This is a genomic window from Stieleria tagensis, assembly GCF_024129865.1.
Classification (GTDB): Bacteria; Planctomycetota; Planctomycetia; order Pirellulales; family Pirellulaceae; genus Stieleria; species Stieleria tagensis.
Map to the genome: position 1 here is coordinate 1 of NZ_JAMYFE010000033.1, position 57,671 is coordinate 57,671.

The following is a 57,671-nucleotide window of genomic DNA, read 5'->3' on the forward strand; positions in this document are numbered from 1 at the left end:
TCTCCCAATGGGTGGCATGCGAAGCTGGACGACCTCCAAGGCGGAGAACCGAACCTAATCACGCGTTCTTAGTTGACCCAATGATTTAGACAAAGATTGACGCTCAACCGCCATTAACGAAAGTTAGGGATCCCTTAAAGACGATCTATGGCATATAATTCGTCAGTGCCAGTCTGGCGAGCATCCGCTGCCAGGTTTGCACGATGTCCTAGCAGATTTGCGACAGTTTGACGTCGGATCGATCGCTCGAGCTGTCGCAGAGCCGACGAAAGAAAAAAAATGGATCTTTTATTTGTCGGAAATAAAGGGTGATTTCCACGAAGTAGCGTGTGTGGCGGGTTTTTCAGACCGCAATTCGGCATGCCGCGTGCTACGTGAGGCAACTGAACAGAAGTGAATTAATAGTCGGTCAAACTGAACCCCGGACGCATCAGGCGCGTCTAACAAGTAGCCAACGGGCTGCGAAACCCTGACTGGGTTTCGCTAGCAGATCACGATCACAACCACCCCCGACCGGAGGGTATCGAGATGTCGACTTCCAGCCAAAACCCGACGCCGAGCAAAAGCGGCGAATCGGTAAAACAGGTGATCACGACCAATTGGAACGAAATGTCCAGCGCGCTCTGCGACGTCAATCGCGCGGAGTTCACTGTCTGGCTGGAACAGGAACTCGATCAGCTAGAAGCCGATCTGGAGCGTTTCGTGACACAAAAATCACGTTACAGCGGCCGCCGCAGCTAACCGTTGTCGCAGCTAACCGTTGTCGCTGTGGGGATCAGTCCCGCGGGACTTCCACATTGCGGATCACGGCCAGTAGTTCCTCATCCACATCGCGGCCTTCGATTTCCGCTTCGGCACTCAGTTGAACTCGGTGCCGAAGCGCCGGTATAGCGACTTCGACCACATCGTCGGGAATCGCATAGTCGCGTCCGCTGAAACCGGCCAGCGTTCGTGCACATTGCATCAATGCCAAACCGGCTCGTGGGGACGCACCGATATGAAACGCCGGCCAGCCTCTTGTGGCACGCACGATTTTGTTGATGTAATCGACCAGTGCATTTTCCACGTTGACCGTGCCGCAGAGTTGAATCATCTGTTTGACGGTCTCGGGATCGGTGATCGTGCGGATCTCGTTCTCCAGCCGTACATTTAAATCAATCTGCTTGCTGTGCAATTTCAAAATATCGGCTTCCTGCGATTCGCTGGGATAGCCGACTTTTAGTTTGAACATGAACCGATCCAATTGGGCTTCGGGCAGGTTGTATGTGCCTTCGCTTTCGAGCGGGTTCTGTGTCGCCATGACCAGAAACGGTTGGGGGACGACGTGACTGGTCCCATCAATGGTGACCCGATACTCCTGCATGATTTCCAGCAGGGCTGCGTGTGTCTTGGCCGGCGAACGGTTGATTTCATCGGCCAACAACAGTTGAGTGAACACCGGGCCGGGACGAAATCGGAATTCGCTTTTTTGCATGTCAAACACCGGCGCGCCGGTGATGTCCGATGGCATCAGGTCGGCGGTGAATTGGATCCGGCCGAATTGGCATCCCAGCGCTCGGCCGAGTGTGCGTACAAAAAGTGTCTTGCCCAATCCGGGAACGGATTCGATCAGCACGTGTCCACCTGAAAACAATGCGGTCAGGGTTCCCAGTACCAGTTCGTCTTGGCCGACGAATAACTTGGCGACTTCGCTGGACAATGCTTGATACAGTTGTTCGACCGGCGCAAAACGTTCACTCTTGCCACGCGGTGCAGGCGATTGGGATGGCGGCCGCAAACCGGGGACATCGGAGTCGATGGTCGGTTGTCCGGTGGATGCGTTGTCGGTTGTCGGATCGGTCAAAACGGTCAGCCTTGATGGGGGGGGGCGGATAGGTCCGGCGTATCGTCAAGCTCTACTTTTTTCACAGTCGGATGGGGTTCGTCGATGACCCAGGGGCCAGCGGTTTCCCCACGCACGCGTTTCATATAGTCGCTGATTCGACGTTTGGCGAATAGCTCTCCGCCGCTTCGCCGCATCAATGTTCCGACAGCATCCAGGTGGTCGCCAAAATGGGTCAATACGCCGCGATCAACGTGGCGGGGCCGACCGAAGATTGGCATCAGCATTAAACAGATCACCAATCCCAGCAGGGCGATGTGAATGGTCACAAAACTGATCGGGAAAACGGTCAAGATTTCGGCGCCAGATGCACGGGGAATTTCTCCGGAAACCTCACTGATCGGTATGGAGACATTCGCTTTACTGAAACCGACGAGTGGCTCACTCTTGTCCGCGCTCAGTCGCAGGTCGCGGTCGATCGTACCGCTGTCGATCAACGTTTGCAGGCTGCGCTGGATTAAATCATCTGCCAGCGTTTGATTGGCCGTTTGGATCAAACCAAAGTTGGTCAGTAGTGATCCACCCGCGACCACCAACACCTGGGAATCATGCCAGTGTGCAGAGCTGATTTTGGCGACCACGGTGTCACCGGAATCCGTCTGCAGAATGGGATTCAATTCAACATCGGTGGGAGACGGTGAATACAGATCGTTGTTGGTCGTCCAGGACGCCGAACCGGGGCCAGCGGGTTTCCAAATGGCCGCACCTTGATGGGCAACGTTATCGGTCGCGAAGGGCTCCAGGATCCATTCGAACCGTCGCTCGCCAGATTGTTGAACTTTGGGAAGTGCCGCGAACCAACCGTTCGATGGTAGGGGGCCGCGCTGCAGTTGCCAGCGATGTTCGGCGATCAAACTCTCGGCATGTTTGCGTCGATACTCGAATCGTTGTTCCGCAGACGCATTGGGTCGTGCAAGTCGATAGTAGGCGGATTCGCTGCCGCTATCGGGAATCACATAGATCAATGTCTTGCTGCCCATTCGCAGCCAGCGGTCAAACCAAGCGGTGGTTTTGGATTCAATCCCCGAGGGATGTTCAGGGGTCCAAACGACAACCGACGTTTGCCGCGCCCGTCGCGTCAAACGATTTAAATCATGGGTTTCGAATCCGGCAGAAACAAAGGATTGTCGTAGCGTCGTGAAACCGTTGACACTGCGCTCTGCCAAAAAGCCTTGGCTGCTACCATAACCGGTGCTCAATCCACTCTCGCAACCGGTCACGATCATCAAGATCATCACGCAGTTCATCACACTGGCGAACCACCGCAGCGACGGTGCACGTGGACGGTCAGTTGCGATCGATTGTGAGCGTTTCATACCGCGGCTCCGCTCATTTGAACCGCTGATTCCAACTGTGCATTTTGTTCCCAGATTTCGGCAAACACATCGGAGGTGATTTCGTGACGCCCAAAGTAGGACTGTTCGAATGCATCAGCGGTTGCGCGCAAGATCGGGGCACAAGACGCCATGTTCGATCGTGTTTCGCGGACATAGCCGCCGTTGGTTTTGCCGCGGGCTAGCCGCAGGATGCCGGCCCGATCCAACAGTAACAACTGGTGCCCCAGCAACAAGATGATCGCTTGGTCAAATCGACCTTGCTGCATCAACCGCTGGCATTCGGATCGCAGATTCACATCGGTACGTCGCAGTTCCGGCGGAAGGTGCTTGATTCGTTCCAGCATTTGTTGATCCGGCAGCCCGGATGTTCTCGAGTTGGCTGATCCGAGCTCATTTGCAGGGCCACCGAGTTCCGCGCGCGAGAGGGCGTACACGATGATGCCAACGATTCCAAAAAGGGTGGCAGCCAACAGCGCCCAGCCGAACAGATTGGTCCAGGTCAACGAGGTTCCCAGTATCCCGCTATTGGTTTGCGGTTTGGTTCCCGTCGGCAAATTCGACGCATTGGGGACATCCGGTGCCGATAGCTTTTTCGGTTTGGGCAGCCAGCGACTATTGCGGTGGATCGAATCGTCAACGCGCGGGCGAATGGGGATTGGCCGAATCTGATTGGAGGAAGCGTCGTACCAGGGCGAACTGGAAAGTGTTTTCGAAACATCCACTGCCGGCGTCGCATCCCCGATCGCCGGCATCTGCATCGTCACCATGACGATCGCCAGTGAACACAGGGGCGTCCAGATCGGTTTTCCCCCGAGCTGTTGATTGATTCGCACGGGCATTATCGCGAACCTCCAATCGGAAGCGAACCACTGTTTGCCGGCATGTCCGGGATTGGTTGTGGTCGCACCAGCGCGGTTTCTTCACCAAATTGACGCATCGCCTCGGCGCGAACCGCCAGTTCGACGTCCCAACCCTCGAGCCGAATGCGAGTGTCCAGGTAGGCAATCATGCGGACGATCACACTCAGTCCACCGATGGTCCATAATGCCAACGGATACAACACCAATAAAGTAAACAGTCCGATGTTCCAGTATCCAGTCATCACGCCGCGCGCCCAAACCAGGGAGTAAAACAGACCGGCAAAGATCACGGCCAGGGTCGCCGCGACGGCAATCCAGCGGCTGCCGACGTCGCTGCCGGCCGGGCGATGCAATGCGCGGGCGCGACGGCCAAGTGTGATTTCGTGATCCAGATTGCTGTGCAAGGGACAGCGTTCCAGCAAAATCATTTCCGGCAGAAAGGGGCGTCCCGCACGGATCACGACGGCAAAGAATAACAACGCCACCGGCACGACCACGTCGAACATCGTTTGGTAGGGTTGGAACAGCCGGATGCCGACCACGATCATCGCTGGTACGGCCAACCGACGAATGCCCAGGCAATAAAACCATCGCCAAAACTGTTTTCTGGCGATCGTCAGAGCACTTTTCCAGCTCGGTTTGTGTTCAAAAACCGCTTGGCCCAAATAGATCGTCGTGACGACACCGGCCGCCGGCGTTTGCAAAAACACCAGCAGCGCCATCCACGATGCATAACGCAGCAGTTCGGTCGATGCCTGGCTGTCGTCTAATCCAAATTGTGCTTCGGTGATCGGGATCCAATACAGCAGCGCGGCGTTGGCGATCATCCACGGCCAAGCTCCCAAACAGAATCCGACCAACAGCAGTGTTGGATAGCGATGCAACAGGACCAGTGCCAAATCGCCGATCTCCGACAAACTCCGCACACGGATCGCAACATGGGTTTGATCAAGTTGCATCGACGCGGCCTCCGGCATGCGGGTCACGCGAGTCGACCAAATCGGCGTAGCGCGCGGTGCGAACCAGCGACGTGTCGGTGCTTTCACGGCGTGGGAAACCCAGAATCACAAAGTACATTGTGATCAGCCCGCTGGACACAATCGACCAAACGACTTTCACCAGATAGGGTGCGCCACTGGGTGACAGAAAGCCTTCGGTTAGCGCGGCCAAAATGAACATCACTGCGCTGGCGGCCATGATCGGTACCGCTTGGCGTCCGGCTTCACGCACCGATTCGACTCGCGACAGCCCGCGGGTGTGAAACAGTCCGACACCGAGTCGCAGCCCAGCGCCGGCCGACAACGCGATCGCGGTCAACTCAAACGGACCGTGTGCGGTGACAAATTCAAAGAAGTGATCGCCGCCTTCGACACCGGATCGCGACATGTAACCGAACGTTGCTCCCAGCACGGTTGCGTTGTATCCCAACGTGAACAGACAGGGAATCAGCAAGATGCCATAAGCAAAACACTGCAGCCCGATGCCGGTGTTGTGACGAATGTAAAACGCTGCGCGTGCCGAGTACTGGTCGGGACTGACCGACAACGGTTTTTCAAACGATGCCGACGTGGCCTCCAGCATTTTGGTTCCACAGATATTCTCGGCGAACGATGGGAAACGTTCCTCGGACGCGCCCAGCACCATCGCTAGCGCGAACAGTCCGAAAAACACCAGTGTTGCCACACGCACACAGCCGTCATTAAAAATACGTTGCGGTGCTTCTTCCAGCAGCAGTCGGACCCAACCGCCCGGTGACGCCGGTTGCGTGCGGTACAGCTGGTTGTGGGCACGGGCTACCAAGCGGTGCAGGTAGGTGACCGTGTTGGGCGGCAATTGATAAGCGTCGGCCAATGCCAGGTCCGCACATGCGGCGCGATACAACGACGAAAACCGGGCGACGCCGGCTGCACCGCGATGTTTGGCGCTGACCGATTCCGTTCGGCCACGCAACTCCATCGCCTCGCATAACTTTTCCAGTTCGGTCCAATCGACACGTCGTTTGTCTAGCAATTTGGCTACGTTCATCCCGGATCACTCGCGGTTGGCAGTGGCAGCGGTGCCGGCGAACTCGGTTGCCCGGGGATCATCGACTGATCGATTCCGGTCGGTTTACCGGCGTCTTTGGCCAACGGGCTGTAACCGGCCAAGGGTCCCAAATCAGCCGGTTCGCGATGCGATTCGGATAGAAACGTCTTGTAATACAGTGCGTAGAGCAGTAAATCGGGATCGATGTCTTTGCGAAAATCAAACCGCTGGATCAGCGGATCGGACAGGTTACGGGCGACCTCGCGTCGACGTTGCGGCGTTAAAAAGTGTCGACGTTCTACATAGGTCGCCAGCGTTCGCGCCATCTTGCGAGTGATCAAATAGTCGCCAGGAATGTAGGACGCCAGCGCCGGCACCCGGGCGTCATCGACTTTGGCGATCGGCAATTGCCATTTGCGCTCATCGACGACCACCATTGTACCGGCTGCCAAGTCACCCAAGCGTTGCATCCGCTGGGTCATCGTCATTGAAACCAGACCGATGATGCCGGTCGGAATGACGTACAGCGGCGGGATGTCTGGATTCCAGGTGTGAATCGCCGCGACCGGTGCCATGTCGGCGACCCGTAACAGGTTTCTTAGTAGGGCGCTACGCGGGGACACCGGGCGCCCATCGACTTCGATCACCCGAATTCCACACAGCCATTTGCCCACCGTCCGACCGTTGAAATAGGCTTCCAGAATCGTGCCATAAAACCAGTTGACCAAAAAGATTGCGATCAGGATGACCGCTTGTGCCAGCGGACCGTAAAAACTGGACAACAGATTCATCAGTCCAAAAAACATCACCGCAACGCCGCCGACCAACAAGATCGCACCCCAACGGACGGCCAAGTCGACGAGATAGGCAGGCAATCGCCGAAACGGTCCCGCCAATTGATATTCAAAAGCGATGTTCTCGGGCGTGACCACACCGATGGTCGTGTCGAGCGGTTGGACGGCAGCCATGCATACATTCAAGAGCGAAAAACGGTCAACTCGGTGGGCGCTTCATTATCGCCTGCAATGACCGGCCCACGCAAGCGCCGGCGGCGCTGGTGGGCTGACGGAAACCAACGTTGTGGGTTTCTCTGCTACACTCTGCCGCATGAACGAAACGATTCAACCCCCTCGGTCTCTAGGCCGAATTCTACTCGCCGTCGGACCCGGACTAATCGTGGCCGGATCGATCGTCGGCAGCGGCGAACTGATCGCGACCACCAAGACCGGTGCCGAAGCCGGTTTCAGTCTGTTGTGGCTGATTTTGATCGGCTGTGTGATCAAAGTTTTTGCCCAGATCGAATTCGGACGCTACGCACTGGTCAGCGGCAAAACGACTCTGACGGCCCTGGATGAAGTGCCTGGGCCGCGCATCAAGGGGCGGGGAAATTGGTTGGTGTGGTATTGGTTGATCATGTGGTTGGCCAGTATTTCGCAGCTCGGGGGGATCGTCGGCGGTGTCGGTCAAGCGTTGTCCATCAGTGCCCCGTTGACTCGCCAGGGCACACTCTACAACCAAGCCGCCGATGCGCAGCAGTTGGCCACGTTCAATGAATATCGCAATTCACATCAACGGATCGGTGACGCCGAAGTCGCTTTGCCGTCCGCCGTGGACATCGATCAAGATTTGCCCAGCGACCATTGGATCGTTTACGATTCCAGTTACCCCACCAGCGGCCAGCAGGAACATGCCACGCCCAACGACACTGCGATTTGGTCAATCATCATTGCCGTTCTGACCAGCGTTCTGCTGGTGATCGGCCGCTACAACTTGATCCAATCGTTTTCGACCGCCCTGGTCGCATCGTTCACGCTGCTGGTGGTCGTGAATGTATTTTGGTTGCAGAATGAGCCGGAGTTTGCGTTTAGCGCCAGTGAGTTTCTGTCTGGATTAACATTCTCGTTGCCTGAAAAAACGGGGGTTTCCAATCCGATCGCGACGGCGCTGGCCACGTTTGGGATCATTGGCGTCGGTGCGGCCGAATTAGTCGCCTATCCCTATTGGTGTTTAGAAAAGGGGTACGGAAAATACACCGGCCGCAATGACGGCAGCGAGCAGTGGAAGCAACGCGCTGCCGGTTGGATGCGAGTGATGCACGTCGATGCTTGGGGATCGATGTTGATTTACACCTTTGCCACCGTCGCATTCTTTTTGCTCGGTGCATCGGTGTTGCACCGCGTCGGATTGAACCCGGAAAAGGGGGACATGGTGCGGACGCTGGCGGTGATGTTCCAGCCGGTTTTTTCCGATTGGGCCGCGACGGTCTTTCTGTTTGGCGCGATCGCGGTGTTGTATTCGACATTCTTTGTTGCCAACGCCGCTCACGCGCGAACCTTCTCGGACGCATTGCGCGTGATCGGCGTGATCGGTGATGACCCGAAAACGTGGGACCGATGGATTCGAATTTTCAGCGGTGTGTTCCCGATCCTGTGCGTGGTGATCTTCATCGCTTTTCCAGCCCCGGCTCAACTGGTGTTAATCAGCGGCATTGCCCAGGGCATCATGTTGCCGATGTTGGCCGGGGCGGCATTGTTCTTTCGTTACCGGCGCCGAGTCGAAGGTTTGGAGCCGGGCAAGTCATGGGACGTTTGCTTGTGGCTGTCGGCCGCGGCAATGCTGGTGACCGGTGGCTGGACGGTGGTCAGCTGTTTGATGTAGGGCACGGCGGAAATCAATTGCGATCGGACGATCCTTCATTCATCACGCTCAGCAGCGATTGCCGAAGTTGTTCGTAGCAAGCTTGACGGGAGAACGAGGCCGTCATTTGTTGTCGGCCGGCGGATGCCAAGCGTTTGCGAAAGACGGAATCGCCGATCAATCGCTGCAGTGAATCGATCCATTCTTGATCGCTGCCCGCCAGTAGACCGGTGACACCGTCATCGATCAAGCTGCAGTTTTCGCCCAGCCGTTGACCGATCACGGCGGCTTCGGCTGACATGTAGACACGTGATTTCAACGTCCCGCGATACAGGGATTCTGCAACATCAAACATCGGAAACACACCGATGTCCATCGCCAACGCTTCTTGAATCATCCGCTGTTGGTCGTACGATGGGACCACGCTGTAACGCACGTTCTCAAACCGCGGAAGACGATCCGGATCCGCCCCCACCAGTCTCAGGTGAATCTGGTCGTGAGATTGGAAAACTGTTTCCAGTGGTTCGAAAATGCGGTACAGCGCATCGGCGGTGTATTTGCCACCAATCCAACCAATGCGGCAAACCGTGGGGTCTCGCTGAATTGAGTGACGGACGCGATCAAAGGCTTCGATTTGGGGCGCGTCTGGCACAACGAAGACCGTGTCGTTGAGGTCGCGGGTGTATCGGGCGGTGAACTCGTTTTCGCAAATCACGGCATCCGACGTCGCCAGCATTTCATGGACATGCTCCCAGCCTTGTTTCTGAAAGCTGGGCAGCCACAGGGCGTCGATCAAATCCGTGACCAATCGCGTGTCGGGTAATTTGGCCAGTCGTTGGTGCAGCGACCAGGAGGGGACGGTCATCATCACGACCAAATCACAGTCACGCGCCAATTGGACAATCTGTGATTCACGTCGCTGGGAAACCGCGGCTTCGGCGGCCAGCGCCGGACGCCGCAGACTCGGTCGCCATGGCCATCGTTGCATGACTTGGTTCATCCGCTCGCTGGTGCGACCGATGAACCTGGCGTCGATGTCAGGATCCTTTTCAACGCACTCACGAAACTGCAACCCCCGCACCATCGTGCTGGGTGTGGCCAGTGATTCGTAAACAAAAAGGACTCGTTTCACGTTCGCAGTGCTACCAACCGGACTGAATCACGTCGCACACGCGGTCGGCGTCGGCAACGGACATCTGAGTATGAAGTGGCAAGACCAAGTAGCGTTCTTCCATGGCGTCCATGTTCGGCAATTTGGCTTCGCGGAAATCGGAGAACACGCTGTAGCGATCATTGCGAAAATGTACCTGACCGGATTCGATCGATTTCGACCGCAGTTTTCGTTCCAGATCCTTGCGACGGTCGACCAGTACGGTGCACAGCCAGGCGGCATGCACACGGTCTTTAAAATGAGCACCGACGACTTCGATTCCATCCATTCCGGCCAGTCGATCGACGTAGCGTGCCAGGATCGATTTTCGCAGCGTCAGTGTTTCGTCAAGTGTCTTGAGTGCGGCCAAACCCATTGCCGCGCCGATGTCGGTCATCTGGTACTTGTATCCGATCTCGCGGATATCATTTTCCCAAGTCCCCCCCTGTTTGGCTTCACGGTCGATCCCGAACCAACGGATGCGTTTCGATTTGGAAACCAGGTCGGGATCGCGAATCATCAACATCCCCCCGTCACCGGTGGTGATGTGTTTGATCGCTTGAAAGGAGAACGCGGTGAAGTCACTGATCGCACCGATCGGACGTCCTTTGTAGCTCGCACCGACGGCTTGGGCCGCGTCCTCGATCAATGGAACACCGATTTCATCGGCGATCGCTTGCAGTGGATCCATGTCGCAGGGCAGTCCGCCGTAATGGACGCAGACAATGGCTTTGGTGCGATCGGTGACCAAGGTTCGGACATGATCGGGGTCGATGTTCAGCGTGCCTGGTTGGGCATCGGCAAAGCGGATTTTGACACCGTGGTACAGCAATGGAATATTTGTCGCCGTGCAGGTGAATACCGGCACGATCACTTCGTCACCGGGTTTCAGATCACACAGCAGGTAGGCCAGGTGCATTGCATCGGTACAGGAACCGACCGCAACAGGATGCTGAGTCGATCCGATTGCGTCGCGAAACGCTGTTTCAAACAATTCGACTTTGGGGCCCTGCCCGATCCACCGTGTTTGTAACGTGTCGGCGATTTCATCGATCGCCGTTGGCGGGATGTGTGGATGGAACAGTACCAGATTCTTGCCGTCGACCGGCAAAATCGAATCGTCTCGCGTATCGACGAATTTGGGCATATTGGGGGCTCTTACTTGATAGCTTCGACGCGAATGTCGCGCCACGATTGGCCGTGATAATGGGGTTCGGTCACGGTCACGTCGCCAAACCTAGCGTCCCGCAATTCGTGCTCCAAGTGCCACGCAGACCAACCAAACGAATACGGCGTGAAGCGGACTTTGTTCGAGATTTCGGAAAGATCGAAAGCATAAATTCCGCGAACGGCTTCCAGGTACCGCGACGGGTCACCCGAGGATTCCAGCAGGTGTTGGGCGCATTTTTCGATCGATGGCAATTCGATCACCAGTCGCCCACCGGGTTGCAGCAAGTGGTGTGCGTCACGAAAGAAATCACGCGCCTGCCACAGATTCAAATAGCTAAGTGAATGGACCATCAGGATTTCGCCGACGCTGTCCTGGGCGAATGCGTCACGCAATTCGTCGAACGTCAGATAGAAATCGGCACAGGCACGCGGGTCGGCATCGATATTGATGTAGTCGTCCAAGTGCATCGGACCGCAGCCCAAATTCAGTTTGACCTCGCGCCGCTGGACCAACGGGCCGGAGAGTCGGGGGACCACCTTGGGCCCTAGTACGGCGGTACTGGGCATGATTCGTTTGGCGATTTCGTAGCGTGTCCGTCGGCTGATTCGGGCGGCCAAGGTTGCCAGTTGCTTGAGAGGTCCAGCGGTCATTCGAGCATCACCTGCAAACCCTTTTTGATCGCCATCACACGCCATTTGAATCCCGTCCACGCACGCGTGCCTAGGCGATCACGGTGCATGGTTCGTTGATAAACCTGTTGATCGGCGACGGTGTAGGGCAGTTCCAGATACTCATGAATCCGACGTCCCGTTTCAACCGGTTCGCAGCAGAGTTCTTCGTAGCCGACTTCATGAAACCATCGATGAGCCTTGCCAAACGTTTCGACCCGCTCAAAATGAGCCAATGTCAATCGTTTCCAGTGGTCTGGATCCTTGTGAACACCGACGCCGGGTTTTTCACGATGCGACAACGATGCTGCGATGTCATCGGGGTCACGGCGGATGAACAAGATTTTGCTGTTGGGGAATACGTCCAAGTACAAGGGCAACAGGACGCATGTCCGTGCATCCTTGATTCCCCACGGTGAGGTGCCGTCATAGCCCCACTGCATCAAATCGATCCGCCATTGGTCCAGCATGAATTGGCCCACCGTGTCACGGTAGCTCATCACCTGTTCGACCGACAGGATGGGGTAGTTCGCCCAGTTGGAACCGCCACCCATCAACAGTTCGTCGTTGACGTAGTTAGAAAAGAAGTGGGACTCACACTGGGTGGCATTGTTGACCATGAACAAACCACAGGCATGCAGACAACGTGACAACGCCGTGCTACCGGAGTTGTGCATGCCCATCACCAGGACCGGATCCGGCGACACACCGTCAAACTGTGTCGGGATCGGTTTGCGAGTTTCAGCCACCGCTACTTGGATGCCTTGATCTCGGCGGCTTCGGTTTCCAGTTTTGTGATCTGGTTCTCCAGTTCTTTTAATTCGTCCAGGTCATCGGCCTGCTCACGTGAACCGGCAAGTTGCTGACGCAAACTGGCTAGTTTTTTGTTGATCACTTCCAGCCGCTTCTTCTGTTTCTTATCCACTCGCAGATCCTTGTCTATTGTCGTTGTCTGTTGTCGTTTCGATCATTTCCAGTCTTTGTCTTTGCCTTCGGCCAAGATCTGATGGATGTCTTCTTCACTGACTTTGTGTAGCAGTGCAAAGTGAGTGATTTCGCGTTCTTCGATTTGCCCCAGCATGCCCCGCAGTTCGATCCCCGCGGTGCCGCTCTTGGGGATTCGTTTCGCCTTGCCAAACGACGACGCCATCATTTGCTGGTAGTCGTGATAGATTTTTTGTCGCGTGGATTCTGGCAAGTCCACCACACGGTACTCGGGGGCCGTCGTTGCAGGCGCGGGGGCTGCGACTGGCGGTTGGGTCGCCGGTGCAGGCATTTTGGTTGCCCTGACGGGCGTCGACGTTTTGACGCTGCCGACCATCAGGAATCCGACCAGACCCAACGCGATCAGCGCCAGTGCGGATGCGCCCGCGGCGATCAGCACCCGTTGGCTGTTCTTGTTGCCGGCGGATTGCGATTCGGATTGGCTGTGGGTGGCGGTGTAGGGATTCGTCGCCGCGGGGGTTGCGGACGATTGGGTTGCCGGGAATACGTTTTGACACGATTGGCATTTGATCGATTGCATCGATGCGGGCACGTTGATCGCGTTTCCGCATTTCGGGCAGGTCACTTTCCGTACGGACATTTGAATCTCTTGGTAACCGGGTCAGTCATCTGATTGTTCCTGATCTTTGGCTTGTTGGTACAGCTTTCGGATCTGATCCAGATCGACGTCGACCGGTGGGAATTGAGGGTCCATGTCTTTCAGTGTTTCGGCGACGATCGAGGATACCGCGGCGTCGCGATACCATTTGTGATCCGCGGGAATGATATACCAGGGCGCGTGTTTGGGACTGCATTTTTGAAACGCATCCTCGTAGGCCTGTTGGTAGGCACCCCATTGCCGGCGGGCTTCATAGTCACCGGCGTTGAGTTTCCAGTGTTTAGCCGGATTATCCAATCGTTTGCGAAACCGTTCCAATTGTTCTTCGGGGCTGATGTGCAAATAGAACTTTAGGATACGGGTGCCGTTGGCGACCAGGCTGTGTTCAAACGCATTGATCATTTCATAACGTTCGCGCCAGACCGATTTTGGCACCAGGTTTTCGACACGGACGACCAGCACGTCTTCGTAATGGCTGCGATTAAAAATCGACACTTTGCCTTGTGGAGGCGTGCATTTGTGAATCCGCCACAAGAAATCATGCGCCCGTTCTTCGCTGCTGGGCACCTTAAATGGATGGGTGCGACAGCCTTGCGGATTCATTCGCCCCAAGACCTTGCGGATCAGACCGTCTTTGCCGGCTGCGTCTGGCGCTTGCAACACGATCAACAGCGACTGCTTCGCTTCGACAAACATCCGATATTGCAGGTCTTGAATCGTGCGGACGTTTTCGGCTGTCGCGGCTTGCGCATCTTCCTTGTCGTCGAAGGGGCCTTTGGTTTTGGTGTCACGCGATTTCAGCGAGATCTTGTCATCTGACCGAACACGATATTCTTTTTCAAAATTCATCTGCAGTCCGTCTCCTTGCCTACGATGTCGCCTGTTGCCAACGATTATAGGGCAATGCCGCAACCATGTCGCTCGGCCGCATCTCGGGAGCCGTTCAATCACTGCCACCGCCGGCCGCGGTCACTCGCTCACCGGCTCGTTTTTCACTGGATTCGCGGAACAGATCGGCGATCACATCTTCCAGCGGTGGGTCTTCCACGGCGACGTCTTCGATCGGGTGTTCGGCCAAAAATCGGGAGAGCGTTTTGGGGACTTCGGCGCGTGGCACCCGCACACGAACTTTTGGCCACGTTTCCGATAACACTTCGCCCAGTGAACGCAGGTCCGGTTGGTGGCCTTCGGCCAGCTGCAGCGTGATGATTTTGTAGCCGGAAAATGTATCGATGATGCCGGACAGGGATCCGTCGTATTCGATCCGGCCGCCGGCGATCACCACGACGCGTTTGCACAGTGCCGCGACGTCTTTCATGTAGTGGCTGGTCAGCAGAATCGTGATCTTGCGTTTCTCTTGATAGAACCGCAGGAATTGTTGGATGTTGTGCTGGGCGATCACATCCAGACCGATCGTCGGTTCGTCCAAGAACAGAACATCGGGGCTGTGCAAAAGAGCCGCAATCAATTCCATCTTCATGCGTTCGCCCAACGACAATTCGCGAACCGGTTGGCGCAGCAATTCGCGGACGTCCAATAGATCGGTCAGTTCGTCCATCGTGGCGCGGAATTGGTCTTCCGGGACCCCGTAGATTTGCTGCTGCAGTCGATACGATTCCTGGGCCGGTAGATCCCACCAAAGCTGGTTCTTTTGCCCCATCACCAGTGCGAACCGTCGCCGGTAGGCATCCTTGCGTTGCCAGGGGACATAGCCCATCACCGTCGCGTCACCACTGGTCGGATCGATGACACCGGATAGCAGTTTCAGCGTGGTGGTTTTTCCCGCACCATTGGGACCTAGAAAGGCGACAAATTCGCCGGCTTCGACCGTCAAATCGATGCCGCGGACTGCGTGCACCTCTTCATATTCGCGATGAAACAGCCCTTTGAAGCTCTCTCGCAACCCCTCGCCCTTGCGGTACACGCGGTAGGACTTGGTCAGGTTTTGGACTTCGATGATCGACATGGCGTAGGGGTGGCGCTAGAGAATGATCCGTTGGGCCGGTATTGTAGTGCTGGTGTGGATTTGTCACGAGCCAACCTAGCACTCAATTTCCGACGACCCCGATTGATGACTTCAGCACCCTTGCCCAACCTGCGAATCGGTCTGGGATACGATTCCCATCGGCTCGGTGAAGGCGGCCCGCTGCGGATCGGCGGCATCGACATCGACGGCGATCTCCACGCGATCGGTCACAGTGACGCCGATGTGCTGTTGCACTCCATCACCGACGCTCTGTTGGGCGCGGTCTGTGCCGCCGACATCGGACGTTTGTTCCCCGATACCGCAGACGAAAATGCCGGGCGTTGCAGCCGCGATTTTGTGCTCGCGGCGCTGGAGAAAATTGGCCAACAGCAAATGCAGATCGTGAACCTGGACTGTGTGATTTTGGCCGAACGACCGAAAATGGCGCCGCACATCGACGCCATGCGAACCTGCATTGCAGAAATGTTGGGGGTCGACGTCGCCCAGGTCAGCGTCAAAGCCAAAACGGGTGAGGGCGTCGGCGAAATTGGGACCGGACAATCCATCGCCACACGCGTCGTGGTGTTGTTGGCCGGGATCAATCCCGTTTGACTTTGCGCCACAGTCGCATTTCATTGGGACCGATGAACATCAACAGCAGCGCGCCGACCGCCGCGTAACGATCAAACACGTCCTCGTGGAATTCGTCTTCGCCCGGCCAGGGGTAGGAATACACGAGCGCAAAATCGTCCAACTCCAATCCCCAAAGATCGTAAGCCGATTGGCCGCTATGGCCCAGCGAAGGCAGCGTCGGATCAAATGCCAATTCCTCCGCACCAGCTGGCAGAAAGTTGCCGGTGCACAAATCGATCTGCGCCGGCCAGGACGCGATGGTCTGAGTCGCCTGTGGAATCAAATCTGGATGGGCTTCGATACCGTGCGCGTTCCAGCCCAGTTGGTCGGCCAGGCAACAGACCGCGGCAAAGCCACATCCCCATTCAACGAACCGTCGACCGATCGTGGGCTGGTGGTCCTGTAGCCAAACCAACGTCTGGTAGACCAGTTCATAGTCAGCGGCGACAAACTGTTCGGCTTGGTGTTGGTCCCAGCGATCATGAAACGCTTCGATCCGGGAACGCATCAACGCGAGTTGGTCGGCGATCGAGGGTGGAATCGGCAGCGTGTTGATGTGTGACGGCAGTTCGATCGGATGTAGCATACGAGTTTCAGTGTTGACCAGCGACCGCTGCCAGTTCATCGAGCACCTCACGACGCAGCCGGGAAATGTCGTTGCAGTCATCGACGTCGTCTGGTTTTAGATAGAGTTTTTCGTCCCCCAGCGACTGCTCCGGCGCGTCGTCAACATAGAACCAGGTGGCTGTGGTCACGGCAGCACGGGCTCTGTCGGATTCCGTTTGAATCATCGGCGCGAACGGTTCATCATTGTGGCACCATTGCTCGGGCGTGACCAAGGGCCGGCGGTCAGCGATACGAGCTAACAATTCGGGCAACTCGTCTGCCGTTTGCAACGTCGGGATTCGTAGCGGCCCGCCGCTGGAAACGATCAGCGGTAGCCGTATGTCTTGGCTGCGCAGCGGGCCTTGGCGGTGGCCGATCCATCCGTTCTGGCCGAGTGAAAAACCGCTGGAACCCGCCACGACGATCGTGGCCTTTCGTTTTTCTAATGCTTGGCACAGTGAATCCAGCATCGTGTCGAGCACGCGGACTTGGGCGGCGTAGCGCTCGGTCCAGGCGAACGGCATGTCGGGGTCGTCTTGGTCCGGGTGTAACCGCAGTGAGGGAACATCGGTCCGACTGGGCAATCGAAACGGTTCAACCGGTTCCGTCTGGGATTCGGATCCGTCGTCTTGGTCGCTGGCGTGTTCAATCGGTTCCAGCGGACCCTCGTCGTCGATTTCCTCCAACGGTGCGTCCCAGATGTCACGCAGGGCAGCGCTGTGCAGCCATAGCAGACTGGTTTGTGAATCGATTTCGTTGATTGCTGCCGTAAAGGACTGTGCCAGCGTCGTCTGCTCGATCGATTCGGCAGGTGTTTCCAGCCGGTTCGGGCGCAGGTGAATCACGGACTGAAAATTTTGGGATTGCTCGGGGACCGTCAGTGTTTGGTCGTCGGTCAGAAAATAACTGCGACCGCGACGGTTGGCTTGGTCGATCACCGCAGCGGACTGACACAACCAAGACGTGATCAATCCCCGCGGGCGATCGATCGGTGACGTCCAGCGATCCCAGACCAGTCCGTCGGCGGCCAAGGCATCGATCGCCGGTGTCTGATTCCAAGAACAGCCGTAACATCCCAGCGGTGACGTCGCCAATCCCTCCAGTGAGACGACAACAGTGATCGGCGGTCGAAGGGGCAGTTTTGGCACGGGCGACAATGCGAAACGAGGAAGCTGGGCAACAGGGTAACGGTAGCGGCTGGCAGCCAGCAAATCCAGGGTCCGATGCAACGGCACCCACACTCCGAATAATCGTTAGACACTTTGCGATTGGTACGGGGCAGGGCGGTGTGCCGATTGATGGGGGGAGGCGTGCCTGAGTGCCTGGGTGGGTGACGTAGCGTTTAGCCAGCGGGGGTGTCTCTCTTTCCACACACAGTCTCTTGCCACCGATGGTTGCCCGATGATCCCGACTACGCCACTGACTGATTCGTTTGGTCCTGTCGATCCGGTCGTTTTAGTGCCGCCACAGAAAGCGGCCGGCGAACAAGCCGCGGCGGCGGTGCTGCCGGCATTGCCGCGGCGTCGGGTCTGGCAGGTGCCGTTTGACTGTGTGACTGCAGCGCAGGCGGTCGACCGGATCGAAGCGTTGGTCCGCCGTGGCACGCCCAGTTATGTGATCACCGCGAATTTGAATTACGTGATGCTGCATCATCAGCAGGACGATTTGCGGGAAATCACCGAATCAGCCGATTTGATTTTGGCTGACGGGCAACCGATCGTCTGGCGCAGCAAATTCGGTCAGCTCAAATTGCCGCAGCGTGTTGCCGGCAGTGAAATGATCTATGACTTGGCCGCTCGGGCCTCACGCAATGGTTGGGGCATCTATTTTTTAGGCGGGCAACCCGGCGTCGCGCAGCGCTGCGCGGTGCAATTGAAAAAGGAATACCCAGGGATGCGGATCGCTGGCATCGAGTCGCCGCCATTTCGCGAGTTAACGCCGCAGGAACAGCTTGACCAAGATCGACGGATACAAAATTCCGGTGCGGCCCTGCTGTTGGTCGCGTTTGGCCAACCCAAGGGCGAACGCTGGATCCATCAACACTACAAGCGTCTGAGAGTCCCGGTCAGTATCCAACTGGGCGCGTCGTTTGATTTTGTGGCCGGCAACGCAACCCGGGCACCCGCGTGGTTGGGGCGACTGGGATGTGAATGGGCCTATCGAATGTGCAGCGATCCCAAGCGACTGGTCCCCCGATATTGGTCCAACGCAAAATTCCTTAGCCGAGCGTTAGTCAACGACTGGATTCAACAGGTCCGCGATCTTAAAGGGTGTCAAACACCTTAGCTCATGACCATTTCCATTGCTTTCTTAATCCCTATGAGGGTATTGCGAGCAGGGGGCACGGCGCGTGGCGAAGGACCTTGTCGGTGGTTGTACCGCGAAGGACATCTAAAAAGCCGTGAACGCCCTCGGTGACCATCACGATCACGTTGCACTTGTTCTCGGCGGCGAACGCCGTGATTTCGGTAGCCGGATCACCTGATGGGATAACGACTTGCTCGACTTGCCAAGGGCCATCGGGAACGGCAACCGATGGCATCGTGCTCGAACCGACATGCAGTAACGTCAGTTTTGCATCTTCCGTTCCGTATGCTTGGAGAGCACGCATTGCGCGATCGATCGCTTCGTCCGGTCGAGGTTGATGATCAACCGGAACCAGGATGCGTCTCATCGTGACTTCACCCGTCTCGAGCGAAACACAACCATGACTGTTCGTGGGAACAAATAGAGTTGGTACATGGGCCTTGTGGGCAATCTTTTCAGCCGTCGAAGGATGGATCCACGCTGAAATGCCGTCGCGTCCATGTGTTGAAAGTACCAGGAAATCGATCGGGCGCTGGTCGAGATAGTCAACGATCGAACTCACCACATCTTTTTGTTCGGCAATCACTTTTTCGACGCCCACCCCGATCTTGTCCTGGATCTCTCGGCGCGCCGTTCCAGGTTCGATCAGTTTCCAACGCTCAAGTGTTTTTCGAACCGCCGGAAAACGGTCCCAATCCTCGTAGCTGTCTTCACCGACGTGAAGCAAAGAGAGGTTGGCTTTGTTTGTCGTGGCCAGACGAAGTGCATGCGCGAAAGCAAGCTGCGAACTGGCTGAAAAATCCGTGGGATGGAGAATGAATCGTGCGGGTGTCGTGGACATCGTTGCAAATAAACTCGTGGGTGTGTTACTCGACGTGTCGAAAGATAAGGCGATGACTCAGGATCCGTGCAAGGCAGCAGTGTTGGCAAGATTCGGTGTCATTGCAACAAAAGATCTGCACAAGTTCTGCAGAAAGTCTGAACGAGAAAACATGTTGCGCACGTTAAAGGGTCTGCCAGAGCAGTTTGGGACGACGTGCACCGACAGAGAGGAAAGAGGCAAACCGCTTTGTTCTCAGGTGAAGCCCAGTGCCCATAGGGCACCGATGAGTATCAAGATCAATCCACTCGCTTGGTAGAAGTGATGCACCGCATGGCCCTCTCCCCACAACAATCTTGAGCGTGCGACCATCAGCCGATAGATGCTGAAGTTGCTTTTCAGTGTTCCGCAAACCAGCATGAATAGGCCCGCCGAAGCCATCAGGAGTCCCCAGAGTACGTGCATTGTGATGGCTCCGCAACGGTGTCCGACACCCTCAATAGAAAAAGGCAAAGCCCGGTTGCCAATCAGATGACTACCGGGCTTTGTGAAAAATCATTGCTCGATTGCCGAGGCGTTTAGATCAGATCGCCGAAGGCGGCATCGAGGGCGTCCAGACGCTCTTCACGATCCGATTCCCCGTCATCGTCACGATTGGCGATCAGGTCGATAAAGTCGCTGCTGGGCTGATCAGTTGGATCGGCGAAGCTGTTGATCGGTTGAGGAGCTTCGCCCAATAGAGCGATGTCCGACACCGACGATTGTTCCGCCTCGGGTTCGATCAACGATACCGTCAGATAGTCCGACGTGATCTGTTCGCCTTGGCCACTGCCGGCTTGCCGGCGTGCCAATTCGTTGATCACTTCCAACGCATCGATCGGCGTGATCGATTGGTCACCGTTGACGTCGTAGTACGGCGGTCCGGCGTCCTGATCGGTCACCGGAATGCTGCCGGTCGTCGACGTTCCGAGTCGGTTGATCACCAGCAGTGCATCGATCGGCGAGACGTTTCCGTCATCGTTGACGTCGGCGTTCAAGTTCGGGTTCTGAAGCCGGCTGCCGGTGACTTGGATTTGTACCGTTCCAGGGCTACTGACTCGGCCTTCGGAATCTGCGATCGTGTACTGGAACGAATCCGTTCCCAGGAATCCGTCGTTGGGAATGTAACGGACGGTGCCATCACCGAGTGGCACGGCAACGCCGCTGGTCGGTGCGGAAACGATTTGGATCGATGACAGATCCAGTCCACCGTCAGGTGCACCGGGCACTGCATCGGGGTCTTCGTCATTCGCCACGACATTGACGTCGATGGATTCGTTGAAGAACGTTCCGGCTTGATCATTGCGAGCAATGGGTGCGGCGTTGGCAGAGATCGTTACCAAGGTTTCGGCACTGTATTCGCCTTGGTCGTCGGCCACTCGATAGCGGAACACGTCTTCCAGAGCAAAGCTTTGGAACGAGGTGAACGTGATCACACCGTTGTTGTCGATCGCCAGTGACCCGAACGCCGGTTGCAAAGTGATTTGAATCGATGTGGGATCAATCGTGCCGTCGACGTCATAGTCATTGGCTAGCACTTCGATGACCGTGGGGCCGTTGGGGTTCAAAGTCGGGTTGTCGACGACGGTGAAGGGGGCATCGTTGATACCGTCCACGGTCACAGCGACCGAAACGATATTGCTTTGCAAGCCTTGCGAGTCAACGACACGGTAGGTGAACGAGTCGATTGCTTGTTCGCCCGGTGCCAGGGATTGCAATGTATTCGAGGTGGATGGGTCGTAGGTGATTTGACCCGTCGTATTGTCGAACTGAACCCGAGCACCGCTGAGCGAGAAGCTGGAACTGGACATCACGATCGTGAGCGTGTCGTCCGGATTGTTGATGTCCGGATCGATGTCATTGGCCAACAATTCTGCACTGGAGATCGACAACAAAGTGTCTTCGTCGGTCGCCACGCTGTCGGCGACGGCTGTCGGCTGATCATTCACGGCGGTGATGGTCAGTCGCAGCGGAATCGCTGTGCTGGAGGCATCGCCCGAATCGATGGCGACGACCGACAGGTCGACGGTGCCGTTGGCATTGCTGGCGGGGACAAACCGCAGGATGCCATCGTCACTGATTTCCGGAAGCGTTTGGAACAGAGCCAACGCATCGGTTGGCGTGGTGACTTCGAAACGGACCGATTGGCTGGCTTCGTCGGCCGGGCCGGGGCTGATCCCGCTGGCCCAAACCTGAGAATACGGGCCACTGTCCTCGTCGATCACGATTGGACCGCCGGGGGTGAAGGTCGGCGGATCGTTGATCGCGTTGACTCGCACCGAGAACGTTCGCAGCGTGCTAGACGCTTGAGGCGTGCCATCGGTGGGCACGTCAAACAGCTGGGCGGTGAAGGTCGCCACGCCATTGGCATTGACGGCGGTTTGGAAATCCAACGAGGCGCTGTCGGTGGTCGTATCGATCACCGCAACCGGATCGGAGGTGAACAGTCCTGTGTCGCCGCCAATTTGAATGATTTCAAAGTACGTGGTCTGGCTGTTGATTTCATCAATGGCCGTTGGCGGTCCGGGCAACACGTTGGTCGCCCAGTTGTCGATCGAGACCACGCCGGCGTCTTCGCTGACCGTCACGTTGGACGGGCCGCTGAACTGTGGCGGGTTGTTGATCGGATCGACGTTGATCGACACCGTGTGCGATGCGATGCGTGGATCCGGTCGTTCGACTCCGCCGGTGCCGACGTCGACACTGATGCCGTCATCGGTGACCGTGTAGATGAACGAATCGGTGCCCACGAAATTGGCTCGCGGTGTGTATTGCAGTCCGACCACCACTCCGTTTTGCACGATTTCTGTGATCGTTCCGCCGAACGCCGATTGAACCGGCGTCGGGGCTTTCAGTGAGACCGACTGGTTGCCACCGGGAGTCAGATCCTGGCTCTCGTTGTCCGGTCCGACGGCGAATACATCCAACAGTCCTGGCGATCCGCTGGTGCCGACCGTCGGGATGTCCAAACTCGTGTCCTCGTCGATCGTGAATTCCAATGGATCCACATCGGTGCGAACGACCGGTGGATCATTCACCGGTAGGACGTCGATGGTGATCGTCACCGGATCCGACGAGATCAAGTCGCCACGGGTTTCGTTGCCTGGGCCATCATCGGTCAACACGACTTCGAAATCAAAGCTGCCGAACACGTCGGGTGCCGGGCGGTATTTGAGTGTCCCGTCGGGTGTGATCGTGGGGAATTCAGTGAAGAAGTCGCTTGCCTGTGATTGCGGGAAACCCAGTGAGGTCACACTGAAGCGAACCGTTTGACCGTTGAGCACATCGACTTCGTCAAACGCCGTGTTGGGCGGAGCCGCTTCGATGCCAAAGGCAAAGTTGTCGATGGTGGTCGTGTTGCTGTCTTCGAGTGTTTCCAACGATTCGAACGGTCCGTTGGGGTCGTTCGGATCGGCCGGTCCCAGATTGACGTTGAACTGCGGTTTGTCGTTGACCGGGTTCAAGACGAATTGGACGACGTTGGTCGAGGTCAATGGATCGGGATCCAGTTGGCCGTTGACATAGGTCGTGCCGTCATCGATCACGGTGTAGGTGAATGAGTCCACGCCACCGATCTGGTTGTTGTAGTTTTCCGGCGGATCGTAATAGACGCCGGGGTTGCCCAAACTATCGGTGCCCAGTGTCAGTGAACCACCCAGGTCGGAACGCGCGGGAATTTGGTCCAGCGAAAGTGTTTGGTTGCCACCTTCGATCTGGATGCTCGCTTCGTTTGACGGACCGACCAGGAAGACGTCCAACAGTCCGACTCGGTTGTAACCGATGATCGAAGGGTCGCGACGCAGCGGGATGAAGTACTGGCGGGCGGGCTGGCCGACGGGCTGCGTGTTGTCTTCACGCAGCGTGTAGGTGATCGTCGCGTCGGTGATCTCGCCGGTGTTTGCATCGACCTCGCGAGCGACTTGATAGGCGTCGTCGGCGGTGTTGATTGCTCCGGTGCCTGCGATGCTGGGGTTGAAACGCGGTGCATCGTTGACCGGGCGGACGTTGACCGTCACCGTGACATCGGTCGACTGAGGGTTCGTCGGGTGATCATCGGTGAACGTGAACACATAGATCACTTCGCCCACGGCGTCGGCCTTGGGAAACACCGTCAATCCGCCGGTGTCAGTGACAACGGGCAATTGTTCCATGATTCCGCGGGTGTCGGTTGCCCGAATGTTGGTGACGGTCGGGCGACCTTGCGTCAGCAATTCATCTTCGGCGGTCACCGGTCCCGGCAACACGGTTGTGAAGACATCGTCGATCGTTGCTTGAGCCGTTGTCGGGTCTTCGGGGACGTCGACTTGGGCCAAGTTTTCGATATAGGGTTTGTCGTTGGCCGGTTTGACGCTGATCGTCACCGTGGCTTCGCGAACGCTTTGTTCTTCACCCAGGATGCGAACCAAGTTGGCGACCGGCAGCGTCGTCCGCCCGTTGTCGGAAATCGTATAGGTGAACAGGTCGACCGGGACAAACGGAGGCAGTTCGTTGTAGTCGATCGGCGGTGCGTAACTACCGCTGGCGAAGACGCCATTGGTGTAGTTGAACGTCAGCAATCCACCGTTGGCAGTGTCGAGCGTTTGTGATCCGGTGAACCCGGCCGCCACACTGACGGTGCCTTCGCTGGTGGAGAACGAAACCACTCGCAACGATTGCTCACTTTCGTTGTACGGTGCCGGTAAGTCTTTGTCGAAATCGCCGGGAACCGCGGGCAGTTCGCGAACCACCGCATCCACACTGTTGGACAGTCGCAGCGAGTCGCCGTCAGCGGTGACCGCATAGCCATCGGTTCGCAGAGTGGTTTCCAGATTCGTGACCAAATCCGCAGCGCTGTCACCGACCGCAAAGGTCACGACGTAGGTCGTGTCGACTGCGGGTGTGCCAGTGGTATTGAATTCGACAATGACCGGTGCACCGTCGATGGTCAATGTGATCGTTTCGCCATCGATCAGTTGGTCGCCCGCGGGCAGGTCGATTTCGGTTGGAGTCGCATTGATCGACGTCATCGGAGCGATCGAGGCGGCCGAGGCAATCGACGTCAGTGACACGGTGCCATCGCCATTGGCGGTCGCACCAAGTTCTTGCAATCGCATTTGCGCTGCCAGTGTGGCAGCGATATCAGCCGCCGCATCACCGGCAGCGTATTGAACCACCACGTCGGTGCCCGCTGCGGCTGTGCCGGTGGTGTTGAATTCGACGGTCAGGACTCCGCCGACGCCATCGGCCAGGGTGATCGTTTCACCATCGATCAATCCGCTGGCATCAGGCAAACTGATGCGGTCAGCCGAAGCCGTGATGTTCGAGTTCGCATCATTGATTCCGGTGACCGAGGTGCTGTTGAACAGCAATCCGGCAAACCCGGCAGCCGCTGCGGGATCATCGTAGACCCCGATCCCGGCGCCAATCAACGCGGCTTTGATCGCCGCACTGATCGTAGCAGCGTCGTCGGCCGGATCAAACGTCACCAACAGGCCAGCGCCGGTCATCGAGACACCGCTGGTGCTCAATTCGAGCGTGGTGGTCTGGCCGCCGGCGTCGATCATTTGGATGGTTTCGCCACCGACGATCAAGGCTCCTTCAGGGATCGAAATTCCAGTTGCGGATGCCGTGGTTGCGGCGGTGTAAGAGGCGGTTGCGACAGCGGTGACAACGGGCATGCTGACCGTTTCGGCCGTCACGATTCCGCCCAGGCCGGCAGCAGTCAATTGCTGTGCCAGGTTGGTTGCGATATCGGCCGCCAAGTCGGTCGTGGCGTATGTCACCAAAACGTCGGTGCCGATCGATGCCGTCGCATCGGTGCTGAATTCGACCACGCTGCGGTTTCCGAGCGAGTCGGTGATGATCACCGTTTCGCCGTTTACCATCGCGGTGCCGTCAACAACGGTGATCGAATTGGCGGTCGTCACGAGTGGTGAATTGCTGACCACACCAGAACCCAGGATCAGATCGCTGGAGGTGAATGACAGCACAGCCGGCGCGCCCGGTTCAGCGGCTTCGTTGACACTCAGTGAACGGTCGTAGGCGACCGGAGCATCGTTGACCGGTTCGACAAAGATCGTGCTGGTGACAGTTGCACGACGGAAGTTGTCGGTGCGTGTGCCATCGATTGCTTCGTCTTGGCCTTGGTCTTCGACTTCGTAGACGAATTCGACTTGCCCATAGATGTCGTCGGCAGGTGTGAACAGCACGTCGCCGGTGGTTGCATCGATTTCGACGGTGCCGAATGCGGGGTCCATCGAAACCGCGGTGATTCGCAGATCGCCGTCGTTGCCATTGATGCCCTGCGTTTCATCCTGTGCGGCCGGTGCTCCTGGCAAGTCGTTGGACAACAGGAAATCGGCGGGCACCACCAACGGTTCGTCTTCGGTTGGCGTCGGGACCGGCAGGTTTTGGTTGATGAAGTAATTGCGGTAGCGATCATCAGTGATCGACAGCAATTCTGGCATCGGTGTCGGTTGGCTGTTCTGCGGTGTGACCCGAATGTTGACGTTGGCTGAAGCCGACTGTGGAGTCCCTTTGACGATGTTGGAATCGCCGTCCAGGCTGCGGCCGTCGTCTTGAACCGTGAACGAGAATCCGTCCAACAACGGCGGATCACTTGGCGCCCGCAGGTTGTCGCTGTTGAAGTAGTCCGCACCGCGATAGAAGATCCGCGTGATGAACGTGCGGTCCATGGTGGTCGGATCGCTGGGGTCAGCCAGTTCGGTGGCGAATTCGGCTGACAGCGTCGCACCGCGCGAGGTGGTGGCGGTCGCCGTTTGGTTGTTGGCGTTGATCGTTACGCCACCCACGGTGATCGAAATCACTCGCAACTCGGCGTCTTGATTGGATTCGTCGAATGGCAATCCAGGGATGGCTGCCGATCCGTCACCGGTGGCACCTACCAACAGGTCTGACGCGAGGAAGATCTGAGGTTGATCCGCAGGCGTTTGTCCGGGTTGGAATTCCAGTGCAAGCAGGTTGGCATCGTTCACACCGGGCACATCGTTGACCGGTGAAACGTCGATCGTCACCGTGGCAAATTGAGCGTTGCCGGCGACCGAACCACTGTTGCGCTGGGTGCTCAAGCGGTAGGTGAACGTGTCTTTGCCGACAAAGTCCGAGTCGGGAACGTACGAGAACGCACCGGTCAATTCATCGCCGGGATTGATCACCAACGTTCCGTGTTGCGGTTGTTGGCCGACAAAGTATCGGACCGGCAACAACTGACCAAGGTTGGTGTCGTTGGAAATCAACGTCGGAGGTGTTGCCGTGGAGGTGTCGACGGTCAGCGTGCCGTCTTCGATGACGGTGTAGGCATCGTCGGTCGGCACCGGAGGATCGAACGGCGCGATCGAAACCATGTAATCTTCGACTTCACCACCGACGGCCACACCAGTTGGTCCCAGGTCGCCGGACTGGCTGAGTCGGACTCGCATCCATTGGTCAGGCAATTTCTGACCCTGAGTGTGGTTCGGTGGAACCGCGTCGGCCGGGAATCGGCTTTGAGGAATGATGATCGGGTTCGGATTCAGGTCTTCACTGACCGCTTCGCTGAACGCGATTTGTTCGTCACTGTCAAAGGTCCCGTTGCCGTCGAAATCGACCCAGATGTCAACCAGACCGCTGCCGGTGACGGTCACCGGGATGGTGCTGCCCGACGGATCGCTGGGGTTCAGGAAACCGACCACATCGTCGGCGTTGACGTTTCCGGTGATCGTTGGATCGTCGGTGAAGACCAGGTAGGGCACGTTGTTACTGACAAAGGTGCCGATCGAAATACCGTCTTCGTCGTCGATCGCTTCCAGCGTGATCGTGTCACCGGCCAGGCTGAGCAGGACGGCGGAATCGATCACGTCGAACTCGGCACGGATTTCTTGGAACACTTTGAGCGCGATGCTGTCGCCCGATTCGCCGTCGACAAACGTGATCGGCAGGTTGTTGCCGGTCGGGTTTTCGGTCGCGCGAATCATTTCGAACCGTCGCGTTTGATTGCCGATCGAAACCGTCAGCGTTTCGCCGCCGACCACGGTGCCGTCGACCACGATTGCCGTCGACGACGTGGTGAACAGGTTACCCGTTTCGGTGTTCGAGATCGGCAACAGCGCGTCGTCCGAAAGTGGCGCGGGCTGGCCGTTGGTTTCCGTGTCCAGGTATTGACCCAGACGTGGCACACGATCACCGGAAACAGTGTGCCGCGCACCATTGTCGATCGCCAACGTCTTGTAGGACGCCGGGGCATCTCCAAAGTCAAACTGGACTTGGGGCATGATGATCGTGAAACGGGTTTCATCGTTGGCACGCGTTTCACGGACGCGGTTGCCGGCCAAGTCGGCAACGGCGGGCAGATTCGATCCGATGCTGACCTGGACATTGTTGACCGTGCCCTCGACCATCAATGCTCCGTCGATCAACAGCGTTCCGCCACCTGGGTTAAAGGTGGTCACGGCTAGACCCGCATCGCGGATTGCGGACTGTAGTTGTGCCGCAGCGCTGGCGGGCGTGAACCCTTCGCTTTGACGGTACGGCATCGGATAGGCACCGGCCGAAACGCCGGGCTCGCCTTCGAGCAGGATCGTCGCACTGTTCAGCACGGCTAGATCACCACTGATTCCGCCGAGTACGACGCGGCCTTGGCCGAGCGCTTGCGAGGTGCCCAAACCGAGCGGTTGCGAGGCAACCGCGGCGGCAACGCTGGCGGCGATTTGGTCCGGGCTGTCGGTGCGAGCGAACTGAATCGGAATGAAAGCGGGATCGCTGACGGTGCCTAGCGTGAATTCAAACGTGGTCGTCATTGGGCCATTGGTGTAGACCAATTGGTCGCCTTCCTGCACGCCTTGGGCGACACCGGTTTGCGTGATCGCAGCGGAGTTGTTGGTGACAACGTGCCCGGCGACGGTTCCCAATTGAACTTTGTCGATACCGATTCCGGACGGTGAAAGTCCGACGGCTTCGGCGACACTGACCGCCGGGTCGGATCCGGGGTCAGTGCTGGCAAGCGCGGCCAAGATCGCATCGCGAACCTGTTGCACCGTTCCGGCGGTCGCCAGGTTGACGGCGATTGCGCCGGCCCCGACGGATCCGTCCAGGTCGAACTCCAAGACACGGACGGTGCCGTTGGCATCGGTCAGACTGATTTGTTCGCCGTCGTTGAACAGGGCATTGGTTCCGGCGACGGTCAACGTCGTCGTTTCTGGCAGCACCAGGCTATAGCCGGCTTCGAATTCGAATGTCGTTGGGGTCCCGTTGGCCTCGGTCACGATGACTTGCGAACCGTCGGTGATCTGATCACCCGATGGCATCGAAACTTCGATTCGTTGCTTGTTGTTGAGTGTGATCTCATAGACCGCATCGGGACGCCAGATGCCCGTCAGTGGAGTCAGCCGGATCGTATTGCTGTTGCTGCTGAATCCGAACACGTAGTCACGACCGGGGATCAATCGTGATCCGTTTTCGGTCAAAATCACGGTGTCGCTGGTGACGGTGGCGGGATCGATTCCGGTTCCCGATGGGTCACGCAGTTGGACTTCGAAGAACGACAGTGTGCCGCCGGTCAAACGCACGAACGAGCTGTCCTGGTCTTGGTCACCGCCAGGGATTTGGAATCCGATCGCGTCTTGTGGTCCGGTCAGTACCGCCGTCGGGCGAACATCATCGGCGCGGTCGATAGCACCGCGGTCAATGAACACGTTGGAACCCACACCACCGGGCGTGGTCACCAATGGATCATCGACGCGGGGTTGTCCATAGGCATCAAAGGCGGGGGCGATGATCGGTGAGGGAGCGATCCCGACCGGTTCTTTGACGGTTTGCAAGAACTCGCTGCGATCGGGTAACGATGCGAACGAACTGTCGATCACGTCACTGCCGGCAGCCGGAATGTAGATGCCGCGGTCGGGGTCTTGGAACAAGGCCACCGTATCGGGGATCACGATCGATGAACTGGCCAGTCCGACCGAAGTGTTGTTGTTGTTTCCTTGGAACGCGTTTCCGCCGACGACAATCTCACCGAACTGGTTTCCGGTCGCGAGGATGCCATTGGTGAAGCCGCTGACGATGTTGTTCAAGACCGTTGGGCTGGAGGCACCGCTGATACGGATACCATCACCGTTGCCAGAGTTGACCACGGTATTGTTGACGATCCGTCCAAAGGCCGCCGGCGAGGGGACTTGGCCGTTGACGTTGACGTCGCCACCGAATTCGATGCCGGCGTCACCGGATCCAGAGATCACGTTGTTGCTGATGACAACACCAGGGATCAACGAATCGGTGTTCTGGTTACGCAACAAGCGTGCGGATCCAGGGTTGGGCAAGGAATCCGGTACGATCGCACCGTTGTCGTTGACCAATCGTTCGCCGCGATCATCGCTGACCGCTCGGACACCGGTTCCCGACGAGTTTGAGATGAAGTTACTGGAGATCACCAATTGACCCTGGTCTTCGACCCGGTTGGTGTCGCTGATGCCAAATTGATAGTCGACCATCAACACATCTCGTGCCGGCACATTGCCGCTAGTGGATGTGGGGCGAATGGCCAATGCGTATTCGCCGTAGTCGGCCGCTCGGAATCCAGGCTGGACGAAGAACGTGCTGGGCGTGATCTGCAGCGTTGTGTTGCGTCGAACCAAGTTGATAAAGCGGCCATCAGCATCGGCTTTGACGATCGCCGACTGATTGGCCGAAATGGCGGCTTGGGTTTTCGACGCGATTTGGGTCGCGTCATCGCCCGTCGCCAACGTGATCGGCACGTTTGACCCACTGACCGCGCCACCCAGGGTGTATTCGTAGATCACCTGAGAACTGCCCGAGGTGATCGCCAGTGTTTCGCCGACCAGGAAGTTCGGGCTGATGAAGTCAAAGAAGGTGATCGTGTCACTGCCAAAAATGTTGGCGGAGCTGACGACGACGTTGTAATAGCCATCGCTAGGCGCGGTGAATCGCAAGAACGCACCGCCATCGGCTTCGCCGTCTGCCATGCTGGTTTCGAACAAGCTGGATTGCCGGCTGCGGTCGATTTCGAATCCGAACAGATCTTCGGTCAGGATTTCCTGGTCATTGAAGACCGTGATCACCGGCAGGTCCAACACTTCACCGGCTCGCGAGAAGCCTTGAGTGTCCACATCAATGTCCACCGTTTCACCAGCCGCCAAGTAGATTTTGACGCTGTCGTAGTCCAATGAGGGATCCGTCGCGAGCACGACGGCACCGTCTTGCAAGTTGACGACGCCTTGGCCGGTCAAGACGGCGTCGCCGATCTTGCCAATTCCGACCACGGTGTCGTGGGCTGCGTCGACAAACCCTGATGGCGTCGAACGATCGAGTTCGTCACCGAAGATCACTGGAGTGATCGTTTCGGAAACCTGGTCGACGATCGGAATGCGTCGCGACGTTTCCCGGCCTTGAGATGTTTCGGCACTGACCAAGTCCATCTTGATGAATCGTCCGCCGGCTGAATTGACGGTGATCGATGACGAACCGAACAATTCAACTCGATTGCCAGTGTTGGCCGCCGATTCGAATCCGTCCGAGGTTGCCGCGGTGATGTTCAGGACGTTCTGAACCTGTGCTGAATTGATGGCGTCGCGGATCGCCCGTGCCGTCGCAGCGGGATTGGGGCTGTCCGGGTTGAATGGCACCGGCACGTTGCCTTGGGCGACACCGAGGGCGCGTGAACTATCGAATTCGAACGTCAGTTGTCGCCATCCGTCGCTGAGTACGAATACGTCTTGATCCAGCAGGTTGGTGCCGGCGATCGCCAGCAAACTGACCGCACCTTCGCGCAAACGATCGTTGGTGTCAAAGGAACGCCCAAGCCCGCTGAACTCATCCAATTCTAGATTGATCGGATCGTAATCTTGAGGAACGCCGTACTCATCGGAAGTCCGAATTTCCAGTGAGTAAGGACCGGTCAACGCTTCGTTTTGACGCTCCGGTTGGATCGCTTGGGGGTGCGAATCTGGCAGCGTTTCTGGGTTCAAGCGGAAGTTGAATTCATCAGCGGTCGATTCGACAACCATTTCACCGCGTTCGGCGAAACCGACCACGATGTCGTCGATGTAGACGCCTTCGATGTTGTTGTTGGCCGCTGGAATCGTGGTCCGCTCACTGGCCGCATAGCCGACGGGGCGACGCACGCCAAATTCATCGCCCGGAAGTGGCGAACCGGATCCGTCACCGAAGTAAGAAGACATGCCATATCCGCCGGCATCGGTAACCGTCAGATTGAACAATCGAATGCGGTCGCCGCCGTAGGCCGAGTAGTAGTCCGACGACGTTTTGTCGGTCGAGGTCTGCACGAACTGGCCGACGCCTTCGTTGACGGCAACCTGCAATCGCGAGGCCACTTCGCGTGTGGTCAGTTGGCTGGTGACGATGATCGGAGCGACTTCGGCGCCCGACGCACGGTAGCTGATGATCGATGATCCCGTGGCGGTTCGCACCGATTGGGCGTTTAACAGCAGCAATTTACGTGGATCGTCTTGGAACCCTTGTGCTTCCAACGGCATTTGCGCGAGCACTTTGCTGGTCACTTCCGCAGCCGTGTCGGTCGCGGAGTAAACGATTTCGCCAGCGGCGCCAGTGCCGGTTGTCACAAAGGACAGCACAACAGGGGCCGCTGCGATGCCGTCGCCATCTTCCTTCAACACGATCGTGACGGTTTCGCCCGGTGTGATGTCACTTCCGCGTGGGAAGGTGATCGGAATCGCAGACTCGTTGACGTCACGCGATTTAATCTTGATTCCGGGTCGGCCGGTGTCAGCCAACGTGCTGCTGGCATTTGCGTCGTTGACAAGGATGCCACGACCGAGCGGATCGCCATAGGTTTCGAAGGAAGCACCGAGCGACTGAATCAGTTGTTCCAGGACCGCGTTGTAGGCCGCATTCAAATCGCCACCAAAACTGCTGCCGTCTGGATCAAAGAAGATCGGGTCGATGCCAAAACCGAGTGTCGAGAAATCAAACGGCTTGCCTTCTTCGATGAACACGACTCGCTCGAAATTGCCGCTGCCAAACACGTTGACTTGCATGCCGTTTCGTAGCTGCGTCAGATCGGTCAGCCCCAGTAGCAACGCGTCGCCACTGTTTTCGGCGTGGGCAAAGGTCAGCACCGGGGTGTGTCCGGAGTAGACCGCCGAGTCAGCGAGTAGCCGAACCGCGGTGCGGTTGCCACCGGCGTTGTCGGCGACAGCGGTGTGGGCTGCCAAGACCGTGGCCACGCGTGCGGCGATCACATCCGAGGTGTCGGTGACCTCGAAATTGATTTCATCGGGGCCGGCAACTGCACCGAGTACAAACGTGTAGACCGTGGTGCCATTGATGTCGGTGATGGACAGTGTTTCACCGTCGGTCAATTCCGTTCCGTTGGGCACGTCGACTTCGATCGCCGCTGCGGTCGCTTCGGTCAAATTCGACGTCGGGTCAGACGCCACGACACTGAGTGCACCAAAGATCGTGACTTCGTCGGCAGCAACCGATGTTTCGGTCAAAGGCGCCAGCGCGACCGCCACGCGAGCCGCAATTGCGTCGGCAGTGTCGGTGGTTTGGAAGTTCACGGTGCCGGCCGGGCCGGCGGTCGGACTTTCCACAAAGGTCAGTTCGGTGACGCCGTTTTCATCGGCGATCGTCAGGATTTCGCCGTCGATCAAATCCACCCCTGCCGGGATCGTGACGACACGAGCGGTGGCCGGTCCGATCGACAAGGCGGTGGTGGAATCAGATGTCGTGACCGACGTGGCGGCCAACGACAGAGCTCCGCCGGCGGTGACCACGCCGCCGGTGGCTTTGGGCAATGCCGCACGAACCGCTTCGGCCACTTGGTCGGCGGTCATCGGAGCGTTCAATTCGACTTCGATGCGGTCAAACGGTGGGAAGAAACTGATTTGGTTGACCAGTTCGACCAGCACTTCGCCGCCGGCATACTTGACGGTGATCAATTCGGCGGGGATGTCCGCCGGTGTCAGGATGTCGGGGAAGGTGATTTCGATGCGGTCTTCATCCACCACGGTGGTGGCCGAGGCGGGCGCGATCGGCGTCATTGTGGTCGGCGTGACCTGGACCTGAGTGCCTGCAGCGACCAGCGAGATGATGCCGTTGCCTTCGTAGACCGCTTGGAAATCGCTGTCCAATACGCTCATCACGTTGCGCGCGATCTGGTCGGCGGTTTCGCTTGGGGCGTACACGATTTCGTTTGCCGCACCGGTTGCGGTTTGCACGAATTCGTAGGTCACCGCGTTGAAGAAGCTGCCGACGGTCAATTCGTCACCGGGCAAAATTTTGGTTCCATCGGGAACCACAAATTGTGCCGCGCGACCGGTTCCGCTGACAAAGATCGTGCCGTCGTAACCGCTGTCGACTCGTTGGACCAACACCGGATTGGACTCGGCGACCACCGATTCACCAAACACTTGGAACTGTTCGATCGATGCAAACCGCACGCGTCCGTCGGTGGCGCCATTGGTTTTCGGGCCGTTGGCTTCGACGTCGGTGCTCAACGCCGCGATCACAGCGCGAGCCACTTGGTTAGCGGTCATGCCGCTGGTGATCTGGACTTGGCCGGGACCCGCGGTACCGTTGACAAACTGAACGGAATAGCTGGTGCCGTCGGCGCGGATCAATTGAATTGCATCGCCGGTTTGGATTTTGTTTCCGGCCGGGAATACGACTTCGGTACCGACCACATTTTGCAGGACGATTTGGTTGCCATTTTCGTCACGGAAGGAAACCAAGCGGTCATCGATGATCTCGTCACCGGGGATCGCGGTCAATTCGACCGAATCGAAGTGAGCTTGGACTGCACCGGCGGTCGAGAAATCGAAGCGGATGCGGACGTTCTCGTTGCCTGCCAAGGGAGACAGGTCGACACGAGCCTGGCGCCATTGTTGTTGGTCTCCGGCATCGCCGTTGACGTCAAACAGTTCCTGGACAGGAATGTTTGTTTCGTTGAAGTAGTCGTATTCGTCGGCGAACACCAAATCACGGAAGGCGTCATTGGTCGCCAACAATTTCCACTCGCCGTCGTCGCCGGCGGCAAACACACGGAAGCTATCTCGTTGGGGTTGTCCCGGTGCGACTGGCGAATAATCGTCGTTGTTTTCAACTTCCAGATAGTAGCTGAAGTACAGCGTCGGTTTATCGGCCGAACTGTAACCTTCCAAATCCAGTGGCTGAGAGATGATCGAACCGTGTGATCCACCCGGCGCCAATTCACCCAAGTTGCTGCCGTCATCGCGAGCGAGTGTGTTGCCGGCGACGTTTTGGTTGGTCGCGCTATTGTTGGTGTTCCCCGGATCGACTTCGAATCCGTAGTACAAGCTGGCCCCACCACGACTGGCAAATTCTTCGCGGCTGCGGTCGGGGGTTTCTTTGATCCCGTGTCCGTCATTCAGGTTTCGGTCGGTGGTGATGTGCCAGGGGCTGGCTTCCAAATTGCTAAATGCCAATCCGGTCGGCTGAGCACCCAGGAACGAGAATCCGAAATCGAGGTTGTACTGCAGCGGCACGGCCGAGCGGCCGTTGTACAGCACGTTGGCCGGTTCCAGATCGCCGGCTTCATCGATGGTGGCTGCGTACAACCAACCGTCGGCCGTGGTCATGAACAGGGTTCTGCGGTAGTTCCCGTCTTCGATGGTTCGCGGGCCGAACGTCAATCCGGTGAAGGTCGGAGCGAACGATCCGGTTTGAGACGCGTGTACTGGATCTTTGGCGATGATTCCATAAAAGGTTGTTGGGATCACACCGTCGTAGTTTTCGAATTCCGATCCAACCGGGCCACTGATGTTGTTGCTCGGGTCGAACGAGTGGATGCCGCCGGCATCGGTGACTGCGTATAGCTCACCGGTCGTGCCGAAATCATCCGGGTCGTAGGCGATCCCTTGGATACTGCCGCCGTCACCACCGGTGGGGTAAATCAAACCGGTGTCAACGATTCCGAGTTCAATGTCTTCGGATGCCGGTCCCAATGCGGTGGTGTACGGGATGCCGTTGGGGAAGTTGCGGTGGGCGTTGGCGTTGGTGCTGAAGCCTTGACCGCTGGTGATGGCACCACTTTGCTGGCGGAATCCGTAAACGATGTTTTGCGTGAACGCATAGGGGATTTCACCGCCACGTCCCGAGGTGTCGCGGTGACCGACCAAAATGGCATTGGCGTTATCGGAGATCGGGGTCAGGCGAACGGTCGATTGAGACGTTCCGCCGTCGGTCAACGGATAGGCGATCCCTGTGATCAGCAATTGTGCGTCGTTGTCGGCACCGGTTCCGTTAAAGTTCTGGTTCGATTCGCGGAAGGTAATGCCGTCGTCACCGCCACCGGCAGCGGTCCCGTCCAAGGGGCTGACATTGCTGTAGTTCCCCGAGTTGCCGTTGTTGGGGTTCTGTCCCGGCGGCAACGAATAAGAAAACAGTTCGCCGTCGGAACGTGCGGCGATATCGCCGTTGCGTGCGCCGTATTGACCGATGACTCGTTCAACCACACCGGTGAACGGGTTGACCGAGACCAGCCCGGAATTGTTGTTCCCGCTGTAGCCGCTGTCGAGACTGACAAACAACCGCATGTCGTCTAGCGAGTAGGGCACGATCGAGGTGTCGTCAACGAAGGTCGGCAAGATGGTCGTTTCGGACGAGTAGACTACCCCGTCAAAGGTTTCTTCCACGATCCGTCGCGTGGAGTTGATCGGATACAAACGCACGTCGGTATTGGGCGCTGCGTTATCGAAGAATTGACCCAGGTCGTTCGGAACCGCCGCGGCATTACTGACTGCGACGTAATAGGTGCCTTCGGGCAGTTCGACGGGACCGATGTAGGCGTCCAACGAACCGGCCGATCCACCGGTGAGGTTTGCAGAATCGACACCGTTGAGAGGTCGTCCGCGGTCGTCGGAGATGTTCGAATCGCGACTGTGCAAGACCAGTCGGCCGAATACGTCATACACCGCCAGCGAAGTGTTTGGGCGGCCCAAACCATCGGCATAATCAATATCGAAGGTCGTGGTGACGAATCGGTTCTCGCTGTCAAACACATCCGGTTCGATCTGTTGCGTGAACAAATCGACTTGGTAAACATCGACGTCTTCCAAACGCACGTTGGCGTTGTTGGAGTTCAAGTTGCCGATGTTCCCGGTGACCACCAACGATCCGCGGTCAGACGTACCCAGGTTGCCCAGCCGGTCGACTTGGTTGAGCGTGAATCCGAGTTGGTTCTGATAGGCTTCGCGAATGTACTCGTCGCCGCTTTGTGGGTTGTTCGGAGTCGGGTCGACAATCTGGGAGAACTCCAGACTTTCGGCCGCCGTTCCGGTCAGCGGCGAGTGCAACGGGGCACTGTTGATCGTGATCGCGTCGGTTGCGAAACGGATGTCGGCCAATTGGACCGTCGATCCGGCGATTTCCTGGGTTTCGCGCAGTCGCAGACTTAGTTGATACGAACCGGATGATTTGCCGCCGCTGCGGACGCGAATGTAATAGGTGTTTTCACTGCTGTTGGAACCAGGCAGAATCACTCGCATGCCCGCATCGAGCGGGTTGGGGGATTCGACATTGCCGACGCCCAATTGGTAGAGCGGTTGCACGGTTCCGGCCGGCAACGACGAGAACAACAGCGACCTATCGGTGGCTTCGCGGAACGAGTCGTTACTGCGAGCCAATACGTTTTGGTTGCCATTGACTGCTTGAGCGTTGACCGTGACCAGTTCGACGATGGTGTCGAGTCCGATGCTGGTTTCGTCGATGTCGATGTAGACACCGGTGCCACCGGTCGCAGTGAAGCTGTATACGTCGACGTCGTCGGACGTCGCCAGCGTTCCGCGAACGTTGAATCCCAACCGTTCGGTTTCGTCGCCAGACGATTCGTCGCTAGCCAAATCACCAATGACCTGAGCATCTTTGGCGAACGCGTTCTTGGCGATCGAAGCGGCATTGGCCGTTTCTTGTTCCAAGATGTAGCCGACATTGCGATCGTTGATGTAGGTCTCCAATCGAATGCCCTGCCAATCACCCGCCTGGGCAAGATCCACGTCGCATTGCAGCGAGCTGAGTGTGCAGTTCATCGGTTCACCGTCGGCGGTGAAACCGGCGCCGACGGTTGAGTCGTTCCAGCTGGTCAAGATGACCGGGTTGCCCGGTGTGCCCAGGACCTGGACCGTGCCGCCGATGCGGTCATTGATGTCCAACGGACGGCCGGTGCCGACCAGTTCTCCGCCGGGTCCGAATTTGACAACCAAGCTTTGGTTGGGATCACTTTTGAGACGCAGGGTGCCGTGATAGTGATGTGTTGCCGATGCGATTTCGCCTTCGACGACGTGCACGATGTCGGTGTCGTCCCAGACGCTGTCGGTGGTCAGGACTTCGCTTCGCACTCGGATGCCGTTGATCGTGTTGTCATCCAGACGATTGCCGGCAATCAGCGGACCTTGGTTATCTGCGTCCGTACTGTAGAGATCGATCGTTCCGGTTGCGCGACCGTAGTCCAGCAGGGCTTCGTGATTGAGCGAGTCAGGGTTGATACTGATCGCGGCGCCCACGTTGCCTTCGATCGTGTTGCCGACCAAGACCGGTTGGCTGCCACGAACGAAGATCGCAGTTTCATCGTTGAAACCGATGCCGCCACGGATCGACTGAGCAACAAACCCACTGGCATTGTCGATGATGGTCGAATTGGCAATTCGGACATCGGCCTGCAGGATTTCAACCGCGTTGAAATCGGTGAACTGGCCGTTGATCGCAGTCGAGCCACCGCCGTAGCGAATTTCTGTGAAATCCAGACTGCCGGTCGCGTCTTGGCGGAAAACCAATCCGCCCCAATCGCCGGGGGCCGAATTGTCGGCGACGGTGTCATTGTTGGTGTCGAACGTACCGCCGGCACCGTAGGTGTCGTCACGTCGGCTGGTGAAAATGATCTCTTTGCCGTCGCGGCCTTCGGCATAAAAATCAGCTCCGAATCCGGCTTCGATCCGAGCATTTTGCAGTTTGATGACCAATCCCGGATCGATCGAAAGTCGGGCATCGTAACGCGGCAGGAACTGGGTGCCATTGTTGCCATCGTTGGGCAGAATCCGTTGTGGCAAATCGATGTTCTGGCCGTCATCGACATAGCTGGATTCGCCGTTGACCCATTGATCAATCAATTCGTACTGTCCGGACGTCAGAATCGATCGATAGATCCGCACGCCGGTGAATTCGGCTGGCGCCGCGGGGATGCCGGACAGTTCAATGGCACCGCTGTCGGGGGCCACAAACGAACCGGTCGGATCACTCGCTTGGGTCTCGCCACCGAGTGCGTTGACATAGGTGAATCGGTATTGATACGACGCACCGGCAGTCAATGATCCGCCGTCACCGTCACTGGCCGTGATGCCACTGACCGAAACACGTTCTTCGGCGCGCAACAGTCCGCCACGCGTCGTGCCGTCATCCAAAAATGTGGTGGTGACGCGATCCAGTTGGGTGACGAATTCGAAGTTCGGCGTGCCCGGAATACTGCGATACAAACGACGGCCGACAAATTCCGATGGTGTGGTCGGCAGGTTTGTCAAGGTCGCCGAACGCATCGTGGGTGATGTCACCACCGCGGTGGTCGGCAAGCTGGCGAGCGATTCGCTGCCGTTGGCGTTAACGTAGGTGACACGGTAGGTATAGGAAACGTTTTCATCCAACGTCCCACCACTGTTGCTGGTCAACGCAACACTCAACACATCGGGACGGTCTTCCAATAAGACTGCACCGCCGGGTTGTCCCTGCAGCACCAAGACTTGGCTGAGCACGTGGACAATATCTTGATCGTCAAACCGGCCACTGACGGTCATCGGTTCCAGTTGACCGGCGGCCGGTGTTTCAACTCGGACAAACAGGCCGTTGATACTGTTGCCCAGCAACGTGTTGCCGAAAATCTGCGGACCGACGCGGTCGTAATCGCTGGTGAAGCGATCGGCGCGTTGAAAGATCGGCGCGTTGAAATTGCTTTCGCGGAAACTATTCGGGTCGGCGCTGATGGCCGCATCGGCACTGTTGCGAATCGTATTGTGAATGATCGTCGGACGACTTTCATTCATTTGGATCGGGGTGACGATCGGTTCATTTGGATTGACGCTACCGCCGCCGTACTGAATGTTGGCGTGGGAGACGAAGTCCAAAAAGATGCCTTCGGTTTCCCAGACGTGTCGGCCTTCGGAGTAATCGAAATCGTTTCGGAATTCGATGCCGGCCCATTGTCCCGGTTGCGCGACGGTGGGCAGCGGATTGGTGTCAACACCTAGCGACTCGTCATCCCAGCTGGTGAAGAAGACTTCGCCGGTGCCGCCGGTTTCACCCGCGATCACCGGTGTGCCGAGGATCTGTAGGGCCGCCAGCGAACGGTCTTCGTCGACCGTTTCACTACCGACGCTGATCTTGGCGTCCTTCATTTTGAACAGGGCACCGGCATCGATCATGACGGTGACGCCTTTGGGGACAACGAACTCGGCGCCATCGGCAAGTGCCGAGTTGGTCGTGCCGCCGAACCCGATTTCGTAGGCCAAGTTGTCGTCTTGAGTGGTGATCAAACCGTCGGCACCACCGTTGGGCAGGATCCGCACGATGTCACCTTCGCCAGACAATGCCAGCGCGGCGGCGATGGTGCGTTTGGGGGACGAAAGCGAACCATTGTTGGCCGCTGCGTCATTGCCGGTGATTTTGTCGACGAAGATGGTTTTGGGGCCACCGGTGACCGCATTGTCTACGGTCGGCGCGACGCGGAACCAGTAACTGAACTCGCCACCGGCAACGCCATCGGCGTCACCGTCCAACTCGGTTCCGTTGGTGTCCGTGATCGTTTGACCGCCATCGGATTTGAAGGTCATTCGCAGTTCGTAGCGGCCTTCGGAAGTTCCGCCCAAACCGCTGCCGGAGATCAATCCGTTGTACAGGTCGTTGCCACTGGCGCTGACGCCGACGATATAGTCGCCGGGTTCGATGTTGACGCCGATGAACGAGTCTTCGCTATAGAAGTCGTCATTACGCGCGATCAATTCGTATTGGTCTGCGGCGGCGTCGACCACGCGATACAGTTTCAGATTGGTGTCCAGCAAGCTGCTGCCGTCCAGACGCTCGGCGATCGTTTCGATTGAAATCTCGCCGGCTTCGCTAGCGGTGAACGAATAAAAATCCACATCGTTGCTTTCGGGGCGGTGCAGCCCTTGGCCGATGGTGATATCGCTCTGGCTAAGGAATTCGGGTTCGACCGGCAGGTCCGGCAGATATTGGTCAGAGAACTGGACCGAATTGGGTTCGTCGGGGCTGCTGCCACCGGCTGCCACGCCAGCGGGCAATTCAAACATGTCGCCGATGCCTAGCAACTCGCCGACGCCGCGCAGCGCTTCCTCGAAATAGCTCAGTCGATTATCGGGAGACAGCCCGTAACCGTCGTACCAGTTTTCACCAGCGTCTAAAACCAAGACGCCTTTGGTTTGATCGCGTTCATTGACGCGATAGATACTCAGCGGCGTGTCGGCACCGGCACCGGTGTCGGCCGTGATCACAATCGAACGCAAATCCCCGGTGACGATCTGAAGGCCCAGGTCTTGCGTTTCGACGAATTCAACGCCCAAGCGTTCGCTGTAGAGATCAAGGACCTCACGCACACGTTGTTTCTGGGCAACGGTGATCGCGTTTTCGAGTGTATTGAGTTGTGGGTCGGTACCGTAGATCCGCGCAAAGTTATACGGAAAGACGTCGATTCCGACTGTCGTATCGGCTTGACCGGTACGCTGGGTATCACGTCGATTGTCGCGCGATCCGGGAGCGTCATAGGCGCCGGGCCAATCGGGAATGATCGGATTGGTGGATTGGATCAATCCTTCGGTCACAACGATGCTTTGTGTGCCCGAACCGAACGTCATACCCAACGGCAGTGCGCCGCTAAAAGTATCGGTGCCACCGCCACCGCTGGACAGCTCCTGCGGCGCAGCCGGCAAGCTGTCGCTGCGTCCGACTCGCAACCGGAAGGTTCCCGTTTGTGTCGGGTCGCCGGCGGCATCGAGCGGCAACAGATCAACCAAGTCCGCGGAAAAAGTCAGCCGCGCACGGTTCAATGCCGGGTCGTATTCGACCGAGACGGGTGTGTTGACCAGATCGTCGGTGTTCTCGACCGACTCGGCCGTGTAAATCAGTTTGTAGAACTGGGGGCGGACGACCGACAACGTGCTATTGCCGGTGTTGATTGGACCGGCCAGCGGATTGGAGAGTGGGTCATCGTTGAAGTAAACGAAGACTTGATCGCGCTGTTGCGTCAGGGTGCCGTTGATCGATTCGATGGGTTGAGGCACGACCGAGACGACGCGTGCACCGACTTCGACTTCGTAGCGCACCGTTTGAATCGGTGCCAACGGGTCGGCGGCGCCGACCGTTCGCAAAAAGTCACCGTCAATGTCGCGAACGCCGACGATCTGTTGGTTGGTGTCGTCGAATCCGGCGAGTTCGATTTGGTATTGGTCATCGGGCAGCGTTTCAGCAAACCGCGCGACGATGATGTTGGTACCGTCGTCATCCTCGAATCCCAGGAAACCGGGCGTGACGAGTTCGTAACCGAGTTCCCCGTTAGCTGCTTGGGCGGCATCAGGAGAGAACGAACCATCGCCGCCGGCGCGTTTGAACTGGATCCCTGCCAAAGTCGCCGAATCAATCAGATCGCCACCAAACCGGAACTTCAGTTCGGTGGGCGCCGTCGAAAGCACCGTGTTGTCTTGAAGATCAAACTGTTCGCCCGAGTTCGCCGAGACGGCGATCAAGCTGGGGGCTTCAAGTTCCGCGGCCAACAATTCTCGTCGCTCGAGCGTTTCGTGCTTGGAGCGTCGTGAGAACTGGTGTGCGGACTTTAACTTGGTGTTTCGTCGAGAGGTCATAGGGTTGACCTTGGCCTAAAACGGTGTGGGAATAAAACAGGAAGGACGAGTGACGCGGCCCAGGAAATAATGCTGCGGTCCGGTCAATAATTCATTTCAGCAGGAAAGCCTGTACAAGAATAATCACTTGTACAGGCGAATTGTGGCCTAGTTCGGGGCGCCGGGCCAAAACATTGCCGGGGGAATTCCGCGTTTAGAACCCCCCGGTTCTCTCAAAATCGGTACGAATCAGTTTTCCAGCAGCGACTCCATGTCGTCAAACATGTCAGTCAAAGCACCGTCGATCGTGGCTTCGCTAACCGTTTCTTTCGAACTGTCGATCAAAAGTTCTCCAGCCGATTCAGTTTGAACCGAATCGATCTGTAGACCAGCGGTCAGCAATGCATCGGTTGAGTCGATTGTCGTCATCACAGCCGGTTCAGTGCTTTCAACCGGCGTCGGTGTCGCATTGGTCGCCGGCAAGAAGTCGGAACTGATCGCAGCGAATGACGTGGTTGTCGCGGTCAAAACGTCTCGACTGATCGATTCGCCTTCTCCGTTGGCCTGGTTGAGCGCCAAGGTGTTGATCACATCCAAGGCGTCCTTGGGTGAAACCATGCCGTTGCCGTCGACATCCAAGAAATCTGGCGGAGGGGTTCCGATCTCACCAACCGGGACTGCACCGGATGCCGGCGATCGACGTGCCAAGAAGTTCAAGACTCGCAGGGCATCGATTGGCGAAATGAAACCGTCGGCCGTCACGTCGGCTTCGAAGCCACCGATCGGGTTTTGGTACTGCGACTGGTTCAGTGTGAATTCAACTGTCGCGGTTTGGCTGAATCGCGACGTGCTGTCGACGATTCGATAGGTAAACGAATCGACTTCGCCCACCGTACCCGCATTGTTGGTGTAGATGAAGGTTCCATCTGCGTTGATCTGCAAACTGCCAAGCCGCGGTTGGGTGACCGATGCGAGGTCGATCGAAATCGTATCCCCGTCGGCGTCCGAATCGTTGCGTAACAATCCGTCAGCTGGATTCAATACTCGCAGAGCCGATCCGATCGGCACGTTGTAGCTGTCGTCGATCGCGATCGGAGTGTCTTCGACCGGATTGATCGTCAGTGTGAACGCATCACTGACACGGAAGGTTCCGTCGCTGGCTTCGATCTCGATGTCGACGACACCGAACTGATTCGGTTTCGGCGTGATTCGCATTTGATCGCCGAAGAAGTCGATCGACTGGATCAAGGGATCGTTGGCGATTTGTTCCGGAGTCGGTCGAACGATCGATCCGAGTTGCGACACGGTGTAGGTCAACGTGTCACCGTCCGGATCGCTAAAGATACTGCTCAGCTGGCGAACGATCACTTGGTCTTCGTCACCGGACAATGGATCCAGCTGGCCGATGACCTGCGGCGGATCGTTTTCGTTCACGATGCTGACCGTCACCAGTTCGGTCGTGCTCAAGTTGCTCGTGTCGGTCGCGACCACGCTCAGCGAAACGGTGCCGAAGGCGAACGCGGGCCGAGTCAACGTCAGCAAGTTGTTGGTCAAACTGACCGAGACGACCGACGGGTTGCTACTGGTCACGCTGTAGGTGATCGCATCGTTTTCCGGATCCGTGAACCAAGTGTTCAGATCGTACTGAGTCGATTGAGCATTGGGTTTACTTTCGGGCAACGTGATCTCGTCCACCGGAATGCCCTGGTTGTCCTTTTCGCCGTTGACGCCTTGGAACAGGGGCGCGTCGTTTTGGCCGCCGACGGAAATCGAAACGGTGCCAATCGATTCGGCGCCCAGGTTGTCGACGACGCGGTAGGTAAAGCTATCCGGGCCGCTGTAAAGTCCAGGTGGCGAGTAAACCAGTTGACCATTCTCCACTCGCACTTGGCCACCACGCTGCGTATTGAGCGGGAATTGGCTGAGTGGCAAATCGATGGTTTGGTTTTCCGGCGGATCGATTTCGTTCTGTGGGCCCGGACGGTCATTGTCCAGGATGCCGACCAATCCACCGCCGCCGCGAATCGCGATACTGAGGTTGGTGTCCTCCATCGCGTTGTAGAAGTCATTGCCGGCGATCGGTGGGTCGTTGACCGGATTAATCGTGATCGAAACGGTACCGGGTTTGTCAGCGGACTGGGAAATCAGATTCCCACCGGGGACATCGGCCACGATGAAGTTGAACACGTCCGGGATCGAACCGTTGTAGTCCGCCGGTGGAGTGTACTGGACCGCACGGCCATCGGGCTGGATCTCCAAGATTCCACCCAACGAGGAAACACTGTCACCCAGATTGGAGCTGAATACCGATTGGAAGACCAACAGTTGCGAGGCCTCGTTGGCCGGTCCCGGTGAATAGAACGGGTCGATCAACTCGGCTGCGGTGAAGATGATCACCTGGTCTTCGTCGATCGTTTTGCTCGTGATCACATCGGTCTGGGTCGCAAACGGTTTGTCGTTGACCGGCAAGACTTCCAGTGTGACGGTGATGGGTTGCGAATTCACCAACTGTGTCGCCGGGTCACTCTTGATGTCCGTGACGCGGGCGGTGAAATCAACGGTGCCGTTGAAATCGGTTGCCGGGCGGAAAGTGAACGTGCCGTTGGTATTCAGATCCAGTTCACCGGCCAGCGTGCCGTTGGGTGTGAATAGATCACGCACCACTGCATCGGCAGGGAAGATTTCAACCGGGTCGCCATCGGCATCCACCACACCGGCCAGCAGACCGTTATCGGTCGTGATCGTAGGCGTTAGCGAACCGTCGACGTCCAGTGCTTGCAGCACCTGTTCCTCGTTGACCGAGAAGGAGCGGTTTAGCTGTGGGGGCGTCAAGGTCGGCGGGGTGCCGTTCAACAGCAGCACTTGGTAATCCTCGACTTCACCACTGAGCGCCAGTCCGGTCGGTTCTAGATTTCCGGTTCGTGAGAATCGGAATCGAGCCGTCGTCGGTGTCGGGGCCAATGGATCGGGCGACGAGGTCGGGACGTAGGTGTCGTAGGTATACGTTTGCGTCCCATCGCCGCTGAGTGCCAGCGACGTGCGCGGGATGGCCGTCGCCCGGTCAGCGCCCGGTTCATAGAACTTGATCGCTTCATTGGCCGACCATTCGCCGTCGGCGTTGTAGTCGATCCAGCCTTGCAGGATACCGCTACCGGTGACGGTGAATTCGATCGGGGTCACGACGTGTTTGTTGAACACCCCGCCCGGGTTTTGATTGCTGGTGAAGGTGACTCCGTCTTCGTCATCACCGTTGATCACGATGCTGGTCGAGACGAATTCCACACCCGCCGGTTGAACGGGGCTTTCATCGATCGCGTCGCTGATCGCTTGCAAGATCGAATTGACATCTGTCGGGTCGGTCGGTTGGATCGCAAAGCTGTCTTCGTCGAAGCGTCCGTTGAGATCGAATTCCAGGGTCGCCGTGGTGACGCCGGTGTTGATCACAATGGTGTCACCGTCACGGGTCAACGGATCAACCGTTGCCGAGTTGACGTTGACAATCGCTTCCCCACCGGAAAACGTCACACTGAACAGAGTTCCGGTGGTGGTGACATCATTGACGGCATCGTCGCCATCGGCATCCCGCGAGGATTGGCCATTGGCGTCGACGTCAATCTGCGATCCCAGGTACAAATCGTCGACGACGACATGGCGGGGTCCGTCGTTGGCAAGCAACGTCGGGTATCGGCCGGGAATGTTGGTGACCGGATCCGGCGCGTCGCCGTAATCAAGTCCGACGGTCGGCATCAGGATCGTGAACTGCGTGCTGTTGTCGCTGCGATTGGCTTCCAAGGGGTTGCCTTGAACGTCTTGAATCGCGGGCAGGTAGAAACTGGTGATCGGGCCTTCGAACAACACACCGTTTTCAACGAACAGTGTCGCACCGCCACGGTCTTGGGCGGCCAATGAGGTGACCACACCGCCGGCATTGATGTTGACCGAGTTGATGGCTGTCAGCAACGCCTGTTTGACATCGAACGGAGAATCACCGGGCGAGATGACAACCGGGACCGCACCGCCGGGAACACCGCTGAGCAACAGCGATGGAGCGGCACTGACGTCAACCAACGTGCCGGGCTGATCGTCCAGCAGGACTTCGCCGTTAACGACGCTGGCACTCAGTTGCAGGCCACCGTTGTTGCTGTTGATGGCGGCCGCCAAACTGTTGGCCACATCGGTCGTTGTACTACCTGGCTGGAACGGCACAGGAACGTTTTGGGCGTTGACACCGCCGCCATTGTTGACCGATTCGAATTCATAACTGATCGACAGATTGCCCTGTCGAATCGTCAGGACTTCGCCGTCACTGACGATTCCTCGTTGAGTCGTCAACGTGCTGCCGGTCGTGTCGACACGGCTGTCGTCGATTTGTCCCAGTGAGATCCGGCCGTTGCTTTGATAGGTCGCCGTGACCCCCGCGGTCGAACCGTTGATTGCCGTGGTGATCGCCGCGCTGAGCATGTCAACGTCGTCGAATCGGGTGAATGGAACACGGGTTGCGGTCAAATTGTTGAGAACATTGTTCAGGTCGAATTCGAACAAGACTGCGGTGCCGGCGGGGTCCAGGATGGTGAACGTGTCGCCGTCGTCCGGTGCGGTGAACGGAACTTGCAACAAGAGCGGTCCGAAGACTTCCAATGTCGATGATCCGGTCACCGAAGGTGCACCGAGTACTTGCAGACTCGAGCCGGAAACGGTCAGTCCCAATCCGATTTCGCCGCCGACTTGAACCACTCCACCATTGATCGAATCGACGTCGTTTGGATTGACGCCGTCGATGTCACGAGCTTCGATCGCTGCGGCCAGTAGATCGGCCATTTCGTTGCCGGTGGTTTCTCGCGTGATGTTGATCGGCGCGTGATCTTGGGCGACACCATCGCCGTTGTTCGGATCGATGATCATGCCGTTGGCGTCACGTTCATCGGTGCGATTGATTTCAAACACCACGTCTGCCGAACCATCGGCCGGCGAGAACGTGATCAAATCACCGTCTTCCGGCGTGCGGCTGATTCCCACGGCACGCAGTTGGCCGCTCGGGACGCTGGCACTGCCGTCGACCGGAAGATTCAGATAAACGGTTCGTCCGACGATCGATGGGACCAGGTTCAAACTGGAGTCGACGATCGCCGTTTGGATGGCTTCGGCAACCATCTGCGCGTCCAACGGCACCGGAACGCCGCCGCCGATCGGGCTGATGTCGACAGCGACGAGGCCCGCTGCGGCCGGGGTGTTGGCGTCGGTGAATTGGAATCCCAGCGTGACGTTGCCGTCGCTGACTTGGAAGGTGTCACCGGGCAACACACCACCGACGTCGGCTCCGGCCGACGGTACTTGCAGTCCCAGGGTGCGTGCCGCGGCGATTAGGCCGCTGGTTGAGACATCGACACGAGTGTTGGCTTCGGATCCGATCACCACCGAACTGCCCACCGCTTCGACGTCGACGTCCAGGGTGGTGTTGGGATCGTCGATGACGCTTTGGATCGCCGTTTCGATATTGACGGCAATTTCGGCCAAGAACAGTGTCAGGTCGTCGCTGCCGATCGGGGTCGGGCCGGACGGCAATGTGACGGGAACACTGTTTGGCAGGGTGGTGCCGTCGGCGTCGAATTCAAACACCACGACCGGGTTCACGCCGTCGTTGATGGTGAAGATACCGCCATCGATCAGGCCGCCTTGATTGGTGCCTTCACGCGGGACTTGCAACATCAATGCTTCCGGCATTTGAAGCAGATAACCCGATTCAAATTCGAACACGACCTGCCCGCCGTTGCTGTCGGTGATCTGGATTTGATCTCCGTCGCTGACCTGCGTGCCGTTGGGAGCAATGATCACGGTGCGATCGCGATTGTTCATCTCGATGCGGTAGGCGCGATCGTTATTCCAGATTCCGGCCAATGGCGTCAGCGTGATGATGTTCTTGGTTTCATCATAGTTGAACGTGTAATCCAGGTTTTCGACCAACAGTCGATCGTCTTCGAACAGGGTGACGTTGGCACCGCTGGGACGGACACCGGGAATTTCGGAAACGACAACCGTGTTGTCATCGATACCCGAACCGGTGAAGGGGTCCGAGGCATCGCCGGAATCACGCAGTTGGATGCGGAATTCGTCGTACACGCCACCGGTCAGGGCGATGAAACTGGTGTTCGGATCTTTGTCGATACCTTCGGCGTCGTTGTCCCGAGGGGCTTCGGCGATCGCGATCGGACCGACCAGGTCGGCCAGTTCGGTGGACCCACGGTCACCAAACACGGAAGACCCTTGTCCGGTGTTTGGATACAACGGGTTGTCGGCTCGATTGACACCGGTCACGTCCCTGGTCGGTGCCAGAACATTGCTGATCGGGATGCCGACGGACTGTTTTAGACTTGCCAGAGCACTGCGCTCTCGCAGCGAGTCGATGTTGCTATCGATCACCGAGGAGAACGGTGCCGGCAAGAAGTTGTCACCGCCGGCGTTGACCAAGGTGGTCGCATTATCGGCGTTGGTGAGATTGAAGTCGTCCGTCCCGCCGTTGACGTTGCTCGGTCCCACGTTCCCGTTGGTGGTCAGGCCGACCGGCGGGTTGGGGACTTGGCTGAACAAGGTCGGGTTGGGTTGGTCGTATTGGAATACCGATCCAACCACGACGACTTCCATCGGTTTGACTTGCAGGTCGGTTCCGCCGGAACCAAATCCGCCGATGCGAGATTCGGCCACCACCACACTTTCGTGCAGGTTGATCAGCACGTTGTTCAACAACGCCGGGCTGGCACCCGAGGTGATCATCACACCGGTTTCGTTGATCAATTGATCGGTATCAAATCCGGGTTGCGGATCCAGACGCAGGCCGCCCGCGATGGCTTCCGGGCTCAATTCAATCTTGGCGATGTTTTCCAGATACACATAGTTTTCGGTCGTGCCGTTACCAGGTGTGGTGCGGCGGTCATGCCCGAACCCGATCGTATCCTGATACTGAACAATGTTCGTAAAGAAGTCTTGGTTGCTGGAGTTACCGAACCCGTCTCGGTGGGTCATCCAGACGCCATTGTCCAGTCCACGACGAGTCATGTTCATCAGACCATCGTTGTCGCCTTCGTAACCGCCCAGCGCAGTCGCTCGAACGCGGGCGATCGGCCCGGGGACTTGCGGTGAGTCGTTGTTGGGCAGCGGTGAATTGGCCAGCAACGTCATCGGCCTGTTGTTGGCACGTGGTTCGATCGCCCGACTGATCGCCCGCATGATGTCCGGCTTGAAATCGTTGTCGGCAATGGGAATGCTGACTTCGCCAGCGTTGAGTGCCGGTCCGAAACGGAAGGTCACCTGGTTGGCTAAACCATTGACAATCGATCCCGGCGGCAGATCGGTCACCTGAGTGATGGTGAACGACGTCCCCATCACATCGGACCCGATCATGCCTGTCGCACGACCGGTGTCGGCGCTGATCACGGCGGTACGCGGGGCGTAGGTTTCCATATTGATCGTGTATTGACCAATGTCCGCGACGCCATCGGGGCGACCCGAAATGGCGTTGGCGTCGAAACCGACGTTGATGTCGCCGCTGACGGCGACGTAGTAGACGCCTTTTTTGGGTGCAAAGAAGTCGACGAATCCGTCATTCGATGCCGGCGCACCGGGGACAAAAGCGACCCCCGAGTTGCCAGTCAAACTGACGTCGGTATCAGACAGATGTTTCAGTTCAACCAGACCGGAAGCCGTGGCCGCAGCGGTCAGGACCAGCCCGCCGTTGTTGGTAGAAATCGCGGTCGCAAGATTGGCGGCGATGGTCGCAGGTGAATCACCGGCCTGGAACGGGACGGCGACATTACCGGCGGCGACCCCGTTGGCACTATCAAACTCATAGGTGACAACCAATGGGGTTGCCGGATCGACGGCGTTGGGATCCTCGGTGATGACGATCAGGTTGCCGTCTGTCGGAGTTCCGTTTTGTAACGTCAGGAACGTTGACGCCAAGTCCTTTGCCGAGGTCGGGTTCAAGTAATCCGGCGCGACGCCACCGCTGCTAAGCGTAGTCAGGGTGCCGGTGCCATCGTCGAACGTTTGACGTTCACCCCGTTCATTAAAGATCTGCACCGACGTGTTGGCTTCGCCCGCTTCCGAGTCGATGTCAACGACCAAGCGATCGCCAACGTTCAAGTTGACTTGGTAGAAATCGACGTCGCCGGCCGGGCCGACCGGACCGTTGTTATCACCCAGGTTGGCGACACTGGTGTAAACGCTGTTGTGACTAGGACCGATTTTGGTGTCGATCGCTGTTGCGATCACGTCGTTGGGTTCGTCATTCGACTCGGGGAACAGAGCTTCGCGTCCGTCGGAACCATAAATCGTATTGTTGACGATCCGCGCGAATGGTTGGGCGGATTCGGCAACAGGTGCCTGTGATGCACTGAAACCGTTTTGGCCAGGTGCATAGAAGGTGATGGCAGTCACGCCCTGCAGATAAACCGCAGCACTGTCGTAGCTCATTGCGGTCTGTGCGACCGACTCGAGCGCTCGGTTGCGGCGATACGGTGATGGGCCGATGGTCGGGGTGACCAGTTCGACGATGCCGTTGGTGACCAGGATGCTGCCCTGGATGGATTGCATGATCGACGTGGCCAACTCGATCGACGAGTAAGAAATCCGATCGACCGCATTGGTTCGGTTGTACCCTGATGCGACGTCTTCGCGATAGTAGATCGGTACATGGCCGTCTTCCACGCCGTTACCGCCCTGGGTGCCGCTGCCAATCGGCGCAGGAACGCCGTCGATTTCTTCGAATTCGAAGATCACGCTGGTTCCGCCGGAATCGATTTTCATCAACCCGCCGTCACGAATCGTTCCGCCGGCCAGGTTTCCGAGTTCCGGGTCGACCACGGTGGGGTCGATCAAGTCACGGGCATCGAGCACAAACGGAGCGGTTTCGCCGTCGACTTTGATGCCGGCGAAACCGGCGTTGTCGATGGTGTTGTTGGCGATCACCACACCGGGCGCCAGACCGCCCAAGACGGAATCGTTTAGCGTCGGCAGGTTTCGTGCCGCACCGGGATAGGTGTTGCCGACCGGTGGCATTTGCAGGAACGGATGGTTCCCGTCGATCAGCGGGATAAACGAACCGAAGATTCCGCCGTTGAACTCGTTTCGAATATCTTCCGGATCAACATCGCGAATACCGGGCTCCGACCAAATTCCGATCGCCCGGACATCACTGATCTTGTTGGAGTCCAGGATCAGTTGGCCTTGCGTTCGCAAGTAGTTTGAATCGCCATAACCGTCGTGCAAGATGGCGGGCAACAGCAGGTTGCCATTGACATCCATGTTCAACGCGGTTCCGGGGGCGGGTGCTTGCGCGACCGAGGCGATCGAGTCAAAACTGCCGCGCGCACTTCCGGATAGGGACAAACGACCATCGGTCATCGGTTCGTTGTCTTGCCCGGCCGCCGAGGAGGCTTCGATGGCGATGCTGGTCTGCAGCGTGATCGCCGCGCGAATCGCTTCGGCAACTTGCGCCGGGGTGTCGGTCAGACTGAACAAGACCGGCGTGTTTCCAAACGCCACCGAACCGGGTGTGGTCGTGAATTCGAATGTCTGGTTCGATCCGCCGTCACCGATGACAAACGTGTCGCCGTCGGTCAGCTGGCTTCCTTCGGGAGCAACAATGGTGATCGCTTGAGTGTGTCGATCGTTCGTGTCAAAGTCGCTGACCAGATCCAGTCCGAACGTGGTTGTCGACGCGTACTCGGTGGCCGGGCGAGCTTCCAATTGGTATTCGCCGCTGCCACCACTTCCAAATCCGACGAATCCGTCTTCACCCGCTGGAGCATTGAAGACGGTTTCACCCCGTTCGGCAAACCCGATGATGAAGTCGTCCAGGAACAGACCTTCATCGGTTGCGCTGGCGCCGGGGGTCGGTGTGTAAGTGAACTCGAGTTGAATTCCGGTGTGTCCGGCGAAATCACCCAAGTCTTCTTTCAGCTGGTGCCAGCGGTTGTCCGCATTGAAATCGATATTGGATGCAATCTCGCGACCGGCCGGATCTTCGTTACTGAACACCCGCACGCTGACGTCATCCGAAGTGCCGTTGGCAAAATCGAAGAACGGATCGTATCGATAGTTGAAGTAGAACCGTGGCAGGTCTTCAGCGACGTAGCCGGTCAGGTCAAACGCTTCACTGGTGATTGTCGCCGGTGTGGTGTTATTGATCCGGTCGTAATTCAGGGTGGTGTTCCCAGAGGTCGCCGGTGGGATGGCATGGTTTTCGACCGAGACATGCAGTCGATAATTCAACGGGCCACCGAGCGGATCGGTATTCGCCGTGGTGATTGCACCGTTGTTGATGGTGACACCCACCTGTGACTGGGCAACCGCAACGACGTACACGCCGGCGTCCAAAACCAAATCCGTGAATGGATCGAACGTACTGTTACTGCCGGCACGCCCGTCAAGCGTCAACGAGGAAAGTTCGGTGTTGCCGACACGGACATAGGTGCCTGTTCCGGGAACTTCTTGGAACAGGTGCAGCGTCGTATCGATGCTGGTCGGATCGGGAACGAAATTGATGATTTCTGAATCCGGATCCAAGATCTGTGTGATGTTGTGACCGTCGTCGATATCCAGAATCACACGGGATCCGTCGGTGTCGACGGTGAATTCGAACAGGTCCGACCGGTCGCTGCCCAGGCTGCCTTGGATCGACACGTGCGGCAGTGTGGTCGAAGTGTTTTCGCTATCAAAACCACCGGTTTGAATATTGAAACCGTAGGCGCCACCGATCTCCGCGCTGTCGACCAAGTTCCAATTCAACCCATCCAGATTCGGTGCCCGGAACGCGCCAGCGGCTGTCCCCGGTGCGTCACCGCCGCCGGTGGCAACCGTTTCTGGAAGCACTTGGTTGAAATTAACGACCGGGCCGTTGCTGCCATCGAAGTGGGCCGGTTTCCCGTGTCCGTTCAGGAAATCCCCCAGCAGATCGAAGCCACTGGCGTTGATTGCGGCTGTGGTAAACAGTTGGGCCAAGGAGGGGCCGTTGGCGGTACTGGGGGGTTCGCCGATATCAAACCGTTGCTCGGCGATGCGGCGAACCGAATTGACCGGCTCGACACGAACCAGCGACGAACTTGTCAGCGCGGCGGGTTCCATGCCCGCGGCGGTGACCCCGACGTAGTAGGTGCCTTCGGGCAACGTGACCGGGCCGATCAAGGGGTCGCCGGTGGCGATCGAGCCGCGCGAAAGTTTTTCCGATCCGTCGTTTTCGCCGTTGGGGCTGGTCAGGTCGTCCAGGATGTTGCTGTCGGTTCCGAACAAGATCAATCGTGGCAGTTCGTTGTCATTGAACTCGCCATCGGGATCGTAATAAACGCTGATGTTGGTGTTTGGACGATTGAATCCATCGGCGTAATCGATATCAAAAATGGTCGATCGAATCCCGTTGGTGACGTCGTCATTGAGGACATCCATTTGATAGAAATCGACGTCCGACGATGTGCCCAATTCACCTGCCACACTGATCACGTTGCCGCGATTGCCGACCAGGTTGCCCAGGTACTGTGCGCGTTGTTGCGGGGCTTCGGTGCTGGCGGTTCCGAATCCAAATTCAATGTCACGGATGATTTGGTCGTTGTCCGCGGCTTCACCCGCTGCGGCTTCGTTTTCGGCGGCTTCACCCAACAACGGCGACGTGCCCAGCAAACCTTGGACGTGAATCCCGTGGTTGGCATATCGGATGTCCGAATAGCGAATCACGCTGCCGGCAAACTCTTGGTCTTCCGTCAATCGGACTTGGAAGCGGTATCCGCCTCGGGTCAGTCCGCCGCCACTATCGTCGGGATTGATCGACGCACTGCGGACGCGGAAGAAATAGGTGCTGCGGGAGTTCGGATCGGCGGCATTGCCGGTCAATGTAAAGTGGATTCCGGCGTCACGAGGATTGGTCGTGTCGTGGTCTTCATAGACACCGCCCACACCAAATTCACTGTATTGCGGGTCACGCGCTAGAAGCGACGTGGTGGTGCCATCCAAACGCGGATCGAAAACTTCAACGGTTGATCCGTCGGCGATCTCATCCCCACTGTTGTCACTGCGGGCGAGCACGTTGCCGTTGGCATCGAGCAATTCGATCACGGTGTCCAACGTGAAACTGGTCTTGTCGACGTCGACCCAGATTTCGGTGCCGGGGCTGCCGATGAAGCTATAGGTGTCAACGTCGTCGTTGTTGCTGAGGAAGCCTTCGACTTCAAAACCCAATCGCAACACTTCGTCGCTGGCGGTCAACTTGCTCGCCAATTGGCCCAGTACTTGGGCGTTGTCGACACTGTCGTTCAATCCCGGCGCGACTTCGGTGGACAGTTCCTGTTCGGGGATCACATCGACGTTGCGGTCACTGCTGTACTGATCCAGCAGGATGCTGCGCCAGTCGTTGGGCTCTGGACGGGAGTTGGTTTTGTCGCCGTTGGAGTCCGTGAACTGGGTCCCGCGAGGCGTCAGGCCGGCGCCCACCGAGTCATCGCGGAAACTGGTCAACACGACCGGTGCATCGGGCAAGCCCAGGATCGAGATGCTTCCGCCGATACGATCGATCGCATCGTTGGGGGTTCCCGAGGCGGTCAATCCGGTTCCGATGGTGTCGCTGTTGGGCGTTCCTTGGCCGCTGCTGAGTCCGTTGACTTGGAAGGAATCTTGGTCACCCAATTTCACCACCAAGCTTTCATCGGGACGGCTGCGCAGTTTCAGCCCGCCGCCGGAATGAACGTTGTCAACGATGATCGTGTCAAACACCAGGTGCACGATGTCGGTGTCGTCCCAAACACTTTCGGTTGCCAGAGTTCCGCCACGAATTTCCATACCGGTGATCTGGTCCAGACCCGGTAAATCGTTGTCGTCGTAGCGGTTGAAACGGACCATCGGTCCGAAGTTGTCATCCAATTCGCTGAAGCGATCCACCGATCCGGTTTGACGACCGATGTCGATCACCCGATCGGCAGTCAGCGAATCCGAATCGATGTCAATCAGAGAGCCATCGTTGTCGACAAAGGTATTGCCGACGATGATCGGCTGGCTGCCGCGGACAAAGATCGTCGATGGGGCTGCCGAGAGACGTCCGAACCGTCCAGCTGGGCCGGCACCGTCTTGTCCGCTGTCATTGAATTCGAATCGCGAGTTGGTGATTCGTCCGTCGGCCTGTTGCAGTTGCAACGGCACAAATCCGCGTGTTTCACCGCCTTCGATCAAGCTGATGCCACCGGCGTAAGCGACCACACTGTTGTCGATGCTGATCGACGACGTGGGGCCGGCGTAAATGCCAGCCCAGTCACCATGCGCGGCGACTTGGGCGATCGGCGAACCATCGTCGTTGTTGGTGTCAAACGTGCCGCCGGCACCAAACCGGTCGTCACGAATGCTGGTCATCACGATCGGGTTGCTGCCATCGCCTTCGGCCAGCATGACCGATCCCGGTTGCAGTTCGATTCGCGAACCACTTAGCTTCATCACGATGCCTGGATCGAGCACCAGTGAGGCGTCGAGTCGGCCGCGAATGCCTTGACGTGTCAGATCCAATGCGACCTGGCCGGCCGCGGTGGGATCCAAGGCCAAATTGTCGACGAACGAAGCACTGCTGGCATCCAGATCGGCGACCAAGCGGAATTCTGGCGTGGCCGACGCTTCGGCGCGATACAGTCGTCGCGAAACATAATCGGTTCCCGAGCTGACCAATGGCAATGCGGTCAATTCGACGCTGCTGTTGTCGCTGCCGACGGTGAACGCGAATTGGTCCAGGCTGGCGAGCGATTCAAACCCGTCGCCGTCGACAAACGTCATTTTGTAGACGTAGGAGCCGGCTTCCAGGGATCCACCGGGCAATTCACGCGCCGAAACCAGTGACAAACTGGGCGCAAAACCATCTTGGACGGACCCACCAGGTTTGCTGGCGACGACCAGGTTTTCTGGTAAGACGTGGACAATGTCGATGTCGTCAAAGCGTCCCGAAACCGTCAGTTCACGAGGGACTTGGGTGGCCGTGGTGGGCACTCGAATGAACAGGCCATTGACGGTGTTCTGGGCCAGCGTGTTGTTGCTGATTTCCGGACCGACACGATCATAGTCGGCGGTGAATTCACCGGCCTGTTGATAGCGGGGGGCTTGGAACGAGGTTTCGGCGAAACTGTCCGGTGAAGCGCTGATCGCCGAATCGGCACTGCGTGTGATCTCGTTGAACGTGATCGTCGGCCGCAGGTTAATGATCAAAATCGGGTTGACCAATTGTTGGACCGAATCGATCAATACATTGCTGCTACCGCCGTAGCGCAATTCAGCATGGTTGATTCGTTGCAGGAAGATGCCTTCGTCTTCCAAGTCGCGACGGCCTTCGAATTGATCCAAATCGCGGCGATAGATGATGCCGCCCCAGTCACCGGCCTGTGCGGCAGGACTGTTGCCGGCCGCCGCGGCGTCGGCAGCGCGGTCGCGGATGCTGGTGATGATCACGCTGCCGTCATCGTAACCATTGATCCCGGCATCCTCGTCACCAATCAAGGTGGTCACAATCGGATCACCCGAGGCGCTCAGTTCCACCAACCGCGGCGTCCCCAGGATTTGCAACGCGCTGTTGCTGCGATCGATCTGCAGCGTGCTACTGCCGACGTTGATATACGAGCCGCGCAGTTTGAGCACCGCACCGGCATCGACCATTGTCGTCACGCCGCGCGGAACGTTCATCGTGCGACCGTCTTCCAGCGCGTTTCCGCCGACGTCACTGATGCCGATTTTGTAGCTGAAATTGTCCAGTTCGGTGGAAAGATCACCGTCCACACCGCCGTTGCCGACGATCCGGACGATGTCACCGTCGATTGCGGAACCGAACGCGTTGGCCACATTCGGGTTGGCAATGTTGTTGAACGGGTGTGCCAAGCTGCCGTCGGCGTTTGGTCCGGCGGTCTTGTCGACAAAGATGTTGCGTCCGATCGCATCGGCGGCGCGGAAGTTGAGCGACAGATCGATGCTGCGCTCGCCGACAAATTCCAATCCGGTTCCGACGCGGGTGACCGACACACCGGTTTCGCCCTGACGCAGGTTGATCTCGGCCGCCAGTGCGGCGGCCAGGTTACCGGCTGGCGTCGGGAATCCGTTGCTGCCGTCGCTAAAGAAGACCGGCACGTTTCCGGGCAC

The 57,671-nt window shown here is 57.7% G+C and carries 24 protein-coding genes (1 of these 24 running past the window's edge); 4 read left to right on the plus strand and 20 right to left on the minus strand.

The window, feature by feature from the left end:
* Positions 1-528 precede the first annotated feature (528 nt).
* Positions 529-741 carry a hypothetical protein gene (locus NHH03_RS06595; protein WP_253154969.1) on the plus strand — a complete coding sequence of 71 codons (213 nt, stop codon included), beginning with the start codon at positions 529-531 and terminating at the stop codon, positions 739-741.
* Positions 742-775: 34 nt separating this feature from the next.
* On the opposite strand, the gene NHH03_RS06600 is transcribed toward NHH03_RS06595, so the two are convergent.
* From NHH03_RS06600 to NHH03_RS06625, 6 genes are read right to left on the minus strand one after another with little or no spacing between them, the layout of a single operon-like run.
* On the minus strand, positions 776-1,843 hold the full coding sequence (locus tag NHH03_RS06600; RefSeq protein ID WP_390895522.1) for an AAA family ATPase: 1,068 nt from the start codon (positions 1,841-1,843) through the stop codon (positions 776-778).
* Positions 1,844-1,848: 5 nt separating this feature from the next.
* On the minus strand, positions 1,849-3,198 hold the full coding sequence (locus tag NHH03_RS06605; RefSeq protein WP_253154970.1) for a hypothetical protein: 1,350 nt from the start codon (positions 3,196-3,198) through the stop codon (positions 1,849-1,851).
* Positions 3,195-4,058, minus strand: a complete 864-nt coding sequence (locus NHH03_RS06610; protein ID WP_253154971.1) for a DUF4129 domain-containing protein — start codon at positions 4,056-4,058, stop codon at positions 3,195-3,197. Before NHH03_RS06610 ends, NHH03_RS06605 begins: the two co-directional genes overlap by 4 nt.
* The gene (locus tag NHH03_RS06615) at positions 4,058-5,038 is read right to left on the minus strand and encodes a hypothetical protein (protein ID WP_253154972.1); all 981 of its coding nucleotides are present in this window, start codon (positions 5,036-5,038) and stop codon (positions 4,058-4,060) included. Before NHH03_RS06615 ends, NHH03_RS06610 begins: the two co-directional genes overlap by 1 nt.
* Positions 5,028-6,104, minus strand: a complete 1,077-nt coding sequence (locus NHH03_RS06620; RefSeq protein WP_253154973.1) for a stage II sporulation protein M — start codon at positions 6,102-6,104, stop codon at positions 5,028-5,030. Before NHH03_RS06620 ends, NHH03_RS06615 begins: the two co-directional genes overlap by 11 nt.
* Positions 6,101-7,072, minus strand: a complete 972-nt coding sequence (locus NHH03_RS06625) for an RDD family protein (RefSeq protein WP_253154974.1) — start codon at positions 7,070-7,072, stop codon at positions 6,101-6,103. The genes NHH03_RS06620 and NHH03_RS06625 overlap by 4 nt, the downstream gene beginning before the upstream one ends.
* A 208-nt stretch (positions 7,073-7,280) precedes the next feature.
* On the opposite strand from NHH03_RS06625, the gene NHH03_RS06630 reads away from it, so the two are divergent.
* Positions 7,281-8,762 carry an Nramp family divalent metal transporter gene (locus NHH03_RS06630; protein WP_253154975.1) on the plus strand — a complete coding sequence of 494 codons (1,482 nt, stop codon included), beginning with the start codon at positions 7,281-7,283 and terminating at the stop codon, positions 8,760-8,762.
* Between the two features lie 13 nt (positions 8,763-8,775).
* Here NHH03_RS06630 and NHH03_RS06635 read toward each other — a convergent pair whose 3' ends face one another.
* The 8 genes from NHH03_RS06635 to NHH03_RS06670 form a co-directional block, all read right to left on the minus strand.
* The gene (locus NHH03_RS06635; protein ID WP_253154976.1) at positions 8,776-9,873 is read right to left on the minus strand and encodes a glycosyltransferase family 4 protein; all 1,098 of its coding nucleotides are present in this window, start codon (positions 9,871-9,873) and stop codon (positions 8,776-8,778) included.
* A gap of 10 nt (positions 9,874-9,883) precedes the next feature.
* Complete coding sequence (locus tag NHH03_RS06640) at positions 9,884-11,038, minus strand: DegT/DnrJ/EryC1/StrS family aminotransferase (protein ID WP_253154977.1); 1,155 nt, start codon at positions 11,036-11,038, stop codon at positions 9,884-9,886.
* Positions 11,039-11,049: 11 nt separating this feature from the next.
* Positions 11,050-11,712, minus strand: coding sequence for a hypothetical protein (locus NHH03_RS06645; protein ID WP_253154978.1), 663 nt, complete (start codon positions 11,710-11,712; stop codon positions 11,050-11,052).
* Entirely contained in the window at positions 11,709-12,479 is a 771-nt protein-coding gene (locus tag NHH03_RS06650) for a sulfotransferase (protein WP_253154979.1), read from the minus strand. The genes NHH03_RS06645 and NHH03_RS06650 overlap by 4 nt, the downstream gene beginning before the upstream one ends.
* A gap of 2 nt (positions 12,480-12,481) precedes the next feature.
* Complete coding sequence (locus NHH03_RS06655) at positions 12,482-12,655, minus strand: hypothetical protein (RefSeq protein ID WP_253154980.1); 174 nt, start codon at positions 12,653-12,655, stop codon at positions 12,482-12,484.
* A 42-nt stretch (positions 12,656-12,697) separates the two neighbouring features.
* Positions 12,698-13,315, minus strand: a complete 618-nt coding sequence (locus tag NHH03_RS06660) for a zinc-ribbon domain-containing protein (RefSeq protein ID WP_253154981.1) — start codon at positions 13,313-13,315, stop codon at positions 12,698-12,700.
* Between the two features lie 21 nt (positions 13,316-13,336).
* The gene (locus NHH03_RS06665; RefSeq protein ID WP_253154982.1) at positions 13,337-14,182 is read right to left on the minus strand and encodes a polyphosphate kinase 2 family protein; all 846 of its coding nucleotides are present in this window, start codon (positions 14,180-14,182) and stop codon (positions 13,337-13,339) included.
* 94 nt (positions 14,183-14,276) lie between these two features.
* Positions 14,277-15,299 (minus strand): ABC transporter ATP-binding protein, encoded by a 1,023-nt coding sequence (locus NHH03_RS06670; RefSeq protein WP_253154983.1) that lies wholly within the window; start codon positions 15,297-15,299, stop codon positions 14,277-14,279.
* 105 nt (positions 15,300-15,404) lie between these two features.
* Here NHH03_RS06670 and ispF point away from each other — a divergent pair, with 105 nt between their 5' ends.
* A complete protein-coding gene (ispF, locus tag NHH03_RS06675) occupies positions 15,405-15,911 on the plus strand; it encodes a 2-C-methyl-D-erythritol 2,4-cyclodiphosphate synthase (RefSeq protein ID WP_253154984.1) in 507 nt (168 codons plus the stop codon).
* Here the strand turns inward: ispF and NHH03_RS06680 are convergent.
* Together NHH03_RS06680 and NHH03_RS06685 are read right to left on the minus strand one after the other, a co-directional pair.
* Complete coding sequence (locus tag NHH03_RS06680) at positions 15,898-16,518, minus strand: class I SAM-dependent methyltransferase (protein ID WP_253154985.1); 621 nt, start codon at positions 16,516-16,518, stop codon at positions 15,898-15,900. The two genes, ispF and NHH03_RS06680, sit on opposite strands and share 14 nt — an antisense overlap.
* A 7-nt stretch (positions 16,519-16,525) precedes the next feature.
* Entirely contained in the window at positions 16,526-17,773 is a 1,248-nt protein-coding gene (locus tag NHH03_RS06685; protein WP_253154986.1) for a hypothetical protein, read from the minus strand.
* Between the two features lie 166 nt (positions 17,774-17,939).
* On the opposite strand from NHH03_RS06685, the gene NHH03_RS06690 reads away from it, so the two are divergent.
* Entirely contained in the window at positions 17,940-18,824 is an 885-nt protein-coding gene (locus NHH03_RS06690; RefSeq protein WP_253154987.1) for a WecB/TagA/CpsF family glycosyltransferase, read from the plus strand.
* Positions 18,825-18,855: 31 nt separating this feature from the next.
* Here the strand turns inward: NHH03_RS06690 and NHH03_RS06695 are convergent, their stop codons facing one another.
* The 4 genes from NHH03_RS06695 to NHH03_RS06710 all read right to left on the minus strand — a co-directional run.
* The gene (locus NHH03_RS06695) at positions 18,856-19,686 is read right to left on the minus strand and encodes a universal stress protein (protein ID WP_253154988.1); all 831 of its coding nucleotides are present in this window, start codon (positions 19,684-19,686) and stop codon (positions 18,856-18,858) included.
* 234 nt (positions 19,687-19,920) lie between these two features.
* Positions 19,921-20,130, minus strand: coding sequence for a hypothetical protein (locus NHH03_RS06700; RefSeq protein WP_253154989.1), 210 nt, complete (start codon positions 20,128-20,130; stop codon positions 19,921-19,923).
* 113 nt (positions 20,131-20,243) lie between these two features.
* Positions 20,244-42,551 (minus strand): tandem-95 repeat protein, encoded by a 22,308-nt coding sequence (locus NHH03_RS06705; protein ID WP_253154990.1) that lies wholly within the window; start codon positions 42,549-42,551, stop codon positions 20,244-20,246.
* Between the two features lie 228 nt (positions 42,552-42,779).
* Positions 42,780-57,671 carry the 3' portion of a tandem-95 repeat protein gene (locus NHH03_RS06710; protein WP_253154991.1) on the minus strand. The gene runs 3,054 nt beyond the window's last position, so the window shows 14,892 of its 17,946 coding nt (coding positions 3,055-17,946); its start codon lies beyond the right edge, outside the window; the stop codon is at positions 42,780-42,782.

What these genes read in the sequence shown, in the direction of transcription:
- NHH03_RS06595 (WP_253154969.1), top strand. Translation starts at nt 529, where the DNA reads ATGTCGACTTCCAGCCAAAACCCGACGCCGAGCAAAAGCGGCGAATCG.
- NHH03_RS06605 (WP_253154970.1), bottom strand. Translation starts at nt 3,198, where the DNA reads ATGAAACGCTCACAATCGATCGCAACTGACCGTCCACGTGCACCGTCG.
- NHH03_RS06610 (WP_253154971.1), bottom strand. Translation starts at nt 4,058, where the DNA reads ATGCCCGTGCGAATCAATCAACAGCTCGGGGGAAAACCGATCTGGACG.
- NHH03_RS06615 (WP_253154972.1), bottom strand. Translation starts at nt 5,038, where the DNA reads ATGCAACTTGATCAAACCCATGTTGCGATCCGTGTGCGGAGTTTGTCG.
- NHH03_RS06620 (WP_253154973.1), bottom strand. Translation starts at nt 6,104, where the DNA reads ATGAACGTAGCCAAATTGCTAGACAAACGACGTGTCGATTGGACCGAA.
- NHH03_RS06625 (WP_253154974.1), bottom strand. Translation starts at nt 7,072, where the DNA reads ATGGCTGCCGTCCAACCGCTCGACACGACCATCGGTGTGGTCACGCCC.
- NHH03_RS06640 (WP_253154977.1), bottom strand. Translation starts at nt 11,038, where the DNA reads ATGCCCAAATTCGTCGATACGCGAGACGATTCGATTTTGCCGGTCGAC.
- NHH03_RS06645 (WP_253154978.1), bottom strand. Translation starts at nt 11,712, where the DNA reads ATGACCGCTGGACCTCTCAAGCAACTGGCAACCTTGGCCGCCCGAATC.
- NHH03_RS06660 (WP_253154981.1), bottom strand. Translation starts at nt 13,315, where the DNA reads ATGTCCGTACGGAAAGTGACCTGCCCGAAATGCGGAAACGCGATCAAC.
- NHH03_RS06665 (WP_253154982.1), bottom strand. Translation starts at nt 14,182, where the DNA reads ATGAATTTTGAAAAAGAATATCGTGTTCGGTCAGATGACAAGATCTCG.
- NHH03_RS06670 (WP_253154983.1), bottom strand. Translation starts at nt 15,299, where the DNA reads ATGTCGATCATCGAAGTCCAAAACCTGACCAAGTCCTACCGCGTGTAC.
- ispF (WP_253154984.1), top strand. Translation starts at nt 15,405, where the DNA reads ATGACTTCAGCACCCTTGCCCAACCTGCGAATCGGTCTGGGATACGAT.
- NHH03_RS06680 (WP_253154985.1), bottom strand. Translation starts at nt 16,518, where the DNA reads ATGCTACATCCGATCGAACTGCCGTCACACATCAACACGCTGCCGATT.
- NHH03_RS06690 (WP_253154987.1), top strand. Translation starts at nt 17,940, where the DNA reads ATGATCCCGACTACGCCACTGACTGATTCGTTTGGTCCTGTCGATCCG.
- NHH03_RS06695 (WP_253154988.1), bottom strand. Translation starts at nt 19,686, where the DNA reads ATGTCCACGACACCCGCACGATTCATTCTCCATCCCACGGATTTTTCA.
- NHH03_RS06700 (WP_253154989.1), bottom strand. Translation starts at nt 20,130, where the DNA reads ATGCACGTACTCTGGGGACTCCTGATGGCTTCGGCGGGCCTATTCATG.
- NHH03_RS06705 (WP_253154990.1), bottom strand. Translation starts at nt 42,551, where the DNA reads ATGACCTCTCGACGAAACACCAAGTTAAAGTCCGCACACCAGTTCTCA.